This is a genomic window from Micromonospora sp. DT43 (assembly GCF_049841645.1).
GTDB lineage: Bacteria > Actinomycetota > Actinomycetes > Mycobacteriales > Micromonosporaceae > Micromonospora.
Genome location: NZ_JBNCKR010000013.1, coordinates 1 through 56,268, shown reverse-complemented (window position 1 = coordinate 56,268; position 56,268 = coordinate 1). Strand labels below are relative to the sequence as shown.

General features: G+C 70.3%; 53 protein-coding genes (1 of these 53 only partly in view). 28 read left to right on the top strand and 25 right to left on the bottom strand.

The window, feature by feature from the left end; genetic code table 11:
• Positions 1–818 carry the 3' portion of an amidohydrolase family protein gene (locus ACLQ26_RS26005; RefSeq protein WP_425746921.1) on the top strand. 355 nt of this gene lie to the left of the window's left edge, so 818 of the gene's 1,173 nt are visible here — the last part of the coding sequence; the start codon falls outside the window, past its left edge; the stop codon is at positions 816–818.
• A gap of 82 nt (positions 819–900) precedes the next feature.
• Positions 901–1,854 (top strand): aromatase/cyclase, encoded by a 954-nt coding sequence (locus tag ACLQ26_RS26000; protein WP_425746920.1) that lies wholly within the window; start codon positions 901–903, stop codon positions 1,852–1,854.
• Positions 1,855–1,913: 59 nt separating this feature from the next.
• On the opposite strand, the gene ACLQ26_RS25995 is transcribed toward ACLQ26_RS26000, so the two are convergent.
• From ACLQ26_RS25995 to ACLQ26_RS25980, 4 genes are read right to left on the bottom strand one after another with little or no spacing between them, the layout of a single operon-like run.
• Positions 1,914–2,177: an acyl carrier protein gene (locus ACLQ26_RS25995; protein WP_266244072.1), complete on the bottom strand. Its 264-nt coding sequence runs from the start codon at positions 2,175–2,177 to the stop codon at positions 1,914–1,916.
• A 37-nt stretch (positions 2,178–2,214) separates the two neighbouring features.
• Complete coding sequence (locus ACLQ26_RS25990; protein WP_425746919.1) at positions 2,215–3,426, bottom strand: beta-ketoacyl synthase N-terminal-like domain-containing protein; 1,212 nt, start codon at positions 3,424–3,426, stop codon at positions 2,215–2,217.
• Complete coding sequence (locus tag ACLQ26_RS25985) at positions 3,423–4,691, bottom strand: beta-ketoacyl-[acyl-carrier-protein] synthase family protein (protein WP_425746918.1); 1,269 nt, start codon at positions 4,689–4,691, stop codon at positions 3,423–3,425. The genes ACLQ26_RS25990 and ACLQ26_RS25985 overlap by 4 nt, the downstream gene beginning before the upstream one ends.
• Positions 4,692–4,701: 10 nt before the next feature.
• A complete protein-coding gene (locus ACLQ26_RS25980; protein ID WP_425746917.1) occupies positions 4,702–5,721 on the bottom strand; it encodes an acyltransferase domain-containing protein in 1,020 nt (339 codons plus the stop codon).
• Positions 5,722–5,962: 241 nt separating this feature from the next.
• On the opposite strand from ACLQ26_RS25980, the gene ACLQ26_RS25975 reads away from it, so the two are divergent.
• Positions 5,963–6,994: a ketoacyl-ACP synthase III family protein gene (locus ACLQ26_RS25975; protein WP_425746916.1), complete on the top strand. Its 1,032-nt coding sequence runs from the start codon at positions 5,963–5,965 to the stop codon at positions 6,992–6,994.
• 6 nt (positions 6,995–7,000) lie between these two features.
• On the opposite strand, the gene ACLQ26_RS25970 is transcribed toward ACLQ26_RS25975, so the two are convergent.
• From ACLQ26_RS25970 to ACLQ26_RS25945, 6 genes are all read right to left on the bottom strand, one after another.
• A complete protein-coding gene (locus tag ACLQ26_RS25970) occupies positions 7,001–7,921 on the bottom strand; it encodes an ABC transporter substrate-binding protein (RefSeq protein WP_425746915.1) in 921 nt (306 codons plus the stop codon).
• Positions 7,922–7,931: 10 nt separating this feature from the next.
• Positions 7,932–8,741: an amino acid ABC transporter ATP-binding protein gene (locus ACLQ26_RS25965; protein WP_425746914.1), complete on the bottom strand. Its 810-nt coding sequence runs from the start codon at positions 8,739–8,741 to the stop codon at positions 7,932–7,934.
• Entirely contained in the window at positions 8,738–9,640 is a 903-nt protein-coding gene (locus ACLQ26_RS25960; protein WP_425746913.1) for an amino acid ABC transporter permease, read from the bottom strand. Before ACLQ26_RS25960 ends, ACLQ26_RS25965 begins: the two co-directional genes overlap by 4 nt.
• 12 nt (positions 9,641–9,652) lie before the next feature.
• Positions 9,653–10,705: an LLM class flavin-dependent oxidoreductase gene (locus tag ACLQ26_RS25955; protein WP_425746912.1), complete on the bottom strand. Its 1,053-nt coding sequence runs from the start codon at positions 10,703–10,705 to the stop codon at positions 9,653–9,655.
• 66 nt (positions 10,706–10,771) lie between these two features.
• Positions 10,772–11,845: a phosphotransferase family protein gene (locus ACLQ26_RS25950; protein WP_425746911.1), complete on the bottom strand. Its 1,074-nt coding sequence runs from the start codon at positions 11,843–11,845 to the stop codon at positions 10,772–10,774.
• A gap of 12 nt (positions 11,846–11,857) precedes the next feature.
• A complete protein-coding gene (locus ACLQ26_RS25945) occupies positions 11,858–12,694 on the bottom strand; it encodes an AfsR/SARP family transcriptional regulator (RefSeq protein WP_425746910.1) in 837 nt (278 codons plus the stop codon).
• 95 nt (positions 12,695–12,789) lie between these two features.
• On the opposite strand from ACLQ26_RS25945, the gene ACLQ26_RS25940 reads away from it, so the two are divergent.
• Both ACLQ26_RS25940 and ACLQ26_RS25935 read left to right on the top strand, forming a co-directional pair.
• Entirely contained in the window at positions 12,790–13,701 is a 912-nt protein-coding gene (locus ACLQ26_RS25940) for an MBL fold metallo-hydrolase (protein WP_425746909.1), read from the top strand.
• Positions 13,702–13,791: 90 nt separating this feature from the next.
• A complete protein-coding gene (locus ACLQ26_RS25935) occupies positions 13,792–14,499 on the top strand; it encodes an SDR family NAD(P)-dependent oxidoreductase (protein WP_425746908.1) in 708 nt (235 codons plus the stop codon).
• Here the strand turns inward: ACLQ26_RS25935 and ACLQ26_RS25930 are convergent.
• The 5 genes from ACLQ26_RS25930 to ACLQ26_RS25910 all read right to left on the bottom strand — a co-directional run bounded on the left by ACLQ26_RS25930 (position 14,496) and on the right by ACLQ26_RS25910 (position 18,340).
• A complete protein-coding gene (locus ACLQ26_RS25930) occupies positions 14,496–14,948 on the bottom strand; it encodes a nuclear transport factor 2 family protein (RefSeq protein ID WP_425746907.1) in 453 nt (150 codons plus the stop codon). The two genes, ACLQ26_RS25935 and ACLQ26_RS25930, sit on opposite strands and share 4 nt — an antisense overlap.
• Before the next feature lie 27 nt (positions 14,949–14,975).
• On the bottom strand, positions 14,976–15,758 hold the full coding sequence (locus ACLQ26_RS25925; RefSeq protein WP_425746906.1) for an AfsR/SARP family transcriptional regulator: 783 nt from the start codon (positions 15,756–15,758) through the stop codon (positions 14,976–14,978).
• 343 nt (positions 15,759–16,101) lie between these two features.
• Positions 16,102–16,920 (bottom strand): alpha/beta fold hydrolase, encoded by an 819-nt coding sequence (locus ACLQ26_RS25920; protein ID WP_425746905.1) that lies wholly within the window; start codon positions 16,918–16,920, stop codon positions 16,102–16,104.
• A gap of 19 nt (positions 16,921–16,939) precedes the next feature.
• Positions 16,940–17,509, bottom strand: a complete 570-nt coding sequence (locus tag ACLQ26_RS25915) for a DJ-1/PfpI family protein (RefSeq protein ID WP_425746904.1) — start codon at positions 17,507–17,509, stop codon at positions 16,940–16,942.
• Positions 17,510–17,596: 87 nt separating this feature from the next.
• Entirely contained in the window at positions 17,597–18,340 is a 744-nt protein-coding gene (locus ACLQ26_RS25910) for a GntR family transcriptional regulator (RefSeq protein WP_425746903.1), read from the bottom strand.
• A 351-nt stretch (positions 18,341–18,691) separates the two neighbouring features.
• On the opposite strand from ACLQ26_RS25910, the gene ACLQ26_RS25905 reads away from it, so the two are divergent.
• The 8 genes from ACLQ26_RS25905 (at position 18,692) to ACLQ26_RS25870 (ending at position 28,362) form a co-directional block, all read left to right on the top strand.
• Positions 18,692–20,056, top strand: coding sequence for an extracellular solute-binding protein (locus tag ACLQ26_RS25905; protein ID WP_425746902.1), 1,365 nt, complete (start codon positions 18,692–18,694; stop codon positions 20,054–20,056).
• A 38-nt stretch (positions 20,057–20,094) separates the two neighbouring features.
• Positions 20,095–21,003 carry a carbohydrate ABC transporter permease gene (locus tag ACLQ26_RS25900; RefSeq protein ID WP_425746901.1) on the top strand — a complete coding sequence of 303 codons (909 nt, stop codon included), beginning with the start codon at positions 20,095–20,097 and terminating at the stop codon, positions 21,001–21,003.
• Positions 21,003–21,914 (top strand): carbohydrate ABC transporter permease, encoded by a 912-nt coding sequence (locus ACLQ26_RS25895; RefSeq protein WP_425746900.1) that lies wholly within the window; start codon positions 21,003–21,005, stop codon positions 21,912–21,914. The genes ACLQ26_RS25900 and ACLQ26_RS25895 overlap by 1 nt, the downstream gene beginning before the upstream one ends.
• The gene (locus tag ACLQ26_RS25890) at positions 21,914–22,981 is read left to right on the top strand and encodes an ABC transporter ATP-binding protein (protein ID WP_425746899.1); all 1,068 of its coding nucleotides are present in this window, start codon (positions 21,914–21,916) and stop codon (positions 22,979–22,981) included. The genes ACLQ26_RS25895 and ACLQ26_RS25890 overlap by 1 nt, the downstream gene beginning before the upstream one ends.
• Positions 22,981–24,057, top strand: coding sequence for an ABC transporter ATP-binding protein (locus ACLQ26_RS25885; RefSeq protein WP_425746898.1), 1,077 nt, complete (start codon positions 22,981–22,983; stop codon positions 24,055–24,057). Before ACLQ26_RS25890 ends, ACLQ26_RS25885 begins: the two co-directional genes overlap by 1 nt.
• A gap of 141 nt (positions 24,058–24,198) precedes the next feature.
• Positions 24,199–25,659, top strand: coding sequence for an NAD-dependent succinate-semialdehyde dehydrogenase (locus ACLQ26_RS25880; RefSeq protein ID WP_425746897.1), 1,461 nt, complete (start codon positions 24,199–24,201; stop codon positions 25,657–25,659).
• A 138-nt stretch (positions 25,660–25,797) separates the two neighbouring features.
• Positions 25,798–27,051, top strand: a complete 1,254-nt coding sequence (locus ACLQ26_RS25875; RefSeq protein ID WP_425746896.1) for an iron-containing alcohol dehydrogenase — start codon at positions 25,798–25,800, stop codon at positions 27,049–27,051.
• A 93-nt stretch (positions 27,052–27,144) separates the two neighbouring features.
• Positions 27,145–28,362: an RNA polymerase sigma factor gene (locus tag ACLQ26_RS25870; RefSeq protein ID WP_425746895.1), complete on the top strand. Its 1,218-nt coding sequence runs from the start codon at positions 27,145–27,147 to the stop codon at positions 28,360–28,362.
• 53 nt (positions 28,363–28,415) lie between these two features.
• On the opposite strand, the gene ACLQ26_RS25865 is transcribed toward ACLQ26_RS25870, so the two are convergent.
• Positions 28,416–29,711: an MFS transporter gene (locus ACLQ26_RS25865; protein ID WP_425746894.1), complete on the bottom strand. Its 1,296-nt coding sequence runs from the start codon at positions 29,709–29,711 to the stop codon at positions 28,416–28,418.
• 275 nt (positions 29,712–29,986) lie between these two features.
• Here ACLQ26_RS25865 and ACLQ26_RS25860 point away from each other — a divergent pair, with 275 nt between their 5' ends.
• Both ACLQ26_RS25860 and ACLQ26_RS25855 read left to right on the top strand, forming a co-directional pair.
• Positions 29,987–30,376 carry a YciI family protein gene (locus ACLQ26_RS25860; protein ID WP_425746893.1) on the top strand — a complete coding sequence of 130 codons (390 nt, stop codon included), beginning with the start codon at positions 29,987–29,989 and terminating at the stop codon, positions 30,374–30,376.
• Between the two features lie 285 nt (positions 30,377–30,661).
• Positions 30,662–30,847 carry a hypothetical protein gene (locus ACLQ26_RS25855; protein ID WP_425746892.1) on the top strand — a complete coding sequence of 62 codons (186 nt, stop codon included), beginning with the start codon at positions 30,662–30,664 and terminating at the stop codon, positions 30,845–30,847.
• Between the two features lie 45 nt (positions 30,848–30,892).
• Here ACLQ26_RS25855 and ACLQ26_RS25850 read toward each other — a convergent pair whose 3' ends face one another.
• Both ACLQ26_RS25850 and ACLQ26_RS25845 read right to left on the bottom strand, forming a co-directional pair.
• Positions 30,893–31,672, bottom strand: coding sequence for an SDR family oxidoreductase (locus ACLQ26_RS25850; protein WP_425746891.1), 780 nt, complete (start codon positions 31,670–31,672; stop codon positions 30,893–30,895).
• Between the two features lie 102 nt (positions 31,673–31,774).
• The gene (locus tag ACLQ26_RS25845) at positions 31,775–32,416 is read right to left on the bottom strand and encodes a hypothetical protein (RefSeq protein WP_425746890.1); all 642 of its coding nucleotides are present in this window, start codon (positions 32,414–32,416) and stop codon (positions 31,775–31,777) included.
• A 365-nt stretch (positions 32,417–32,781) separates the two neighbouring features.
• Here ACLQ26_RS25845 and ACLQ26_RS25840 point away from each other — a divergent pair, with 365 nt between their 5' ends.
• Entirely contained in the window at positions 32,782–34,011 is a 1,230-nt protein-coding gene (locus ACLQ26_RS25840; RefSeq protein ID WP_425746889.1) for a GH25 family lysozyme, read from the top strand.
• 74 nt (positions 34,012–34,085) lie between these two features.
• On the opposite strand, the gene ACLQ26_RS25835 is transcribed toward ACLQ26_RS25840, so the two are convergent.
• A complete protein-coding gene (locus ACLQ26_RS25835) occupies positions 34,086–34,925 on the bottom strand; it encodes an ABC transporter ATP-binding protein (RefSeq protein WP_425746888.1) in 840 nt (279 codons plus the stop codon).
• 195 nt (positions 34,926–35,120) lie between these two features.
• Here ACLQ26_RS25835 and ACLQ26_RS25830 point away from each other — a divergent pair, with 195 nt between their 5' ends.
• The 8 genes from ACLQ26_RS25830 (at position 35,121) to ACLQ26_RS25795 (ending at position 46,377) form a co-directional block, all read left to right on the top strand.
• Positions 35,121–38,219, top strand: coding sequence for a hypothetical protein (locus tag ACLQ26_RS25830; RefSeq protein ID WP_425746887.1), 3,099 nt, complete (start codon positions 35,121–35,123; stop codon positions 38,217–38,219).
• A gap of 83 nt (positions 38,220–38,302) precedes the next feature.
• The gene (locus ACLQ26_RS25825) at positions 38,303–38,989 is read left to right on the top strand and encodes a Type 1 glutamine amidotransferase-like domain-containing protein (protein ID WP_425746886.1); all 687 of its coding nucleotides are present in this window, start codon (positions 38,303–38,305) and stop codon (positions 38,987–38,989) included.
• Positions 38,990–39,044: 55 nt separating this feature from the next.
• Complete coding sequence (locus ACLQ26_RS25820) at positions 39,045–39,344, top strand: hypothetical protein (protein ID WP_425746885.1); 300 nt, start codon at positions 39,045–39,047, stop codon at positions 39,342–39,344.
• A gap of 150 nt (positions 39,345–39,494) precedes the next feature.
• Positions 39,495–41,621, top strand: coding sequence for a molybdopterin oxidoreductase family protein (locus tag ACLQ26_RS25815; RefSeq protein WP_425747033.1), 2,127 nt, complete (start codon positions 39,495–39,497; stop codon positions 41,619–41,621).
• A gap of 16 nt (positions 41,622–41,637) precedes the next feature.
• Entirely contained in the window at positions 41,638–41,985 is a 348-nt protein-coding gene (locus ACLQ26_RS25810) for a molybdopterin oxidoreductase (RefSeq protein ID WP_196924121.1), read from the top strand.
• Positions 41,985–44,603 carry a nitrite reductase large subunit NirB gene (nirB, locus tag ACLQ26_RS25805; protein ID WP_425746884.1) on the top strand — a complete coding sequence of 873 codons (2,619 nt, stop codon included), beginning with the start codon at positions 41,985–41,987 and terminating at the stop codon, positions 44,601–44,603. The genes ACLQ26_RS25810 and nirB overlap by 1 nt, the downstream gene beginning before the upstream one ends.
• Positions 44,603–44,932 carry a Rieske (2Fe-2S) protein gene (locus ACLQ26_RS25800; RefSeq protein WP_363683678.1) on the top strand — a complete coding sequence of 110 codons (330 nt, stop codon included), beginning with the start codon at positions 44,603–44,605 and terminating at the stop codon, positions 44,930–44,932. Before nirB ends, ACLQ26_RS25800 begins: the two co-directional genes overlap by 1 nt.
• 53 nt (positions 44,933–44,985) lie before the next feature.
• Entirely contained in the window at positions 44,986–46,377 is a 1,392-nt protein-coding gene (locus tag ACLQ26_RS25795) for a nitrate/nitrite transporter (RefSeq protein WP_425746883.1), read from the top strand.
• 117 nt (positions 46,378–46,494) lie between these two features.
• Here the strand turns inward: ACLQ26_RS25795 and ACLQ26_RS25790 are convergent, their stop codons facing one another.
• Positions 46,495–47,574, bottom strand: a complete 1,080-nt coding sequence (locus tag ACLQ26_RS25790; protein WP_425746882.1) for a hypothetical protein — start codon at positions 47,572–47,574, stop codon at positions 46,495–46,497.
• Between the two features lie 119 nt (positions 47,575–47,693).
• The gene (locus tag ACLQ26_RS25785) at positions 47,694–48,371 is read right to left on the bottom strand and encodes a hypothetical protein (RefSeq protein WP_425746881.1); all 678 of its coding nucleotides are present in this window, start codon (positions 48,369–48,371) and stop codon (positions 47,694–47,696) included.
• 658 nt (positions 48,372–49,029) lie between these two features.
• On the opposite strand from ACLQ26_RS25785, the gene ACLQ26_RS25780 reads away from it, so the two are divergent.
• The 3 genes from ACLQ26_RS25780 to ACLQ26_RS25770 all read left to right on the top strand — a co-directional run bounded on the left by ACLQ26_RS25780 (position 49,030) and on the right by ACLQ26_RS25770 (position 51,631).
• A complete protein-coding gene (locus tag ACLQ26_RS25780) occupies positions 49,030–50,373 on the top strand; it encodes a ricin-type beta-trefoil lectin domain protein (RefSeq protein ID WP_425746880.1) in 1,344 nt (447 codons plus the stop codon).
• Between the two features lie 152 nt (positions 50,374–50,525).
• On the top strand, positions 50,526–50,762 hold the full coding sequence (locus tag ACLQ26_RS25775) for a hypothetical protein (protein ID WP_425746879.1): 237 nt from the start codon (positions 50,526–50,528) through the stop codon (positions 50,760–50,762).
• Positions 50,763–50,809: 47 nt separating this feature from the next.
• Entirely contained in the window at positions 50,810–51,631 is an 822-nt protein-coding gene (locus ACLQ26_RS25770) for a metallophosphoesterase family protein (protein ID WP_425746878.1), read from the top strand.
• 116 nt (positions 51,632–51,747) lie between these two features.
• Here ACLQ26_RS25770 and ACLQ26_RS25765 read toward each other — a convergent pair whose 3' ends face one another.
• Genes ACLQ26_RS25765 through ACLQ26_RS25750 form a run of 4 tightly spaced genes read right to left on the bottom strand, consistent with a single transcriptional unit; the run spans position 51,748 to position 54,553 of the window.
• Entirely contained in the window at positions 51,748–52,041 is a 294-nt protein-coding gene (locus ACLQ26_RS25765) for a DUF1330 domain-containing protein (protein WP_425746877.1), read from the bottom strand.
• A 31-nt stretch (positions 52,042–52,072) separates the two neighbouring features.
• Positions 52,073–53,455, bottom strand: coding sequence for an MFS transporter (locus tag ACLQ26_RS25760; RefSeq protein ID WP_425746876.1), 1,383 nt, complete (start codon positions 53,453–53,455; stop codon positions 52,073–52,075).
• 26 nt (positions 53,456–53,481) lie between these two features.
• The gene (locus ACLQ26_RS25755) at positions 53,482–53,940 is read right to left on the bottom strand and encodes a MarR family winged helix-turn-helix transcriptional regulator (protein WP_425746875.1); all 459 of its coding nucleotides are present in this window, start codon (positions 53,938–53,940) and stop codon (positions 53,482–53,484) included.
• A 46-nt stretch (positions 53,941–53,986) separates the two neighbouring features.
• Positions 53,987–54,553, bottom strand: a complete 567-nt coding sequence (locus ACLQ26_RS25750) for a GNAT family N-acetyltransferase (protein WP_425746874.1) — start codon at positions 54,551–54,553, stop codon at positions 53,987–53,989.
• 797 nt (positions 54,554–55,350) lie between these two features.
• Between ACLQ26_RS25750 and ACLQ26_RS25745 the strand changes: the two genes are divergently transcribed.
• Positions 55,351–56,268 (top strand): M23 family metallopeptidase (locus ACLQ26_RS25745; RefSeq protein WP_425746873.1); only part of this gene is annotated, 918 nt, incomplete at its 3' end.

Sequence of the window (56,268 nt, the reverse complement as noted above, 5' to 3'; positions counted from 1 at the left end):
CCGCCGCCGACGTCCGTCTCGGTCCACGGTTGCTGCTGGCCGGGCCGCCGATCACCTCGATCGGCGGCCACTGCTGGTTTCTCGGCGGTGAGGTCGAGGGCGTCGAGGCGATCCGCGCGGCGGTCCGGGACCGGGCGGCGCGTGGCGTCGACGTGGTGAAGGTGGTCGTCACCGGCGGCCGGCTCACCGCGGGATCCCACCCGCACGAAGTGCAGTTCGGGCCGGCCGAGCTGTCCGCCGTCGTGGAAGAGGCGAAGCGGCACGGTCTCCCGGTCACCGGGCACTGTCATGCCGCGGACGGCATCGCTGACGCGGTAGCGGCCGGATTCGACGGCATCGAGCACTGCACGTTCGTCACCGCCAACGGCACCACCGTGGATCCGGCGCTGCTGAGCCGGATGGCTGCAGCGGGTACCCGGGTCACCCTCACCCTGGGCTCGGTCCCGCAGCCCGCAGACCACACCGGCCCGGATGAGGCCGACCCGCGCCGGAAAGCCGTGCACGACGCGCTGTGGCGCGTCGCCACCTCGGGGGTACCCCTCGCCTGCGCCAGCGACGCCGGCTGCGGGCCCGGTAAGCCGCACGGATCACTCGCCTATGCGGTGCAGGCGATGGCTGGTCTCGGGTTCTCGCCGACGGAAGCACTGCGAGCCGTCACCTCCGGTGCCGCCCAGGTCTGCGGGATCGCCGATCAGGTCGGCCGGATAGCGCCCGGGTACCAGGGCGACCTGCTCGCGGTCCACGGCGATCCGGCCACCGACCCGGAGGCTCTGCGGCACGTCGCCGCGGTGTTTCGCGCCGGGCTCCGGGTGCGGTAGCTCTCCAACGGCGCTCCACCGGACGCCGATCGGCAACCGGGACGCTCGGGTCGTACCCCATCCGACCGGTAGGAGGAGCGCCGTGCCCGAACCCGAAGTCCACATCACCCGGCACAGCATCGACGTCAACGCACCCGTCGATGCCGTGTACGCGATCATCGCGGACGTCACCAGGTGGCCGTACACGTTCGGGCCGACGGTCCACGTCGACCTCCTCGAACGTCACACCGAGGGACTGGAGCAGACCGAGCGGCTCCGGTTGTGGGCCACCGCGAACGGCCTCGTCCGGTCGTGGACCTCGCGGCGCACCCTGCTCCCGGCCGCCGGTCGTGTCGTCTTCCGGCAGGAGGTGTCGGCGGCTCCGGTCGCGTCCATGGGCGGCGAGTGGCAACTCGAGGCGCTCGACGGCGGCAGCACCCGGGTGCTGCTCCTGCACGACTTCACTGTCGTCGACGACGAGCCCGACGCGGCCGCGTGGGTGGAGCGTGCCGTCGACGCCAACAGCACGGCGGAGCTGGCCGCGTTGCGCGCCGCGGCGCGTTCCGCCAACGCCGGCACCCTGCTGTCGTTCGAGGATTCGGTAAGTGTCCCGGCCCCGGCGGCCGACGTGTACGACTTCCTGTACGGCGCCGACCGGTGGGTCGAACGGCTGCCGCACGTCGCCCGCGTCGAACTCACCGAGGACGAGCCGAACGTCCAGACCCTGGAGATGGACACAGTGGCCCCGGACGGTGCGGTGCACACGACCAGATCGATCCGGGTCGGGTTCCCCGCCGAGCGGATCGTCTACAAGCAGACCACCCTGCCGCCGCTGCTGGCGGCGCACACAGGCGTCTGGACGCTGCGCTCGGAGGCCGACGGGGTCACCGTCACCTCGCACCACACAGTGGTGCTGCGCCCCGAGCGCATCGAGGAGCTGCTCGGACCGGGAGCAACCCTCGCCGGCGCCCGCGAGCTGGTCCAGCACAACCTCAGCACCAACAGCATCCGCACCCTGGAGCAGGCCCGCCTGCACCTGCAGCCGGTCGGCGACTGACCGGCCGCGGACACGGCGATGCGCGGCGACCGGACGGTCTGCCGCGCATCGCCGTACGATCACACCCCGGTCAACGTACGGTTGACGTCCTCCAGGAACGCCCGGGGCGTGTCGCAGCGCTCGACCACCTCGTCCGGCAGTGCCACCGCGAACTCGCGGGACACCCTCGAGACCGTCTCCAGGATGGCTAGTGAGTCGAAGCCGAGCTCGACGAACGGGGTGTCGAGGATGTCCCCGTCGATGTCGACGGTGTCGTCGTCGCCGGCCGCCTCCCGCAGGATGCGCCGCAGGTCGTCGAGGCTGAGCAGTTCGCGAGTGGTCATGGCAGGTGGTCCCTTCGGTTGTCGGGTCGCTCGGACGTCACTGCTGCGACCGGCGGAGCACGGCGGCGGCGTTGAAACCGCCCCTGCCCCGGGCCAGCACCAGCACGCAGTTCAGCGGCAGCGACCGGGGCGAGCCGGTCACCAGGTCGATCGGGCAGTCCGGTGCTGGCGCGTCCACCCCTGCGGTGTGCGGGGCGACACCGTCGCGCAGGGCCAGCAGGGCGGTGGCCAGATCCAGCGCGGCAGCCCCCGCCTGCAGCCGTCCGACCATGCTCTTGGGCGCGGTGACGGGCACCGCCCGTGGCCCGAAGACCGCGGCCAGCGCGGCCGCCTCGGCCCGGTCGGCGGCCCGGTCGGCGGTGCCGTCGGCGAAGACGAGACCGACGTCGGCCGGCACCACGCGCGCGTCACGCAGGGCACCGGTGATCGCCCGCTGCAGGCCGGTCTGCGGGGCACCGGCGGGGTCGAACGTCGCGGCGTACCCGGCCAGTTCGCCGTACACCTTCGCGCCCCGGGCACGCGCTGCATCCCGGTCCTCCAGCAGCAGGTGGGCGCCCCCCTCGCCCGGCACGGCGCCGTCCGCGTCGGCGGCGAACGGCCGGTACGCCCCGTCGGGGTCGGTTCGGGTGGTGTACCCGCCCGTACTCACCAACCCGGCGATGCCGAGCGGGCAGAGGGCGCCGTCCACCCCGCCGGTGAGTATCGCCGGGGTGCCGCGTCGGATCTGCCGGCGCGCGTGCCCCACCGCGTCGAGACCGCCCGCGTGGTCGGTGACCACTGCCGCACCCGGCCCCCGCAGGTTGTGACGGATCGAGATCTGCCCCGAATTGACAGCGTAGAACCAGGCAAACGACTGGTAGGCGCTGACGTGGCTGCCGCCCTTGCTCCAGAGGTTCTCCAGTTCCCGCTGGCCGAACTCGAAGCCACCCATCGAGGAGGCCGTGGCGACGCCGATGTCGTAACGAAGTCCGCCGGCGGCCGGCACCCCCGCGTCGGCCAGGGCCTGCTCCGCCGCGTAGAGACTGAGCCGGGTCATCCGGTCGGTCTGCGGCAGCAGCCGCCCCGGCAGGTGCTCCTCGGCGACGAAGCCGGACACCTCACCGGCCAGACGCACCGGGTATCCGCTCGGGTCGAAGCGGCTGATCTCTCGGATGCCGGCCCGTCCGTCAAGGGTCGCCTGCCAGTACGCCTCGGTGCCCAGCCCGTTGGCCGCGGCCACTCCGAGGCCGGTCACGACGGCGGCGCTCATGCCGTCCTCCGATCCGGACGGGCCAGCACGACGGCGCTCTGGAAGCCACCGAAGCCGCTGCCGACGCTCAACACGGTGTCGATCCGCTGTTCCCGGGCGGTCAGCGGAACGTAGTCCAGGTCGCACTCGGGGTCGGCGACATGCAGGTTCGCGGTCGGCGGGACCACGCCGTACTCCATGGCCAGCGCGCAGGCGACCAGTTCCAGCGCGCCGATCGCACCGAGTGAGTGCCCGATCATGGATTTGATCGAGCTCACCGGTACCCGGTAGGCGTGGTCGCCGAGGCTGCGTTTGAACGCTGCCGTCTCGTGGCGGTCGTTCTGTTTGGTGCTGGATCCGTGCGCGTTGACGTAGTCGACGCCCTCCGGTGCGATCCGTGCCTCGTCCAGGGCCACCCGGACCGCCTCGGCCATCTCCACACCGTCCGGCCGCAGCCCGGTCATGTGGTACGCGTTGCTGCGACTACCGAAACCGGCGACCTCCGCGTACACGTGTGCGCCACGGCGCCTGGCGTGTTCCAGCTCCTCCAGGATGAGCACGGCCCCGCCTTCACCGAGGACCAGCCCGTTGCGGGTGGCGTCGAAGGGGCGCGACGCGTGGGCAGCGTCGTCGTTGCGCGGGCTGGTCGCCTTGATGGCGTCGAAGCAGGCGAGCGTGATCGGTGAGATCGGCGCGTCGGTGCCGCCGGCGACGACCACGTCGGCGCTGCCCTCGCGGATCAGTTCGGCGCCGTGCCCGACGGCGTCCAGCCCGGAGGTGCAGCCGTCGGAGATCAGCGCCACCGGCCCCTGCGCGCCAACGGTGTGGGCCACTTCGGCCGCGGCCGAGCTGGGCACGAACCAGTCGTACAGGTGCGGCACCGCGTACTCCGGGTCGACCAGCCAGGACCGGCCGCCGTCGCTCAGCACGACGTACTCCCGTTCCATGCTTGTGGTGCAGCCGACCGCGCAGCCCAGCGACACGGCCAGCCGTTCACCGTCCGTGCCGGGCAGGTCGAGCCCGCTGCCCGCGACGGCTTCACGGGCCGCGGCCACCGCGAACTGGGTGGCCCGGTCCATCCGCCGCGCCTCCTGAGGGCTGAGCCCGGCCTCGACCGGATCGAAGTCGCACTCGGCGGCGATCCTCGACCGGTACGGCGACGGGTCGAATGCGGTGATGGGCCGGGTCGCGGTGCGGCCCGAGCTGAGCAGGTCCCAGTACTGCTTGAGGTTGGTACCACCCGGAGCGACGGCTCCGAGCCCGGTGACGACCACACGACGACTCATGGTGCGACGGTCACACCCGGGGCTCAAGTGCCGGTCGAGGCGTCCTGGAAGCGGCTGTGGCAACGGCGGACAGGGCCGCGGCGAAGGCGCCGAGGTCGTCCTCGCGGCTCCCGGCGCGGACGGGCAGCGCGGCCAGGGCAGTGGACCCGCCTCGTCGTACCGCTGGATGACGTCGGGCGAGCGCGGTGAGCCCGTGTGGAGCGCCTGCCTCGAGGAGCACGGCCGGCTCGGTGGCGCAGACCGCGTCGAGCGCGGCGGCGAACCAGACCGGCGCGACCGGCTGTCGGGCCCAGTATTGCGGGTCGGTGGCCACCGCCGGGGTCATCCGGACGCCTGTGTAACAGGAGTAGACGGGCAGTCGCGGAGGCCGCAGCGGCATCGTGCGCAGCAGCGGTTCGGCGCGGGCGGCCTCCGCGGCGACGGCAGGACTGTGGAACGCCACGGTGGAACGGGCCGACTGGCAGGTGACCCCGGCTTCCCGCAGGCGCTGCGTGGTTCGCGCGAGCGGTTCGTCGGGGCCGGCGAGCAGCACCTGCCGTGGACCGTTGACCGCGGCGAGCACCACTGCTTTACCGAGGTAGGGCTGCACCTGCTCGGGGGTCGCGGCCACCGCGAGCATGCCACCGGGCGGCGCCTCGGCGAGGTGGGCGATCCGGTCGGCGAGTACGCGGACGGCGTCCGGCAGGCTCAGCACACCGGCGAGGGTCGCCGCCACGACCTCGCCGACACTGTGCCCGAGCAGAGCCGTCGGCACCACGCCACGGTCGAGCACGCTCCGGCCGAGCCCCCAGCCGACCGCGAACAGCAACGGCTGCGAGCGGCGGAGGTCGTCCAGCGGTACGACCGGATCAGCGGCGAGCCAGTCCGCCCGGATGGCGTCGCCCTCCGGCCCCCACAGGGCGAACACCTCGTCCACGTGGCGGCGGAAATCGCTGTCGCCGCGGTACAGGCCGGTGGCCATGCCAGGTCGCTGTGCGCCCTGACCGGGAAACAGCAGCGCCACCCGTACGGCTCTTCTCTGCTCAGACATGTTCGGCAACGTCGCACCGGCCGCTTGAGGCCGGCTCCAGGCGTACGCCGCTCGACGGTTTCTCGACCCCGCGCCGAGCGCCACACGCGACGGTGGCGACACCACGACGCGACCTCGCGGCCAACCCGCGGGAGCGCCGTTTGAAGCCTGCCCCGCCCCGGGCGGGCGACCGCCGCCGGCCCGGTGTCACGAGCATCGGGCCGGCGGCTCCACGGCACCTGAGGATGAGGGCGGCGAGCAGATGCGCATCGGTGGAATCCACGTGGCCGGTGTGGCCGCGCACATCCCGGGCCGGGTACTGACGGCCGACGCGGTGAGCGCCGGCAGTTGCGCGGGGCGACTGGCCGCGCAGACCGGGGTGCACGCGGTCGCCGTGTCGGCCGACGAGTCCGCTCCGGACATGGCGGTCCGGGCCGCCGAACTGGCGTTGAAGCGCTCCGGGCACACCGCGCACGAGGTGGCGTTGCTGCTGCACGCCTGCGTCTACCACCAGGGGCACGACATCTGGGCACCGGCGTCGTACGTGCAGCGGATGGCCGTCGGTAACCGGTGCCCGGCGCTGGAGATACGGCAACTGTCGAACGGCGGGCTTGGTGCGCTCGACCTGGCGGTGGCGTATCTGAGCGCGGCGCCGAACCGGACCGCGGCGCTGCTCACCACCGGAGACCGGTTCACCGCGCCCGGTTTCGACCGCTGGAACAGTGACCCCGGCACGGTCTACGGCGACGCGGGCACCGCCCTGCTGCTGTCCCGTGCGGGCGGCTTCGCCCGGCTGTTGAGCCTGGCCACTGTCTCCGAGCCGGAGTTGGAGGGCCTGCACCGCGGCGACGATCCGTTCGGCGCCGTGCCGCTGGCCCAGCGACAGCCGGTGGACCTGGACGTGGTCAAGAAGGCGTTCGTCGCGCGGACCGGAGTGTCGTACAGCATCAGTCGGGTGGTGGCCGGGCAGGCGGAGGCGCTGAGCCGGGCCCTCGCGCAGGCCGGACTGGAGATCGCGGACGTGGACCGGTTCGTGTTGCCGCATTTCGGGTTGCGCAGGTTGACCTCGTCGTACCTGCGGCCCTGGGGCCTGACACCGGAGAAGACCACCTGGTCCTGGGCCCGGACCGTCGGCCACCTCGGTGCGGGTGACCAGTTCAGCGGTCTGGCGCACCTGGTGGAGTCCCGGCAGGTCCACCCCGGCGAACATGTGTTGCTCGCCGGGGTGGGGGCGGGGTACTCGTGGACCTGCGCGGTGCTGCGGATCGACGACGTCCCGGAGTGGGCGGTGTGAGGTTCGTCAGGCCGCCGACGGGTTGACCGCCGAGTGCTGGATCCCGGCCTCCTCCAGGTGGAACTTGGCCAGGATCTTCTGGTAGGCGCCCTCGGCGACGAGGGCGTCGATCGCGGCACGCAACGGTTCCGCCAGACCGGCGCCCTTGTTCGTGGCGAGTCCGACGTCGCGACGATCGAGTTGTCCGGCGAGGCGTAGGCCCGGTTGTTGGGCCGCGGCGTACCGCAGCACGCTCGCGGAGCTGACCAGCACGTCGACGTGGCCCTCGCGCAGTGCCAGGAAGTGCGCGGCCGCGTCGCTGTAGGTGCTGACCCGGTAGGGTTGCTTACCGGCCTGGGCGCACTTGTCCTGCTGCCGGCGTAGGTCGTTCTCGAAGGTGCTTCCCACACCGGTGCCGATCGAGGATCCACAGAGCTGCCCGAGGTCGGTGACCTCGGTGAGGGAGCTGTCGTCGCGGACCAGGATTCCCGTCCCGTCGGTCAGGTACGTGGTGAAGTCGAGGACCTTCTTGCGCTCCTCGGTGACGGAGAAGTTGGCCGTGCCGACGGCGAAGCGGCCGGCGGTGAGCCCGGTCAGCAGCGATGCGCCGCTGACCTGGTCACGCTTGACGGTCAGGCCGAGTTTCCTGGCTACCGCGTCGGCGACGTCGATGTCGATGCCGCGCGGCGGCCCGCCGTCCTGCGGGTGGAAGGCGATCGGCGGGGTTCCGACGGCCGAGCCCACGGTCAGCACCCCGGACTGGCGGATCTCCGCCGGAAGCAGCTCCTTCAGAGCCGGGTCGGCCTGGACGGCGGAGACGACGTCCTCGGCGCCGAGGTTCTTCGGTGCTTCCTGGATGCTGCTGGCCGGTGCCGCGTGCAGGCATCCGGACAGCAGAAGCAGCCCGACGGCGCCGACGGCCGCCAGGCGAATACGGCGATGGGGCACGGTGTCTCCTTCAACGTTGCTGGATGGTGGCGAAGAATCGGGCGGTCCGCTCCTCCCGCGGGCTGCCGAGCATCGTGGCGGGCGGTCCCTGTTCGACGATCCGGCCGCGGTCGATGAAGACGATCTCGTCGGCGACCTCGGCGGCGAAGCGCAGCTCGTGGGTGACGATGAGCATCGTCATGCCGCCTGCGGCGAGGTCACGTACGACCGACAGCACCTCGCCGACCAGTTCCGGGTCGAGCGCGCTTGTCGGCTCGTCGAAGAGCATCACCTTCGGACGCAGAGCGAGCGCTCTGGCGATCGCGACGCGTTGTTGTTCGCCGCCGGACAACTCCCGGGGATACGACCGCTCCTTGTGGGCCAGACCGACTCGTTGCAGGAGTTCCCGGGCCCGGGCCCGGGCATCGGCGCGGCTCGCCCCCTGCACCGCGACCGGAGCTTCGACGATGTTCTCCAGGACGGTCAGATGCGGAAAGAGGTTCAGCGCCTGGAACACCATCCCCACGGCTGTCCGGTGCCGGGCGAGCAGACGCGGCGGGGCCTCGATCACCCGGTTGCCGCGCCGGATCAGCCCGACCGGCTGCCCGTCGATCAGGACGGCTCCGGAGTCGGGCCGTTCGAGGCGGTTGACGCAGCGCAGCAGGGTGCTCTTGCCGGAGCCGGACGGTCCGACCAGACAGGTGACAGTTCCGGCCGGAACGGTCAGGTCCACGCGGTCGAGGACTGCCACGTCGCCGAACGCCTTGCTGATCTGGACGAGTCGGACCATGGTGCGCGGTTCGCCGGTCGCCACGGCCAGTTCCTCGGCGGCGGTGCTCACCGGTCCTCCCCGGCGAGGAGCGACAGGCGTGGTCCCGCCGGGCCGGCCCGACCGCTGCCCCGCCCGAAGAACCGCTCCAGGAGGTACTGGACCACGCTGAGGAGGGTGGTGAAGAACAGGTACCAGAGGGTCGCCACGAGCAGCAGCGGAATCACGAGGTAGTTGCGGTTGTAGATGAGCTGGACGGAGAAGAGCAGGTCCTGTCCGGCGATGACGCTTACCACCGAGGTTCCCTTCAGCAGCGCCGCGGCCTGGTTGGCGGCCGGCGGAACGATGGCCCGCATCGCCTGCGGCAGCACGATGCGCCACAGGGTGCGCGGGCGGGAGAGGCCGAGGGCCTGAGCCGCTTCGGTCTGCGACCTCTCGACCGACAGCAGCCCGGCCCGGACGATCTCGGCGGCGTGTGCGGCCTCGTGCAGGGTGAGGCCGATGACCGCCGCCGCGAACCCGTTGATCAGACCGCGGGTGGGCAGGTCCAGGATCGTCGGGCCGAAGGGCACCCCGACCGTCAGCCGTGGATAGACAAGCGAGATGTTGTACCAGAACAGCAGCTGGACCAGGATCGGCACGGACCGGAACAGCCACGTGTAACCCCAGCTGATCGCCTGCAGCAGGCGGCTGCCGGACATCCGCATGACAGCCAGCACCGTTCCGAGGGCGAACCCCCCGATCAGGGCGATGGCGGTCAGCAACAGGGTGACCCGCAGGCCGTCGAGGACGACGTCGGCGGTGAGGTATCGGCCTACGACATCCCACTCGAAGGCCGGGTTGCCCGCCATGCTCACCAGCACGAGCAGGAGCACCACCAGCCCGGCCACGCCCGCGACCCAGCGCAGGGGACGTCGTGCGGGCCGGGCGTCGGCGTAACTGTCGACCCTCAGGGCCGTCGGGGTGGACATGGCGCGTCTCCGTCAGAACCTGGGCAGCACGTGCTCGGCGAACAGGCGCAGCGATCTGGCTGCCCGCTCGTACGGGACGTTGCCGGAGACCACCTGCAGGCTCAGGGTCACCTCGCCGAACCAGTCACGGATGGTCTCCACCGCGGCGACGACCTGCTCGGGCGAGCCGACCAGGGCCTTGCGGTCGGCCACCTGCCTGTCGAAGTTGCCCTTGCCGACCCGTTCCACGATCTTCTCGTAGCCCGGGTAGTCGCTGCTTCGGGTGTTCGCCCAGGAGGACACGGCCGCGGCGAGCGCGCCGTGGGACTGGTCGGCGTACTGGCGGCCGAGCCGCTGTGCCTCGTCGGCGTCGTCGGCCAGGAACGCGTTGTAGCTCATGTGCACGTCCTCGTCGGTCGGCGCGAAGCCGCCGGCCGCCGCGGCCTTGCGGTACAGCGCGAGGACGTCCTGAACCTGCTCCCGGGAGTTGATCGAGGGAACGAGCATGACGCCGTACCCGTTGCGGCCTGCCGCCTCGGCCGACTCCGGCGACTTGGCAGTGGCCACCAGGATCCGCGGATGCGGCTGCTGGACCGGCCGCGGCAACAGGGTGACCGGACCGAACCGGTAGAACCGGCCGTTCCACACCGCCTGCTCGGTGGACCAGAGCAGCTTGCACGCGTCCACACCCTCGTCGAAACGGGCCCGGCTCTCGTCCAGCGGCACGCCGAAGGCCTGGAACTCGTCCGGCAGGAACGCCCGCCCGAACCCGACGTCGAGCCGGCCACCGGAGATGCCGTCGAGCATCGCGAGTTTCCCGGCGAGTTTCACCGGATGGGTGAACGCGGGCAGTACCGCACCGGTGACCAGACGAATCCGCCGGGTCCTGGCTGCCGCGGCCGCCAGGAACGTGACCGGGTCGGGGCTGTACCCACCGTACGGGGAGAAGTAGTGCTCGACCGTCTTGACATGGTGGAAGCCCAGCTCGTCGGCCAGTTCCGCCAGGCGCAGGCTCTCCTCGAAGTACTGGGCGGCGGGCTTGTCCTGCGGACCGACGGTCGGGAAGAGGTTGATGCCGAACTTCATTCCAGCTCCCTCGGATTCGGGCGGACCGCTGCTGGCCCCGTACGGTGCCGACCATGGCGGGGTTCCCTAGAGGCCCGCTACACCCGTACTGGAGAGATCGACACCGCTCTCGGCGAGCCGGCGGCGCAACAGCGCTGTCGCGTTGCGATGCAGCGGAAAGTCCGATCCCGACGGCAGGACCCCGGTCTCCTCCAGCAGCCGTACGACCCGGGCGGTGATGACACAGAACCGGAAGGCGGCGTCGATCTCGTAGTAGGCCAGATGGGCCAGGGGCCGACCGAGGAGCCGGGCGTAGAACCCCTCGGTCTCGGCGCGGGTCGGCAGGCCGGGCAGCCGGGGAGCCCCGATCCCGTCGCTGAGGAACCGGTCCATGTGCAGGAACCAGGCCAGGTCGCTCTCCGGGCGACCGACATCGGTCATCTCCCAGTCCAGGAGGGCGGCCGGACGGTCGCCGGCGAACACGATGTTGCCGAGCCGGGCGTCTCCCCACAGCGGGCTGGGTGTCTGCGGCGCCGGTGGGCGGTGGGCCTGCAGCCAGGCCAGCGCGGTCCGGGCGGCGCCGTTGCGCTCGGCGCCGAAGTATTCCAGCTGCCCGGCGTAGAACGTCAGGTCTCCGGAGGGCGCGGGGGTCGCCCCCAGGTCCGCCGGGTCGAGCCGGTGCAGCCGCCCCATCGCGGACAGGGCGGCGAACCACGCCGCCCGCCGCCGCTGCGGCGAGGCCGAGGCCAGCCAGCCTTCCCGGTGGTACGACGGCAGGTCGGCGGGCACCTCACCGGCGACCCGGCTCATCACGACGAACGGCGCCCCGAGTACGCCCGGATCGGACTCGAGCCCGAGCACCGGCGCGACCGGGACGTCGGTCCGGGCCAGCGCCATCTGCACGCCTACCTGTTCCGGCCAGCGCAGATCGGGGAAGATCCGGTGCCCGACCGGCGCGACCCGGACGGCGAGCGGCACGATCCGTTGGCGTCCGTCCTCCACCCACCTGGCGTCGCAGAGCAGGATCTCGGCGGAGAATCCGGCGGTCCTCGGGACGGTCACCGGCCCTACGGCGACATCGCGGAAGCCACGCTGGCCGTGGAGCCACCCGGCCAGCCGGGTCCGGGTCAGGTCGGGGTCGCGTTGGACGGGTACGGGCACGGGAGCCTCCGATCAGGACGCGCCGGACGACGGCGCGGGGACGAGGGTGGGGCGGCGGATCGTGGGGACCGGCGGCTCCGTGGCCGGGCCGGCGGGCGGTTCGAGCCACGCCGCACCGGTTCGCACGGCACGGTGCATCCGCTGCACCGCCGCCGAGGGCTCGACCCCGAGTTCACGACTCAGCGCGGCGCACAGCCGCTGGTAGACCAGGACGGCGTCAGCCTGCCGGCCACTGCGGTATAGCGCGGCCATCAGGCTGGCATGAATCGGTTCGCGCAGCGGATGCCGCCCGGCGAGCGTCGTCGCCGCGGCCACCACCTGCCGGTGCCGACCACACCGTAGTTCCGCTTCCAGGTACCTGTCGATCAGCAGCAACCGCCACTGGTCGAGGTGCCCGATGATCTCCTGGGTGACCGGACCGACGCGTACGTCGGCGAGGACCGGGCCCCGCCACAGCGTCAGCGCCTGCTGCCAGTCCCGTGCGGCGTGCGCCGGTCGTCCGGTCGCGGCGTGCTGGTCGCCCCGGCGAGCCCACTCGCGGACCACACCCAGATCGGTCTGCTCGGGGTCGATCCGCAGCAGATAGCCACGCTCACCGGTCAGCAGCCGCGCCGGGGCCTCCGCCCGGGTCAACACCCGGCGCAGATGCATGACGTACGTCTGCAGTGTGGTGGCGGCGCTGCGTGGTGGGTGGTCGTCCCACAACTCCCGCACACAGGTCGTCACCGGCACTGTCGCGCCCGCCCGTAACGCGAGCAGACCGAGTAGTTGCCGCTGCTTGGGCGCGGTCGGGCCCGCGTCACCACCGGCCGGGCCGATTCGCAGTCCACCGAGCACGTCGAGGTACATCAGCACACCTTCCGATCGAGACGCCGCCTCCAGCCGGAGCCGAGCGCGTTCGGGCCCACTGGGGTCCGGACCAACGCCGTAGCACCGGAGGAGACATGACCACCACACCGTTCGGCCGGCTTCTGCCGTTGGCCCCCGCGGTGTTCGCCTACATCCAGCCGCCGGGCGGCTGGTGCGTCGGTAACGCCGGCATCATCGTCGGCACCGAGCGGGTCGTGGTGGTGGACACCGCTGCCACCCGGGCCCGAGCGCAGGCGCTGCTGGCGTGCGTGCACCGGCTGGCGCCGGGGCGCCCGCACATCGTGGTGAACACCCATCACCACGGCGACCACGTATTCGGCAACTGCGTCTTCCCCCGCGAGGCCGAGATCGTGGCGCACGAGACCGCCCGTTCCGAGATGGCCCGGACGGGGTTGGCGATGCGCGACCTGTGGCCGCAGGCCGACTTCTCCGGCATCGACCTGAGGCTGCCGACCCGCACGCTGCGGGACCGGCTGACTCTGGACCCCGGCGGCACACGTGTCGAGCTGTTGCACGTCGGGCCGGCCCACACGACAAACGACGTGGTGGTGTGGCTGCCGCGACCCCGCGTGCTGTTCGCCGGTGACGTGGCATTCGCCGGGCGTACCCCGTTCGTGCTCATGGGTTCGGTCGCCGGATCGCTGCGCGCGCTGGCTTCGCTGCGTGCCCTGCGTCCGCAGGTGGTGGTGTCCGGGCACGGCGAGGTCACGGGGCCGGAGGTGCTCGACGCCACCGAGGCGTACCTGCGGTGGCTGCGCCGGGAGGCGGCCCACGGCGTCGGTGCGGGGATCGCTCCGCTGGAGGCCGCTCGTCGGGCGGCCGACAACCCCTTCCGCAGCCTGCCGGAACCGGAACGGCTGGTGGCCAACCTGCATCGGGCGTACGCCGAGGAGCGGGGTGAGCCGGTGGGCGCGTATCTGCCGTCCCGGCCGGTCACCGACGAGATGGTCCAGTTCCTCGGCGGCCCGCTCAGCACATCGGTTTGACGGCACGCGGAAAGCGTCCCGGCCGGCGCTCAAGGCCGGCTCCAGTACGGCCGGACCCCTGGTCCGGACGCCGACAACGAAGGAGTACTCATGGTCCTCAAAGGCAAGGTCGCGGTCGTGACAGGCGGCACCGCCGGTCTGGGGCAGGTCGTCGCGCGAGTTCTCGCCGACGCCGGCGCCACAGTGGTGTCGGCGGCACGTGGCGCGTCGGACGCCGTCGGCCAGTTCCCGGTCGACGTCACCGACCGGGCCTCGGTCGACGCGCTCTTCTCCGCCGTGCAGGAGCGTCACGGCGGACTGGACATCCTGGTCGCGAACGCCGGCATCAACCGCCCAGGCCCCCTGGCGACGTTGCCGCCGGAGCAGTGGGATGAGGTGCTGGCCACCAATCTCACAGGTGCGCTGAACTGCGTGCGGGCCGCCGTCCCGCTGCTGCGGGCCGCCGGCGACGGGCGGATCGTCACGGTGTCCTCGCTGCTGGGGCGTCGGCCGATCGCCGGTGGCGGGGCCTACGGCGTCTCCAAGGCCGCCCTGGAGACGCTTACCCGCGTGCTCGCCGCGGAGCTGGCCGTCGACGGCATCACCGTCAACGCTGTCGCACCCGGGGTGGTCGACGAGGGCATGGGACGAGCGATCCTCGGCAACGACCGGCTGTGGAACCGGCTACGCGGCTCGCTCGCCACCGAGCGGCCCGGGACCGGCGCCGAGGTCGCCCGGGCGATCCTCTTCCTGGCCTCGCCGGACAGCTCCTACGTCAACGGTCACGTCCTGAACGTCGACGGGGGCCTCAACTTCTAGGTCCCGTCGTGCACGATGTGCCGGCGGCGGACGAACCATTCGCCGTCCTGTCGTTGCAGGAGGTCCTCGGCGGTGGTGCTCAGGTAGACCCGGGCCGCACCACCGCCGGGCGGCGTCTCGAAGACGGTCGCGTAGTAGCGGGTCCGCACCGCGTCGTCGCCGTCCGGCTCGGCGATCACGTTGCCGTACCAGTGCCGCCGGGTGACCCCCGACTCGGCCAGGCGGTCGATGCCGCGCCGCATCGACGCGGCGATCGCGGTACGGCCCCGACGCGGCTCGGGTTTGACGTTCTGCCCGAACTCGCCGTCCTCGGTGAACTGCTGAGACCACTGCTCGGCCTGGCCCTCGTCCAGCAGCTGGAAATGGCGTGCGTAGAACTGCAGGATCTCGGCGTAGGTTCCCGCGTCGACGGTGTGCGCGGTGCTCCTGGTCGGCTGAGTCGTCGTCATGGCGCTCTCCTTCGATCGGTGGGGTGGTCAGCTCACGAGCAGGTGGCTCGAGCCACGGTCGATGGGCAGGTCCAGGGCCGGCTCGGCTCGTAGGATCGCGTGCTCCAGACCCTGTAGCCGCCGGGACGGCTCCAGCCCGAACCGCTCGGCGAGCGTGCTGCGGAACTGCCGCAGGGCAGCCAACGCCTCGGTGATTCGGCCGCTGCGGTACAACGCGAGCGCGAGCTGTGCGCGGAGGTTCTCGTGGGTCGGATATCGGCGCACCAAAACACGCAGCTCACTGAGCAGCTCGCGGTGCCGTCCGACACGCAGATCGGCCTCCACGCGCTCTTCGTGTACGGCGAGACGGACTTCGTGCAGCCCTTCCAACCGGGCCCGTACGATCGAGCCCACCTGGACGTCGACCAGGGCCGGGCCGCACCACATGTCCAGCGCCGACCGCAACAGCCGGGCCGCCTCCGGGTACCGGCCGGCGGCGAATGCCTCGCTGCCGGTGGCCGCGATCAGGTGGAAGTCGTCCAGATCGAGCTCACCGGGCTGCACGCGCAGGGCGTACCCACGCTCCCGGGTGCTGATCCGGTCGCCGCCCTTGGCGGTACGCAGGACTTTCCGGAGGTTCATGACGTACGTCTGCAATGTCGAGTGTGCACTCATGGGCGGCTGCTCACCCCACAACTCGTCCACACAGTCGTCGACGGTGACGACGGTGTCGGCGTGCAGGAGCAGCAGGGCCAACAGTTGCCGCTGCTTCGGAGCGCTGGGCAGTTGCCCCGGCTCCATCCCCAACGGACCCAGCACCGTGAACCGCATGATGTCCCTTCGTCGGTCGGTAACGCCAACGAACGAAACTATGCCGGTGAACGCTTTCGGTCTCCTTACCGACCAATCGCTCGTAACGCCATTGACCTGCGCCGACCTGGCAAGAACCAGGATCGTACGAAGTCCAAGAATCCCTACGAAGTCGATAGGTTGAGTAGGACTGGCCGACTCGCGAGCCGATGCATGCCACCGACAGGTGGGCGCCGCGCGGCGCAGACCGTCACCAGGAGCGGGTCGGGCCACGGTGGTCGTCGACAATCCTCGGCACGGGCACGGGCACGTCGCGGAGAGCCGGCCTCGATGCCCGGCGCCGCGGTCGGAGGCCGATAGTCGTTCAGGCCCGGGCCGGGCCGAGGAAGCACGACAGCAGTTGCCTGAACTCGTGCGGGTGCTCGATCGCCGGCACGTGCCCGCATCGACCGAACACGTGCAGACGGACATCGGCCAGGTGTGCGAGCAGGGGCTGGGCTGCCGTCCCCAGCGGGGTGACGCGGTCCTCGGCGCCATGCACGAGCAGCACGGGCGCGCGCACCGCTGCCAGCGTGTGCGCCGAGAGGGTGAGGTCGTCGACCCATCGTGCCCTGGGTGGAGGGAACAACGACGCGAATGCGGCCGCCCCCGCTCGCATCGCGGCGGCGCGGGCATCGACTGCCGAATCGGTCACGAGCGCCTGGTCGAGGACGAGGCGACTCAGCATGTCCCGGGCCCCGGTCGGGCCGGCGGGGGCGGCCCAGACCGCGTCGAGGTCGGCGGACAGTGGCGCCCCGGGGGCACCCATCGTCGAGACCGCAACGACACGTGTGACCTGCTGGGGGCGCGCGGCCGCCAACGCCAGCGCCACGGCGCCGCCCATGGAATGACCCACCACGGCGTAGTGCTCGACATCGAGAGCATCCATCAGGCCCGCGGCCTGCTCCGTCCACGTCCGGAGCCCACCCCTGGAGCCCGCCGGAACGGGTGTACGGCCGAACCCCGCCTGGTCAGGAGCCACCAGGCGCAACGAGGCGCCCAGCGCCCGCGCGGTCGCCGCCCAGGCGCCGGACCCGGTCGTGCCGGGTCCGGAGCCGTGCAGCATCAGCACCGCGGGCCCGGTGCCGTCCTCCAGGACGTGGACGGGTGAGCCGTCGACCGTGACGGTCCGCAGTGCCGTCACCGGGGCAGGCCAGGTGCGCTCATGCCGGTGCGGAGTTGACCGACTTCGAGAAGAGCTCCATCATCGCCCTGCCGAACTGCGGCATGTCGGGCCATCCGCGGCAGGAGACGAGGTTGCCGTCCACGACGTCGGGAGCGTCGATGACCGTCGCGCCCGCGTTCTCCATGTCACCGGTGATGGGCGGGAAGCACGCCGTCTTTCGACCCTTCAGCAGCCCGTACACCGCTGGCACCTGCGCGCCGTGGCACACCAGGGCGATGGGGAGGTTGCGCGCGAAGAAGTGCTCGGTGATGCGCCTGACGTCGGCGTCGACCCGGATCCACTCGGGGGCACGTCCCCCGGGGATGATGAGGGCGTCGTAGCGCTCGACGTCGACCTCGGCCCAGGGCACGTCGACAGGCAGCTTCCGACCGTTCTTCTCCACATAGGCGTCGGAGTTGGGGTCGAACTCGTGGATGACCAGTTGCACGTCACGCGTCGTCCGCGACGAGACGTCGACGTCCCAGCCGCCCTCCTGCACTCGATAGAAGGGATACATGGTGTCGAGTTCCTCGGCGGCATCGCCGGTCAGGAGCAGCGCTCTGGGCACCTGCTTCTCCTCGCATGGGGGGACGGGTGAGGTGGATCCAATCCGATCCGATCGATTGAGTTAGCATTCCTCTACCCCGTCCGCCCGTCAAGCCTCTACCGCCACTCCGTCCGCGTCCTTGGCCTCGTCGAACAATCGCCGGAAACGCTCGCCGGACCGCAGGATGTGCCGACGCATCGCGTAGGCGGCGGCGTCGGGGTCACGCGCGGCGATCGCGGCCACCACCTCCTCGTGCTCGGCCATCGCCAGGTGTGTGACCTGGGTGTCGTGGTGCAGCCGGAAGAGGTGCACGTGGCTGTGCAGGCGAGCGAGCGCCTCACGGATGACCTGGTTCTCCGCGCTCAGGGCGACGAGGTCGTGAAACGCGGCGTCGCGCAGTCCGAAGGCGCCATAGGCAGTGGGCCCGTCGCCCCCTTCCAGCTCTGCCATCTCCTCCAGCATCCGGCGCAGGCCGGCCACCTGTTCCGAGGATGCGCGTTCGGCGGATCGGCGCGCCGCCGCCGGCTCGAGGAGCAGGCGGACCTCGAGCATGTCCTCGAATCGGTGCCGGGTGATCTGGGGCGGAATGCGGTAACCAGCATGGGGCACCCGCACGACCAGACCCTCGGCCTCCATGCGGTTCAGGGCGTCTCGGATCGGCGTCTGCGAGACCCCCAGCTCCCGCGCCAGGACGTCGATCGTGACGCGGGCGCCCGGCTCGATCCGGAGCGACATCAACTGTCCGAGCAGCCTGTCGTACACCTCGTCGGCAAGCCGGCCGCCAGATCTTCCCGGCGGCGTTCGGCCCGTTCCGGCCCTACGGCCCCGCGCGATCATCGCTTCGTCGTCCATCGTGGCGTGAGGACCCTTCTTGCGCCTTCGGGAACCTGTTGACATCAGTCACAACGCTGCGGGATGCTGACGCCCCCACCGGATCCTATAGGAAAAGCGTCGAAGGATCGGCATCCGGCATCATCGCGGAGCCGCCCGCCATCGCTCCACCTCGATCTCGTGGCGCCGGTCCGCCGGCCGACCCTCGCGGCAGCCCGGCAACGCGCCTGAACAACACAGCAACTGCTCGGCGAAGCACATAGCGAGGCCCTAGAAGTCCCCACTCGGAAAGCAGGCAGGACTATGCGGCATCCACAGCGAACAGGACGAACATCCATTCCCGGGCGAAAGGCACGGCTGGCGGCGGCGGCCATGCTGCTGGTGGCCACGACCCTGACGGCTTGCGGCGGCGGCGAGGACGACGACGCGAAGGCGAGCGCCCCCAAGGCGCCGGCGACCATCCCGGAGCTCACCAAGGACCCGCTGACCCTCAGCTTCATCTGGTTCGACTGGCCCCCCGCCCACGCGCTGGAGGACTTCGCGAACGCGGAGTACAAGAAGGAACGGCCGAACGCGACCATCAAGGTCAACACCGTGCCGAACGCGAACTGGCACGACGCGATGTTCACCCAGTTCGCCGCGCACAAGACCGACTTCGACATCGCGGTCCTGGACTCGCAACACATCGGCGAGGCGGTGACGAACGGCAACATCCTCGACATCACCGACTTCGTCAAGCAGAACATCGACGTCGCCGCCTACAACCCGTACCTCCTGGCGGCCTACGGCCAGTTCCCCCAGGCGGAGACCGGCAAGCGCGACGAGAACGCCAGCCTGTACGGACTGCCGTTGCTCGGCGACACCTGGACGATGATCTACCGCAAGGACCTGATCGGCGACAAGCCGCCGCAGACCTGGGACCAGATGATCTCCGCCGCCGAGAAGTGCCAGCGGGAGAACCCGGGCGTCAGCGGGCTGGCCTTCCACCAGGCCAACGGCTCCGACGCCGCGGCCGTCACCTACAACACGGTAAACGGCATCTACGGCGGCAACCTCTGGGACTCCAAGACGCGCAAGATCGACGGCGTCATCAACGACGCCGCGGGCCAGGAGGCGATGGACGTCCTGGTCAACAAGATGAAGCCGCTGACCGCCAAGGGCTCCGGCAACTGGTTCATCGACGAGACGAACGCGGCGGTCGCCCAGGGCAAGGCCTGCATCGCCTTCAACTGGATCGCCGCGAGCGGCGGCCTGCTCGACCCGAAGCAGTCGACGCTCGGCACCACGCGGAAGCAGATCCTCGACAAGTTGGGTTTCGCCACCCTGCCGAGCCAGAAGACGAACCTGGTCCCGCTGGGCGGTATGGGGATGCACGTGTCGGCCTACTCCGCCAAGGCGAACCAGGCCGAGGCCCTGAACTTCATGAAGTGGTTCGAGCGGGCCGACATCCAGAAGAAGTGGGCCGCCGCGGGTGGCGTGCCATCGCGTACGGACGCCCTGCAGTCGCCCGAGTTCCTCAATGCCGGGCCGTTCAACCAGGTGTACGCCGACTCGGTGCCGCGGATGCGCGACATGTGGAACGTGCCCGAGTACGCGCGCCTCGTCAACATCGAGAACACGAACGTGAACGCGGCCCTCAACGGCGCGAAGAAGCCGAAGGATGCGCTCGACGACATCGCCAAGGAGCAGCAGGGCGTGCTCGACTCCAGCGGCCGCAAGGGCGGCGGCGGACTGTGAGTGACCCTGTCCCTCTGACGACCGACCACCCCGGGCAGGTGGCGTCCGCGACGCCACCTGCACCGGGTCGGTCCCGCCGGCTGACCGATCGCGGGCTCGCCGTCGCCTTCATCTCCCCCGCGCTGCTGCTGTTGCTCGCGATGTCGGTGTTTCCGTTGCTGTGGGCGTTGTACCTGTCCTTCACCGACTACTCGGCCACCCGCGGAGGGCCCGCGAATTTCATCGGGTTCGGGAACTACACCGCCATCCTGACGTCGGCGCAGGTCCACCAGAGAGCCCTGACGACGTTGATCTACGTGGTCGGCGCGGTCGCCCTGCAGACCGTGCTCGGTTTCGGCATCGCCTACCTGATCTCACGGCGCAGGCGCGGGCGAGGCGCGCTCACCACCCTGTTCCTGGTTCCGATGATGCTGTCACCGGTCGTGGTCGGGCTGTTCTGGCGATTCATGCTCGACGCGCAGTTCGGCGTGGTCAACAGCATGCTCGGCTCGCTCGGCCTGGGGCAGGTGGAGTGGCTCACCCGGCAACGAACGGCGTTGCTCTCCCTGATCGTGGTCGACACCTGGCAGTGGACGCCGTTCATCATGCTCATCGCGCTCGCGGGCCTCACCGCGGTTCCCAAGTACCTGTACGAGGCCGCCTCGATCGACCGGGCATCCGAGTGGTTCCGGTTCCGCACCATCACTCTTCCGCTGGTGTGGCCGCTGTTGCTCATCGCCGTGATGTTCCGGGGCATCGAGGCCTTCCGGCTGTTCGACCTCGTCTACATCCTCACCAGCGGAGGTCCGGGTGTCTCCACCGAGACGTTGTCGTTCCACGTCTACAAGGTCGCGTTCCTGGGCTTCAACACCGGTACCGCCTCGGCGTACGGGATCCTCATGGTCCTCGTCGTCATCGTCCTCACGCAGCTCTACCTGCGCTATCTGAACAAGCTCAAGGAGGGCTGATGGCCGTCTCCGTCGACGAGGCCGTGTCCACAGGTCCTGCCCCGGATCGCACGCCCGCCGCGCGTCGCCTCGGCGGCCGGGGCCGCTCCGGGCTGGAGGTCGCGCTGCTGATCGTGCTGGCCGTCGTGATGCTCTTCCCGGTGCTGTGGATGATCGAGACATCCATCAAGGACAGCCGCGACGTCTACGCCATTCCGGCCAAGTTCTTCGGCTTCAACGTGACCCTGGAGCATTTCAAGGACGTGTTCGTCGCGCCCGGCGGTGGGCGCTCGGCACTGTCGGTCGCGTTCCTCAACTCCGTCGTGGTCGCCGGGGTCTCCACGCTGCTGGCCACCGTGCTGGGGGTCCCGGCGGCCTGGGCCTACTCACGCTTCGCCGTGCGGGCCAGGAAGGACCAACTGTTCTTCATCCTGTCCACCCGCTTCATGCCGCCCGTAGTGGTCGTGGTCCCGATCTTCCTCATGTACCGCCAGGTCGGGCTCATCGACAGCAAGCTCGGCCTGATCCTCATCTACGCGGCCTTCAACGTCCCGTTCACGATCTGGATGATGAAGGGATTCGTCGACGAGGTGCCCGCGGAGTACGAGGATGCCGCCATGCTCGACGGCTACACCCGTTTGCAGGCGTTCTGGCGATACACCCTTCCCCTGCTCGTACCCGGCATCGCCGCGACGGCGGTCTTCGCACTCATCTTCTCGTGGAACGAGTTCGTGTTCGCCATCTTCCTCACCTCCAGCGACGACGTGCGGACGGCGCCACCCGCCATCGCCGGCCTCATCGGTGGCACCACCACGGACTGGGGTCTCGTGGCCGCCGCCTCCGTGGTGTTCGCCCTACCGGTGCTCGTCTTCGCCTACCTGGTGCGCAAGCACCTCGTCGCCGGCGTGACGCTCGGGGCGGTGCGACGCTGATGGCGGGCATCGAGGTGACGGCGCTGCACAAGCGCTACCCGGACGGGACGGTCGCGGTCGAGCACGTCGACCTCTCCATCGGCGACGGCGAGCTGTTCGTGATGCTCGGCCCGTCGGGTTGCGGCAAGACGACCACGCTGCGGGCCATCGCCGGCCTGGAGAGGCAGACGACTGGCGACATCCGCATCGGCGAGACGCTTGTCAACGACCTGCCGCCCGCCGATCGCGACATCGCCATGGTGTTCCAGTTCTACGCTCTCTACCCGCATCTGAGGACCCGCGACAACCTGGCGTTCCCACTGCGGGCCGAGGGGCTACCCAAGGCGGAGGTGCACGAGCGGGTCGCGGAGGCCGCCCGGCTGATGCGGCTTGGTCCGCTCCTGGACCGGCGACCGCGTCAGCTGTCCGGCGGGGAGCAGCAGCGCGTCGCGCTTGCCCGCGCCCTGGTACGCCGGCCGCGCGCATTCCTCATGGACGAACCTCTCACCAATCTGGACGCGGAGCTGAGGGCGGACATGCGCACGGAGATCAAGCACCTGCAGGGCGAGCTCGGGGCCACGATGGTCTACGTCACCCACGACCAGGTCGAAGCGATGTCGCTCGGTCACCGGATCGCCATCCTCAACAAGGGTCGCGTCGAGCAGATCGGCACGCCGCTGGAGGTCTACGACCGCCCGGCGAGCCTCTTCTGCGCCGCGTTCATCGGCTCCCCACCCATGAACCTGATCGAGGTGGAGGTGGCCGACGGTGCGCTGCGCAGTAAGGGCGGCCTGGTCCTCACGCCACCGCCAGGCATGCCGCGCGACCGTTCCCTGGTCGCGGGCGTCCGGCCGGAGGCGCTGGAAGTCACCGAACCGGCAGCGGACCGTTCGATCCCGGCCCGCGTGGTCTCGGCGGAGTGGCTGGGCGACGAGATCATCTACGTGGTCGACCACGGCGGCCAGCACGACGTACGGGTGCGGATGCCACCGACTGTCCGGTTCGCCACTGACGCGCCGGTCGGGCTGCGGCACACCGGCGCGACCCCGGCGGTCTACGACGTGAGCACGGAAGAGCTGGTGGCCTGATGGGAACCGTGGCAGCGCACGGGCTGTGCAAGTCCTTCGGGAAGGTCCAGGCCCTGGACGGGGTGACGCTGGACGTGCCCGACGGGTCGTTCTTCGTGGTGCTCGGGCCCTCCGGGGCAGGCAAGACGACGACCCTGCGAGCGATCGCCGGCCTGGAGCAGCTTGACGCCGGGTCGGTGCAACTGGACGGGAGGGACGCGACCGCTGACGCCCCGGCTGCACGCGACCTGGCCATGGTCTTCCAGAGCTACGCCCTCTACCCGCGACACACGGTCTACGAGAACATCGCGTCGCCGCTGCGGGCACGCCGCCGTTCGTCGAGCGAGATCGCCGCTGCCATCGAGCAGATGTCGAGCCTGCTGCACATCGAACGTCTGCTGCAGCGTCGTCCCGCGCAGTTGTCCGGCGGTGAGATGCAGCGTGTCGCCCTGGCCCGGGCGCTGGTCCGTAGCCCGCGCGCCTTCCTCATGGACGAGCCGCTGACGAACCTCGACCTCAAGCTCCGCGTCGAGATGCGCACCGAGCTCACCCGCATCCACCGCAGCCTCGGAGCAACATTCGTCTACGTGACGAACGACCAGGTCGAGGCCCTGTCCATGGCCGACCAGGTCGCGGTCCTGAAGGAGGGGAAGGTGCAACAGGTCGGAACGCCGACCGAGGTGTACGAGCGTCCCGCCAACCAGTGGGTCGCGGGATTCGTCGGGAGCCCGCCGATCAGCCTGCTCGCCTGCCGCGCCGAGGGCGATCGTCTGGTCGGTGCGGAAGGCTGGACGCTGCCGCGGCCGCGCTGGACCACTGCCGAGGACGGTCGTGCGCTGCTGCTGGGCCTGCGCGCGGAGGACCTGTCCGTCGAACAGCGTGGAAGCGCGTCATTGTCGGGAGAGCTCTACGGGCTCGAACCACTCGGTGACCGAACGGTGGTCGACGTCCGAGTCGGCAAGGAGATCCTCAAGGTCAAGGCACGACCCACAGTCACCGGTACGCCGGGCGAGCGCCTGCTCGTCACTGTCGACCTGGACCGCGCGCACCTGTTCGACGCGGGCACCGGGCTGTCGCTGTCCGAGGCTGGGCGATAGCCGCGCAGGGCGGCGACGGCACACGCGCCCGCGGATGGCAGTCGAGCGTCGGCGGATCGTCACCGGTGCGCACGGCCCGAGAAGGCGATCGGTGGCGCGGGCGGACAGGACAGCACCAAGAAGAGCACAGGAGGCGACGCGATGAGTGACCCGATGAACGTCCTGGCCCCCGAGCACCGGCGGCTCCGGATCGGCGACGCCTGGCGCGACGCCGCGAGCGGAGCGACCTTCGCCGTCGAGGATCCGGCCACCGGCAAGACCATCGCCGAGGTGGCGGACGCCGGCGTCGCCGACGGGCTCGCCGCTCTGGACGCGGCGAGCACCGCAATGGCCCAGTGGGCGGCGACCCCGCCGCGGAAACGGTCCGAGTTGTTGACCGCGACGTACCGGGCGCTGACCGAGCGATCCGAGGAGGTCGCCCGGCTGATAACGCTCGAGATGGGCAAGCCGCTCGCCGAGGCTCGGGCCGAGGTGGCGTACGGCGCCGAGTTCTTCCGTTGGTTCGCCGAGGAGGCGGTGCGCGTCGAGGGGCGCTACAGCACCGCTCCCGCAGGTGGATATCGCATCCTCACCGTGCCGAAGCCGGTCGGACCGTGCGTCTTCGTGACGCCCTGGAACTTTCCGTTGGCCATGGGTGCCCGCAAGATCGCTCCTGCGCTGGCCGCGGGCTGCACGACGATCACCAAGCCGGCAGGCCAGACCCCACTCACCATGCTGTTCCTGGCTCGCATCATGGAGGAGGTCGGCGTCCCCCCGGGCGTCGTCAACGTGGTGACCACCAAGCGTTCCGGCGAGGTGGTCTCCGCGCTGCTGGCCGACAGTCGGACCCGCAAGCTGTCGTTCACCGGGTCGACCGAGGTCGGGCGCGTACTGCTCCGACAGGCTGCGGACAACGTCCTGCGTACCTCAATGGAACTGGGCGGCAACGCGGCCTTGATCGTGTGTGCGGACGCCGACCTGGACGTCGCGGTCGACGGTGCCATGGTGGCCAAGATGCGCAACATCGGGGAGTCCTGCATCGCGGCCAACCGGATCTACGTCGAGGAGCCGGTACGCGAGGAGTTCACGGCGCGCTTCGTGGAGCGGATGGGCGCGCTCTCGGTGGGCCATGGTCTCGACGACGGCGTGGACGTCGGGGCGTTGATCGACGAGGCCTCGGTCACCACGATCGACGGGCTCGTCGCCGACGCGGTCGATCGCGGCGCCCGGGTCCTGGTGGGCGGCGAGCGCCCGAATGGGCCGGGCCACTTCTACCCGCCCACGGTCCTCGTCGACGTGCCCGACGACGCGCGGATGCTCCGGGCGGAGATCTTCGGCCCGGTGGCGCCGATCATCTCGTTCACGTCCGACGACGAGGTGCTGGCGAAGGCCAACGACACCGAGCACGGCCTGGTCGGATACGTCTTCACCCGTGACCTCCAGCGGGCGCTGAAGTTCGCTGAGGGGCTGGATACGGGGATGGTCGGCATCAACCGTGGTCTGATCTCGGACCCGTCAGCTCCGTTCGGAGGCGTGAAGCAGTCCGGGATCGGCAAGGAGGGATCGCACGAGGGCATCCTCGAGTACCTCGACCTCACCTACGCGGCGATCGACCTACCGTGACCGGCCCGCTGCTCCGCGCGCCCGGAGCGCGCGCCCGCGTCACCCGAGCGGCCAACCCTGCCGATGCCGTCCCGGTCGCGCGGGCGACCTGGACGTCCGCCCAGCACATCGCCGCCGACGTTCCGGAGAGGCACCGACATGCTTGAGACCGTCCGCGGACCACGCCAGCTGATAGTGGGTGAAGGGGTCGCGCAGAACATCCCGCGAGTGGTGGCCGAGAGCGGCTCGCGGGTCCTCATCGTGACCGACCAGGTTCTTCTGGGGCAGCCTGGCGTGGCCGAGATCGTGGCCGCCGTGCGGAAGAAGGTCGACGCCGTCGAGGTGTTCTCCGACGCGACCTCCGACGTGCCACTGGCCGACGTCGCCCTGGCCGTCTCGGCCGCCGCCAGGGTGGACGCCGACGTGATCCTCGCCATCGGGGGCGGCACGGTGATCGACCTCGCCAAAATCGTCGGAGTCATCCGCCGCCACGGTGGGACGCCGCGCGACTTCTACGGCGAGTCGAAGGTGCCGGGGCCGACGATTCCTCTGGTCGCGGTCCCGACGACGTCGGGCACCGGCTCCGAGCTCACCCCCGTCTCGGTGTTGACCGACCCCGACCGCGAACTGAAGGTGGGCGTCTCCAGCGTCCACATCGTGCCCGACTTCGCCATCGTCGACCCCGAGCTCACCTACACCTGCCCGGCGACCGTCACCGCCCACTCCGGCATCGACGCGCTCTGTCACGCGGTGGAGAGCTACACCGCGCGACCCCGCGCCCACGGACCGCGCGACCCGGTGGAGCAGGTGTTCCTCGGCCGCAACTCGATCACCGACCACTACGCGCTCCTGGCCGCGGAGCGGATCGCCCGTAGCCTGCGTCGTGCTGTCCACAACGGAGGCGACACGGAGGCGCGCGCCGACATGTCCTACGGGTCCATGCTCGCCGGGCTCGCCTTCTCCCACGCGGGCAACGCGGCCCCGCACGCTCTCCAGTACCCCATCGGCGCGGCCACGCACACGCCGCACGGCCTCGGCGTCGGGCTGCTCCTGCCCTACGCTCTGGACGCGGCCAGGGATGCCATCGGCGACCGGTTGGCCATCCTCGCCGGGGTGTGCGGGCTCGACGTCACCGACGCCTCGGAGGCCGAGGCCGCAGACACGTTCCTCACCTGGCTCGACGGGCTCCTCGCCGACATCGGCATCCCGCCCACCCTGGCGGACATCGGCGTGGCACGTGCCGACCTCCCGCGCTTCGCGGAGATGGCCAGTGGCGTCACCCGCCTGATCCAGAACCATCCCGGACCGACCGACACCGCCAGTCTCACCGCGATCCTCGAAGCGGCGTGGACCGGGGACCGGACGCGACACGTTCTGAGTCCGAGCCGAGTCAGCGACCGGCCTTCCACCTGACGACGAGATCCCTGCTCCACCCTGGCCGCGAGGCACCCGCACCTCGGCCGGATCGAGCATGCTGACGGGGTTCGCGGCCGAAGGCGGGTGAGGATGAACGACGTTCTGGCCGGGCTGGCGCCCCGTGTGCTCGGCGCCCTGGTCCGGCGGCACGGCTCGTTCGACGCGTGCGAGGACGCCGTGCAGGAGGCGCTCGTGGCCGCTGCCGTGCAGTGGCCGCAGGAAGGCGTCCCGGACAACCCCGTGGGCTGGCTCATCCGGGTCGCCACCCGGCGGCTGGTGGACGCGCGGCGCAGCGAGACGGCGCGTCACCAGCGTGAGGTGACCGTTGCGGCGCTCACCCCCGCCGATCAAATGCACGCGCCCCCAGCCGATGACCGGGGCACTCCTGACGACACGCTGACCCTGCTGTTCCTCTGCTGTCATCCGGCCGTCTCACCGCTGTCGCAGGCCGCGCTCACCCTGCGCGCGGTGGGCGGGCTGACGACAGCACAGATCGCGCGGGCATTCCTGGTGCCGGAGGCGACGATGAGCCGCCGCATCACCCGCGCCAAACAGCGCATCAAGGCGGCCGGCGCCGAGTTCCGACTGCCGCCCGAGGGCGAGCTGGACGACCGGCTCGCGGTCGTGCTGCAGGTGCTGTATCTGATCTTCAACGAGGGGTACGCCGCGACGACCGGGGCCGAGTTGAACCGTCCGGAGCTGATCGCCGAAGCGGTACGCCTCACCCGCGAGCTGCACCAGCTGCTGCCCGACAACGGGGAGGTGACCGGGCTGCTGGCGTTGATGCTGCTCACCGAGGCGCGTCGTCCGGCGCGTTCCGGCCCGGACGGGAACCTCATCCCGCTTGGCGAACAGGACCGCTCCCGGTGGAACCGTGACTACATCGACGAGGGCGTCAAGCTGATCACTGGAGCGCTGTCGTCGGCGCCGCTGGGGGTCTACCAGTTGCAGGCCGCCATCGCGGCGGTGCACGACGAGGCGGCTCGGACGGAGGACACTGACTGGCCCCAGATCCTCGTGCTCTATCGGCTGCTCGCCCAGATCTGGCCGAATCCTGTCGTGCAGCTCAATGAGGCGATCGCGGTGGCCATGGTGCACGGGCCGCACGCCGGGCTCGCCGTGCTCGAGCCGCTGTTCGGCGACGCCCGGGTGGCCGACGGCCACCGGTTGCACGCCGTACGCGCGCATCTGCTGGAAATGGCCGGCGAGCACGACACGGCACGTGACACGTACGAGCTGGCCGCTCGCCGCGCCACCAGTCTGCCGGAGCGTCGCTATCTGGAAGGGCGTCTCGCCCGCCTCAGCTGAGGGGGTAGTCGGCAGCCGACCGGGTGGGCGATCGCACCGTCCCCGCTCCCCGCTCAGGCGGCCGCCTCCCGGTGGGCGGCGGCGTCGGCCTGTCCCATGACGCGGCTGTTCAGCGCGATCGCCGCCATCAGCGGGAGCAGACCAGCGAACGTCCAGGTGAGACCGAAGACCGCGGCGAACCAACCGACCATCGCCGGGCCGAGCAGGATGCCGCCGTACGCGAAGGTCGTGGCCCGCGCGACGAAAGTGGTCGCGCCCGGCCCGTCGCCACCGGCGTGGCCCACCGCGCTGAAGATCAGCGGCAGCAGCACGGCGGTGCCGGCGCCGAGGATGGCGAACCCGGCGATCGCCACGTAGGGCGAGGGAACGAGGACGACCACCGCGATGCCGGCGATGCCGACCAGCCCGCTCACCCGGAACAGGACCGCACCGCCGAAGCGTTCGGTAAGGCGGTCACCGAACAGCCGGATCAACGTCTGGAAGGCGGTGTACGCGGTGAAGGCCAGCGACGCCACGGCCAGCTCGGCGCCGCGGATCTCGTGCAGGTAGATGCCGCTCCAGCTGGTCACGGCAGCCTCGCACACCATGAGTGTCGCGCCCATCGCGCCGTACATCAGCACCCGGCGGCTCCAACCGGTACGCCAGCTCGCCCGGGGCCTGGCGTCGGCGGAGGCCTGCACCGGGCTGCGGTCGACCGACGCGGGCAGCAACGTCGCGGTCAGCGGAAGGCTTGCCGCGAGCATCACGACGGCAACGCCGGCCAGATGCCACGACGGCGCGACGCCGGCCTTGATCAGACCGACGCCGACGAGCGACGCCAGCACGGCGCTGATGCTCCACGCCGCGTGGCAGCCGTTCATGATAGGCCGCCGACCGACCCGCTCGACCACGACGGCATGGCCGTTCATCGCCACGTCGGTGGCGCCGTGCACGATGCCGAGCAGGATCACCGCGACGGCGAGCTGCAGGGTGGTGCGCGCGAGACCGACCGCGGCCAGCGTCAGTGGCATGCACAGCAACATCGTGCGAATCACCCGGGAGCTGCCGAACCGTGCCACCATGCCGCCGACGAACTGCATGGTGAGCAACGCCGCCACGCCTAGCAGCGTGAGGATCATGCCGAACTGCGCGTCACCGAACTGGTGGGCAGCCTTGATCGACGGGATCCGCGTGATGTACGTCGACAGCAGCAGGCCGTTGACGAAGAAGACCCCGGTAACGGCCCATCGCGCCCGAGCGGCCGCCGCCACGTCGGCCGGCCCGCTGACGGCGTCCGGTCGATCCGGCGTCTCCAGCAGCACCGGCGCCCCGTCGGGCGGACGCGGGCCACGCTCCTCGTTGTCAGTCATCTGGTCACTCCCCTGTCGACCGCGGAAGGTGTCTATCTGCTCGTCGGACCCCTGGGACACGATCGAGACGTACACGGCCACATCGGGGTTGTGACCCGTGTCACACCCACACGTCCCCGAGTCGGCCGTGCCGTGCCGGATCCGACGTCTGGGGGGAGGGGTGAGCGGCTCCGGCGTCGGCGGGAGCCTGGTCCGACGTGGACGGTAGCCTGCGGCGGTCACCAGGCCAGGACGTCCGACGTTCGGCAGCGGACGACAAACGTGAAGGATTGCCTGTGAGGTACGTGGTATTGATCTACACCAACTCCGCTACCTGGAAACACCCGCTTTTCCTGCAGGACGGCGAGACGCTCTCGGAGCAGGAACGCGCCGATCGGGTCGCTCAGCACGTCAACCTGGTCGAGGAGATCCGCACCAGTGGTGAGCTGCTGACCGCCGCCGCGCTGGCCGCCCCCGCCGAGGGCACGAGGCTGTCCGCTCTCGGCGGCGTGCCGAGCCCGACCGACGGGCCGTTCCCGGACGCGAAGGAGTACCTCGCTGGCGTCTTCTTCCTCGAATGCGACAGCCCTGAGCGCGCCGCCGAGATCGCCTCCCGCTTTCCCGACGCCAAGGTCGGGTCCGTCGAGATACGCCCCGTCGATGAGATCTCCGAGAAGGACTTCTGAGCCATGGCTCACGTTGCCCAGGTTCACCGGCCGTACCCATGACGACGAGTTGTGGTGTTGCCCGCCTGGACGGGTGATCGCCACTTCCCCCGATACGATGTGCTCCACCGTTCAAAACGGGGCAAATGAGCGCAGGGGGCGCTGTCGTGTCGCAGGAGCGGGCCGTTCGTCGGGAGTCGCGGCTCCTGCGCGCCGTTCGGATGACAGGCGAGGGCCAGGCGGCAACGACGTTCGAGTTGTTCTTCGACCTGGTGTACGTCTTCGCGATCACTCGGGTGACCGAGTATGCACATGGCGCTCAGCGGCGTACGGCTGATCGCCGTGGGCGTGCTGCTCGCGGGCATACCGCTCACGGCGCTGGTGCCGCCGCTGGCCGCACTCGCGGCGCTGGTGCTGACACTCACGGCGGTGATCGTCGTGGACACCGTCCGACACGCCGACCTGCGTCGCCAGCTACGGGGGAACAGCTGAGGAAGTCGGGGGGCCAGCCGTTCACGCGGCTGACCGAACGTGACGCTAGACGACGGGGATTTCACCGCCGTCGACTGTGAGGCTCACTCCGGTGACCCACTGCGCGCGGTCCGATACGAGGTAGGCGACGGCCTCGGCGATGTCGCGTGGGTCTCCGGGACGGCCCAGGGGGATGCTCGCTGTGGTGGCGGCGAGCGGGACGTTCATCGCGTCGGCGAAGTTCTGGCGGATCGCGTCGGCGCCCGGGGTGAGCACGTTGCCGGGGATGATCGTGTTGACGCGGATTCCGGCGGGCGCGAGTTCGGCGGCGAGGGCTTTGCCGTAGGTGTTGAGGGCGGCCTTGGCGGCGCCGTAGTGCGCCAGTGGCGGCGCCGGCGTGAGCGCGGCTCCCGAGGAGATGTTGACGATCGCGCCGCCCGGGCCGGCCTCGTGCAGCGCCGGCAGCAGCGCGTTGTTGACCCGCACGGCGGACAGGTAGTTGAGGTGGAGCGCGTCGAGCCATTCCTCGTCGGGGATGGACGAGACGCCGCCGAGGTGGGCGCGTGCCGCAGCCGCGTTGTTGACCACGATATCGACGCCGCCGAGTTCGCCGAGTGCTGCCTTGGCGAATGCCTGCACACCCGCGAGCGTGCCGATGTCGCCCTGGATGAAGGTGGCTGCCTTGGGTGTCTCGTCGGAGGCGTTACGGGCCGTGGTGACGACTGTCGCGCCCCCGTCGAGCAGCCGCTGCACGATGGCCGCGCCGATCCCGCGGGACCCTCCCGTGACGATCGCACGCTTCCCCGAGAACTCGGTGGTGTCGGGTGACGAGCCAGTTCTGTACATACGGTTCAGCCTAGGTATTTCCGCACAGAACGTACAAAAGATTCATATAGTTGAGGATGGCGCATCGCCGGCATCCTGGGATGCCAGCCTCATGAACGACTATTACCGCGTCAGCTCCTGGTCGGACGAGGCGTAGCGGTAGTGGTAGCCGGCGAGCGCGACCGCCAACGAGATCGACCACAGTGGAAAGAGGCACCAGCCCAGCCCGCCCGCGCCCCAGTACGCCCGGTCGTAGACCGGCTCTCCCCACAACTGGAATCTGTCGAGTTGGCCAGGCAGTTGCACGCCCAACTGTCCCAGCAGTAGTCCGCGGCCGAACGCGAAGATGCCGACGACCGCCGACCCGCCGAGCAGCAGGGGGAACCACATCGGTACGACCTTGCCACGCAGTCCGGGGATCCAGCGTGGGAACACCCTTCCCCACCGAGACAACAGCCCAGAGGTCAGGACGACGCCACCCATCGCGAATGACGCGAGGGTCGGCTCGATGTACACGTTCTCCGGCTGGTTGCGGAGCAGGGAAACGACGAAAGGCTCAGGTGCTCCGACGGCCCAACCTCGTGACCACGCCAGCCGGATCAGCGCGTACGGCGACGGGCACGCCATCGCGACGTAGGTGGCGAACCTGCCCGTACGGATCCAGGCGGAGACGCGGCGGAGGCGCAGATCCTGCGGGTCGTGGTCCCTGGTGCCGTCGGCGTAGTCGATGCTCGCCAGGAGAAACAGCGCCGCGCCAGCCGCCATGGCTACCTGAAACAGTGTCGGCCAGTCCGCCCTCAGCCAACCGATCGGGAGAATGCCCACGTCACCCGCGTCCGGATAGCCGCGTGGGCATGGGAATCCGGCCTGGTGTCACGTCTCTGACCGCCCGGCCCGGCCGCCGTCCCCGGCTCCCGATCTCCACCGTACGGCTCGACGCGTCCTGCCGATGATCCAATTTCGCTCCAGCGGACAGCGTGACCCGCCGTCGACAGGAAATACTCTGCGGACCCAGGTCGAGGGAGTCAGCCAGCCGCGCCCCCTCGGCGCGGGGCACAGGCGTGGCGGGTTCCGCCCGCCACTGCCGACGGTCACCTCGGCCCCACGAGCAAGGAGAAACCCACCTCACCATGCCTAGAAGATTGCTCTGCGTGCTGATGTCCGCCGGCCTCGCGGTCGGTACGGCGCTCAGCGTCACGCAGCCGGCGCAGGCCGCAGACCCGTCCGCCGACGGTGGCGGCCGAGCGAACGCCGGCATCGCCCCGGGCGCGCGCAGCGGCGCGATGGCCAAGACCGCCGCCATCCCTGCGGGTTACACCATCCGGGGCGTCGACGTCTCCAGCCACGACCACAACCTCGGCCCGATCAACTGGGACGCGGTCGCGGCCAGCGGCGTCAAGTTCGCCTACGTCAAGGCGACGGAAGGCAGGACGTACCTCAATCCGTACTTCGCCCAGGACTATTCCGGGGCCAAGGACGCCGGCCTGCTCGTCGGGGCATACCATTTCGCCCGTCCGGACAAGCGCGACCCGATCAACGAGGCCAATTTCTTCGTCGACAGCGCGAATTTCACCAAGGACGGCCAGACCCTCGTGCCGATGGTCGACATCGAGTGGCCCTACTGGAGTGGCGCGCCCACCTGTTACGGGCTGACCCCGACCGAGATGTCGAACTGGATCCGGTCCTTCACCGACCAGGTCAAGGCACGCATCGGCCGGCCCGTGATGATCTACACGAACACCAACTACTGGAACCCGTGCACCGGCAAGAACGCGTCGTTCGGCGCCAACCCGTTGGACATCGCCGGCTACACCACCGCTCGTCCACCCCTGCCGGCGGGTTGGACCGCGGAGACCATCTGGCAGTACGCAGCTGGCAACCCGAGCAAGCCCGGGAACTACAGCCAGAACGCCTTCAACGGCACCTGGGCAGCCCTTACTGAGCTGACCGGCGCGCCGGTGGCCGCGCCTCCGGTCGCCCTCCGTTCACGGGCCAACAAGCGCTACGTGGTGGCGGAGAGCGGCGGCGCCAAGTCGCTCGTCGCCAACCGCACCACGGTTGCCCGGTGGGAGCAGTTTGACGTGATCAGTGCGGGCGGCGGTTACGTCGCGCTGCGGGCACGTGCCAACGGTCGGTACGTGACGGCGGAGAGCGGCGGCGCCAAGCCACTGATCGCCAACCGCACCAAGGTCGGGCCCTGGGAGAAGTTCACCATCATCAACAACTCGGACGGCACGATCAGCCTGCGCGCCGCGGCCAACGGCAGATACGTGGTGGCGGAGAGCGCCGGCGTCAAGCCGCTCATCGCCAACCGGACGTCGATCGGCCTCTGGGAGAAGTTCGACCGGATCGCCCTCTGAACACCGCCGCTGCCCGGCACCCTCATCGCGGGGGTGCCGGGCAGCGGTCTGTCACAGGCGTACCGGAAGGGTGTTCAGCCGGTGGCGACCGCGAACCGGCGGACGGACCCCGCGCGGGCCGCCCAGCGCCCGTCCTCGTGACGTACCTCGATGGGGTGCGCGAAGGCCGCCGACACCTGGGCGGTCGTGACCGTCTCATCGGCCGGACCGGCGGCGACCGCGCTGCCGCCGCTGATCAGCATCGCGTGGGTCGTCGTCGCCGGAAGTTCCTCGAGGTGGTGGGTGACCATGATCGAAGCGAGGCGGGGGTGGGTCTCGCGGAGGAGGTCGATGGTCTCGAGCAGCTGTTCCCGGGCCGCTACGTCGAGACCGGTCGAGGGCTCGTCCAGCAGCAGTAGTCGCGGCTGACTGATGAGCGCCCGGACGATCAGGGCGCGACCCCGCTCGCCCTGCGAGAGGGTGGGCCAGCGTTCGTCGGCCCTGTCGACCAGCCCGAACATGCCCAGCAGGGAGTCCGCCCGGTGACGGTCGTCCAGGGTCGGCTGCCAGCGCGGCGGCAGGTCGACCGACCCGACGAGCCCGGTCAGCACGACCTCACGGATGGTCAGGGGCGATCGCAGCGGATGGCGGGGGTTCACGTGACCGATCGCCCTACGCAACTGTTGCAGGTCGACGCGGCCGAGCTGCTGACCGAGGATCCGCACGGTTCCCGAGGTCGGATGGGTCAGCGCGCCGCAGAATCCCAGCAGTGTGCTCTTGCCCGCGCCGTTCGGGCCGAGAAGCGCCCAGTGCTCCCCTTCGCGCACGGTGAGGTCGATGCCGTGCAGGATCTGCTTGCCGTCCCGCCGGAACGTGACGTCGTGCAGCTCGACGACGGGCGGTGGCGGTTGCGTCTCGGCGGTCCTGGGGAGCATGGCCTTCTCTCGGTACGGCGACGGTCGCCCCGCACGCTGCCACAGACCGGCGCGCAGGTCAGTGACCAGGACCACCGCTGCCGTACACCGCGCGCGGAGCCCACGGGACGATGGTCAGTCCGTCTGACCTCGATCGTTCAGTGCAACCCGTTGCTCGTCGAGAACGATGGCCGGTGAGGCCACTACCATGCGAGCGTGGCTCACGTCGCGCCGGTCCGCCGGCCGTACCCGCTGCTCGTCGCCGCGGCGGTCCTCTTGGCGCTCGGCGCGGCCACGGCCTGGGCCGTCGGCGACACGCTGGGGCTGAGCCACGCCCCCGCCGCCGTGCCGCACGAGGATGCCGCCGCCGCGCCGGCGCTCACGCCCGCGCCCGTCCCGCCGTTGGCGTCCCTCGTCGTGCCCGACGAGCCGCGCCTGCGGAAGGCCGCAGCCGCCGTCGCCGACGCGGTCGTCTTCCGCGGCCTGCCCCGGCCGGTGCTCGCCCCGGCCGCGTCGAGCCCGGCCAGGTCCGCGACGGCCGTGCCGACGCCCGGCACGGCACGCGTCGCGGCCCCGGACCTGTCGGCGGTGAGCACGCTGCGGGCGGGCGTGCTGGCCACCCTCGGCGGTACGCCGGAGTCGTACCGGCTCGACGTGCGCGGCACCGAGCTGGCCGTCCAGGGCGGTGACGTCGCGGGCGTGGCAGCCGGGATGTACCGGCTGGCCGACCGGATCCGCTCCGGCGCCGAGGCGCTCCCCGCGACGGACGCGGGTCGGGTGGTCACCCCCCGGCTCGGCCTGCGGCTGACCGACGCGGGTTCGGTGGGGCGCGAGCCCGACCCGGCCGTCTTCGCCCCCGGCGACGACTATGGCCTGAACACCGATGTGGTCGGGTCGGCGGTGCTGCCTCGCGCGCCGTGGGTGGACGCCGGCGCGGTGGCCCGCATCGACGCGCAGTTTCGGCAGTTCGTCGACCACTCGGTGGCGCAGGGATACAACGGAATCGTCGTGCCCGGCTTCCTGGAGTACGTCACGTTCGCGAAGGTCGGCGACGGACGCGCGGTCTACCCGCCCGGGGACTCGCACGTCGACCGCGCACGGGCGATGGTCGCGGCGTTCGGCCCCGTCTTCCGGTACGCCGAGGACATGGGCGTACGGGTCTTCCTGCTGACCGACATGCTCGCGGTGTCGCCTCCGCTGGAGGCGTACCTGACGCGGACCGTCGGCGGTCTCGACACGGACGACCCACGGCTGTGGGCGGTCTACCAGGCCGGTCTGGCCGAGCTGTTCGAGAGCATGCCGTTCGTCGACGGCCTGATGGTCCGCGTCGGCGAGGGCGGCGAGGTGTACGCCGGCACGGGCTGGGACTACTCGTCACGGCTCGCGGTCACCACGGAGACAGCCGTGCGCGCGATGCTGCGGGCGCTGCTGGACACCGCGGGCCCAGCCGGAAAGGAGATCATCTTCCGCACGTGGACGGTGGGCGTCGGCGCCGTGGGCGACCTGCACACCAATCCGGTGTCGTACGCGAAGGTCCTCGGCGGGATCGACGACCCGCACCTGATCGTGTCCACCAAGTACACCCTGGGCGATTTCTACAGCCACCTGCCGCTGAACACCACCCTGCTGGGCGGCGGGCACCGCCGCATCGTGGAGTTCCAGGCGCGACGCGAGTTCGAGGGGTTCGGCTCGCTGCCCAACGACCTCGGCCCGCTGCACCGCGAGGCGCTGCGCGCGTTCCTTGCCGCCAATCCGAACGTCGAGGGCGTCTGGAACTGGACCCAGGACGGCGGACCGCTGCGCGCCGGGCCGATGTCGCTGTACCTGCGCGCCGGGTTCTGGCAGCTCTACGACCTCAACACGTACGCCGTCGGCCGCCTGGCCTGGGACCCGACCGTCGACCCGGCACAGGTCACGGCGGACTGGGCGTACCGCACGTTCTCCGGCGACCCGGCCACCGTCGCCGCGATCGGGCAGGCCATGGCGCTGTCCCGGCAGGCGGTCACCAAGGGCCTCTACATCGGTCCGTACGCCGATCGGTCGGTACGGGCGCTCGGGCTGGAACCGCCACCCATGATGTGGATCTTCGAGTGGGACATCCCGACCGGCGACTCCGCCGCGCTGGACAGCATCTACGCGGTGACCGGCGGCCGTGTCGACGAGGCCATCGAGGAGGGCACCCAGGCCGTCGTGCTGGCCCGGCGCATGCGCGACCTGATCGCCGCGACCGCACCGGCGACCTGGCGGGACGCCGAACTGCGCGGGCGCTTCACCGCGACTCTCGACTACCAGGTCGACCTGTTCGAGACGCTTGGCGCGTACCGGGCCATGGTGCTGCGGCACGCGCAGTGGCTGGACACGGGCGATCCGGCCGCCCGCCACGACTGGCGGCTGGCCGCTGCCGCATTCCAGGACGCGCGCGACGCGCACCGGCAGCGCTACGGCGCCGATCTGGACCTGCCGGCGTACAACTTCACCGCCGCCGATCTCGGGGCGCGGCGCGCCGACCGGGACCCGGCGATGGCCTGGGCGGCCCGGGTGATGCTCGGGTCGATCCTGCTGGTGGTGCTGCTCGGCCGGTACGGGCGCGGGTTCGGCGCGGCCGCCGCGCGCGGGTTGCTGCTCGGCGCGCTCCGGCCGTGGCGGGTCGCCGCGCTGCCGACGCCCACGACGCGGGCGGACCGGGTGTTGGTGTGGCTGGTCCCGGCCGTGGTGCTGGTGGCGAGCCGGCTCGTGTTTACCTGGTTCGCCGCGCCGGCGCACCTGCTGGTCACCCTCGGTGGGTGGGCGCTGTTCGCCCTCGTCGTACGCCTCGTCGTCGGTCGCCGGGACCCGTTCCACCTGTGGGCGGTGGTCGGCGGCGTCGCGCTGCTGCGCAGCGTACTGCTGCTGGCGGCGCTCGCCGGGCGCGGACCGGGCGGCTACTGGTTCGCCTTCTGGACTGCACCGAGCGTGCGCGCGGCGTACGTCACCGTCGCGTTCGCGGCGTTCTGCTGGCTGTTCGTGGTCGTCGCCGTGGTGCTGCGGGACCGGTACGGCCTGCGCCGCCGAAGCGCCGTCGGGCTGACCCTCACCGCCGCGGGTGTGCCCCTCGGCGTGCTGTCCGCCCTGGTCTCGGCGGTGGGCCTGGAACGCGCGCTGACGGTGTGGAACGACCAGCTCGCCCTGCTGCCCTGGGGCCTGTCCCGCATCCTGGGCATCACCGTCTACCTCGGCATCCCCGCCCAACTCCCCGCATACACCGCCGCCGGCGGAGTCGCCCTGGCGGCCGCCGGCCTGCTGCTGTCACTCGGCCGCCACCGGCGATCCGCCTGACCACCCGCCCTGGGGGATTCACGAGTACCGCGAGCAGCGGTCAACTGGCAAGGTGGGGCGATGACCTCAGGAGGGCGGGTTCCATGAAGTTCCTTCTCACGTCGGGGGGCATCTGCAACCCGAGCATCTCCGACGCGCTCGTCGACCTGCTGGGCAAGCCGATCGCCGAGGCCACGGCCCTGTTCGTCCCCACCGGTGTCTACCCCTTCCCCGGCGGAGGCGAGAGGGCGTGGAAGGCGATCCACGGCCACGCGCAGATCCCGCTGTCCCAGCTCGGTTGGCAATCTCTGGGGATGTTGGAGCTCACCGCGCTGCCGACCATTCGGAAGGAGAACTGGGTTCCGGCGGTCCGCGAGGCCGACGCGATCCTCGTCTGGGGCGGCGACGTGTTGTACCTGACCCACTGGTTGCGCCAGTCGGGCCTGGCCGACCTTCTGCCGTCGCTGACGGACACGGTTTATGTGGGGGTCAGCGCCGGGAGCATCGCGGTCACCCCGTACAACTGCGACGCCGAATTCGACATTGGATTCGTCCCCGACGGCAGCGACATGGCACAGGACGCCGACCGGGCGCTGGGGCTTGTGGATTTCACGCTGTACCCGCACCTCAATCATCCGGACATGGAGGACACCGAGCTGTCCCACATCCAGAAGTGGGCGTCCACAGTCCCGGTCCCGACCTACGCCATCGACGACAACACCGCCATCAAGGTGGTCGATGGCACAGTCGAGGTCATCTCGGAAGGCGACTGGAGACTGCTCAACCCCTGACCGAACGATGTTCGTGCCCCCGCCCCGTACGCGGGATGCCCTCGGGAGGAATGCGATGACGGAACGAGAGCTCCCCGCGCTGACGCGCGCCGAGCAGGAACTCGTGGACCGCTACCTGCGCATCATCGACCTGGTGGCCCGGCTCAACCCAGCCCGGGACAGCGGTCACTTCGACGCACGGGGTTGCGTCCTTGCCGCGCAGGCGCTGGCGGCGGAGGCCAGGGCGATAGGCGTGGCCGCGGAGACCATGCTCGAACGCGGCGAGGACGAGCTGCACGCCGCGACGCTGGCCCGGGCGATGCGCGCCCTGGACGGCGATCGCCGCATCGCGCGGCTGCGGCTGCCCGAGAACTGAACGTCGCACCGGGCGGCCGGGCCGGGGGCTGGCCTTCTCTCTCGATGTCGCGGGCGATCTCCTGGCGGCCCGCGGGTCGCAGAGCGTTACGACCCCGGTATGGATCGGAAACAGTGCCCGGCAAGCATCGGACGGGTGAGCGCATCGCCCATGATCGATACGCACTGCCCCTACTGCGCCATGCAGTGCGGGATCTCCCTGACGACCGGCGACGGGCCGCCTCGGCTGGCGCCCACCGAATTCCCGGTCAACAGGGGCGGTCTGTGCGCCAAGGGCTGGACGGCTGCCGACCTTCTCGACCACAGTGACCGGCTGCTGAGCCCGCTCGTCCGCAAGGATCCCGCCGACCGCACCAGCCCGTTGCGACCGGCAGGCTGGGACGAGGCCCTCGACCGCATCGTCGACGCCATCCGTACCAGCCAACACCGGTACGGCCCCGACAGCGTCGGGGCCTTCGGTGGCGGCGGGCTGACAAACGAGAAGGCGTACGCGCTGGGCAAGTTCGTCCGGGTGGCGCTGCGGTCGGCGTCGATCGACTACAACGGCCGGTTCTGCATGTCGTCCGCGGCGACCGCCTCCAACCGCTCCCTCGGGATCGACCGGGGCCTGCCGTTCCCCCTGGCCGACATCGCCCAGGCGCAGGCCGTGCTGCTGGTCGGCGCGAATCCGGCGGACGCGCTGCCGCCGTCCATGCAGTACTTCGACGCCGGTCGGGCCGCCGGCGCGCGGCACGTCGTCGTCGACCCCCGCCGGACGACCACCGCGGGGGGTGCTCATCTGCACCTGCAACCACTCCCGGGCACGGACCTCGCCCTGGCGAACGGGCTGCTGCACATCGCGATCCGCGAGGGCCTGGTCGACGAGACGTACGTGCGCGACCGTACGAGCGGGTTCGACGTGGTCCGGGCCACCGTCGCGGCGTACTGGCCGGACCGGGTGGAGCGGATGACCGGCGTACCGGAACGGGACCTGCGGGAAACGGTACGGCTGCTGGCGACCGCGACGTCGGCGATGGTGCTCACCGCTCGCGGCGCCGAGCAGCACAGCAACGGCACGGACACCGCGCAGGCGTACCTCAATCTCGCCCTCGCCCTGGGCCTTCCCGGACGGCCCTTCTCCGGCTACGGCACGATCACCGGGCAGGGCAACGGGCAGGGTGGCCGCGAGCACGGGCAGAAAGCCGATCAACTGCCCGGCTACCGACGCCTGGACGACCCCGCGGCGCGCGCGCACGTCGCGGCCGTCTGGGGCATCGACCCGGACGAGTTGCCCCGGCCGGGCCGGTCGGCGTGGGAGATGCTCGACCGGCTCGGGACCGACGACGGGGTACGCGTGCTGCTCGTGCTCGCCAGCAACATCGCCGTGTCGGCACCGCACACCAACCGGGTGATGGACCGGCTGCGGGCACTGGACCTGCTTGTCGTCTCCGACATCTTCCTCTCCGAGACCGCAGCCGTGGCCGACGTGGTGCTGCCCACGGCGCAGTGGGCGGAGGAGGACGGCACGATGACGAATCTGGAGGGGCGCGTCATTCGCCGTAAGCGGGCCCTGTCGCCGCCGCCGCAGGTCCGCACCGACCTGCGGATGCTCGCCGACCTCGCCGGCCGGCTCGGGCGCGGCCGCTACTTCGACGACGATCCGCGCCGCGTCTTCGACGAGCTGCGCCGGGCCAGCGCCGGCGGGACGGCCGACTACGCCGGCATCACGTACGAGCGCATCGAGGCGGAGCAGGGGGTCTTCTGGCCGTGCCCGAGCGAGGACCATCCCGGTACGCCCCGGCTGTTCACCGACCGGTTCCCGACCGCCGACGGCCGGGCGAGGTTCTTCCGGGTGGAGCACCGCGATCCGGCGGAACTGCCCGACGCCGACTACCCGTACGTGCTGACCACCGGCCGCAACATGCAGCAGTACCAGAGCGGCAACCAGACCCGCAGGGTCGGCGCTCTGACCATGGCGCTGCCGGACGCCCGGGCGGAGCTGCACCCGGACCTCGCCCGCCGGCACGGCATCGCCGACAACGACGTGGTGGAACTGCGCAGCCGGCGCGGGCGGGCTCTCTTCCGTGCGCGCCTCACCAACGGCATCCGACGCGACACCATCTTCGCGCCGTTCCACTGGGCCGGCAGCTCCTCCGTGAACGCGCTTACCGACCCGACGCTGGACCGTCATTCGCGGATGCCGGCCTTCAAATCCTGCGCGGTGTCGATCGCGCGCGCGGGCGGCCCGGACGACACCGATCTGTTGACCAATCCACCGCCCAATCCAGCATCTCTTTGAGCAAGGGAGCGTCGCCGTGCACACCACTCCCCGTTTCTTGCAAGGCGTCTACAGCTTCGAGGGCAAGGGCCTCGACCGGCCCGGCCTCGTCGACGGCACGCTCAGCTACGTGGTGCCGGGCGGCGTCGTCGCCCAGCCGGTCTACTTCCGAGGCGGCAATGCCAGTGACGAGCTGATCTGTGTCCTGCTCATGCGCGACGGCCAGCCGATGCGGTACTTCCCGATCGGCGCCAAGTCCGACGTCCACGTCCCGCTGCGGGTGGTCGAGGACCTCGACTCCGGCACCGGTATCGAGGTGCACGTGGCGGCGCCCGCCGGGGTGTCCGGCACCGTGATCGTCGACCTGGGGTTGGTCGAGGTCTGATGGACGCCGTCGACAAGCGCCGGCGCCTCGTCGTGGTGGGCAACGGGATGGCCGGCGCCCGCACGGTCGAGGAGATCCTCGAACGCGGCGGTGGCGACCAGTTCGCCATCACGATGTTCGGCGAGGAGCCGTACGGCAACTACAACCGCATCCTGCTCTCCAACGTGCTCTCCGGGGTCGACGACGAAGCGGGCATCTTCCTCAACGACATGTCGTGGTACGCCGAGAACGGCATCACCCTGCACGTCGGCACCCGGGTCACCCGCATCGACCGCTTCGCGCGACGGATCTACGCGGACGACGGCACCGAGACGCCGTACGACAAGCTGATCATCGCCACCGGCAGCCGGACGTTCGTTCCGTCGATTCCCGGCATCCACCGCCCTGGGCGCGGCTACCACCAGGGAGTGTTCGCGTTCCGCACCATCGACGACACCCGCAACATGATCCGGTACGCCCGCGAGCACGAGCGCGCGGTGGTGATCGGTGGGGGTCTGCTCGGTCTGGAGGCCGCCCGCGGCCTCCAGAACCACCTGGCCCACGTGACCCTGGTGCACGCCGCCGGCCATCTGATGAACGCTCAGCTGGACGCTCAGGCGGGCGCGATCCTGCGGCGCAGCATCGAGCGACTAGGCATCGAGGTCGTCCTCGGCGCGCACACCACCGAGGTGCTCGGCAAGCACGCCGTGACGGGGGTCAAGCTCAAGGACGGTCGGACCGTGGCCTGCGACGTCGTCGTCGTGGCCGCCGGCATCCGGGCGAACGCCGAGATGGCCGCGACAAGCGGGCTGCCGGTGGAGCGGGGCATCGTCGTCGACGACCAGATGCGCGTGCAGGACGAGGTCGACATCTACTCGGTCGGCGAGTGCGCCCAGCACCGCGGCGAGACGTACGGCCTGGTGGCTCCGCTGTGGGAGCAGGCGCGGGTGCTCGCCGACCACATCACCGGGACGAACCCGAACGCTGCCTACCACGGCTCTCGGCTGGCCACGAAGCTCAAGGTGGCGGGCGTGGACGTCGCCTCGATGGGCCTGAAGGAGGCCGAGCGCGACGACGACGAGACTGTCGTCTTCGCCGAGCCGCGCAGGGGCGTCTACAAGAGCATCATCATCCGCGACGACCGCCTCGTCGGCGCGACTCTCCTCGGCGACGTGCGGAAGGTCGCGTTCCTCATGCAGGCCTTCGACCGTGGGCTCGCCCTGCCGAAGGAGCGGGTGGAGATGTTGTTCGACCTCGGCGCGCCGTCGGCCGAGGTGAGTGCCGCGGAGCTCGGCGACGACGTGCAGGTGTGCAACTGCAACGGCGTCACCAAGCGGGCGCTTGTCGGCACCGTGCAGGGCGGCGTGAAGACGCTCACCGGGGTCATGGACGCCACCCGTGCCGGCAAGGGCTGCGGGTCGTGCAAGAGCCTGGTCGCCCAGATCGTCGAGTGGGCCGCCGACGGCGAGGTCGAGGACGATCCGGCCGCGAGCTGGTACGTCCCCGGTGTGCCGATGCCCAAGGCGGAGCTGATGGCGGCGATCCGCGAACACGGCCTGAAATCCGTCTCTGCGGTGTTCGCCACCCTCGTGCGGGGTGGCGAGGAGGACGCGAAGAGCAAGATGGGCCTGGCCTCGCTGCTGCGGATGATGTGGGGCGACGAGTACGTCGACGAACGCGACGCCCGCTTCATCAACGACCGGGTGCACGCCAACATCCAGCGAGACGGCACCTTCTCGGTAGTCCCCCAGATCAAGGGCGGCGTGACCACACCGGCGCAGCTCAAGCGGATCGCCGAGGTGGCCGAGAAGTACTCCGTACCACTTGTGAAGATCACCGGCGGCCAGCGCATCGACCTGCTCGGCATCCGCAAGGAGGACCTGCCGAACGTGTGGGCGGACCTCGACATGCCGTCCGGCTACGCGTACGGCAAGAGCTTCCGCACGGTCAAGACCTGCGTCGGCTCCGACTTCTGCCGCTTCGGCGTCGGCGACTCCACCGCTCTCGGCATCGCGATCGAGGACCGGTTCAAGGCCATCGAGGGCCCCGGCAAGATGAAGCTCGCCGTCACCGGCTGCCCCCGCAACTGCGCCGAGGCGTACGTGAAGGATCTCGGTGTGGTCGCCATCGACGGCGGCAGGTGGGAGATCTACGTCGGCGGGGCCGCCGGCGCCCACGTACGCAAGGGGGACCTCCTCGCCGTCGTCGACTCCCCCGACGAGGTCATCACGCTTACCGGCCGGTTCCTCCAGTACTACCGGGAGAGCGCGAACTGGTTGGAACGCACGTACGCGTGGGTGCCCCGGCTCGGCATCGACCACATCCGGGCGGTGGTCGTCGACGACAGCGACGGCATCGCGGCGCGGCTCGACGCGGCCATGGCTGCCTCCGTGGCCGCGTACCGGGATCCGTGGCTGGAACGGCGCGACCCGGTCACCCCGGGGCAGTTCCGCACCTCCCTGCCGCTGGCGGTCCTGCCTCAGGTGCCGGTCCGCGAGGCCGTACCGGTCTCTGTCCCGGGGCCGGTGGTGCCGTCGATCGGCTCCGCCGTGCCGGGCGGCGGCTCGGCCGGCAACGGGCACGGTGGCAACGGGCACAACGGGAACGGCGCCGGCCCAGCTTCCGCGAGGGGTGCGTGATGGCCAGGCTCATCGCCGTGGAACACCGGCTCGGGCCGGTCGACGAGATCCCCCTCGGGGAGGGGCGCGCGTACGCCGTGGGTGACGACATGATCGCGATCTTCCGGCTGCGCGACGGCAGCCTGCGCGCGGTGTCGGCGGTCTGCCCGCACGCCGGCGGGCCGCTCGCGGACGGCCTGGTGGACATGACTGTCGTCGTCTGCCCCCTGCACCAGAACACCTTCGAGTTGGCGACCGGCTGTTCGACCACCGGCCAGTCCCCACTCACCGTGTATCCGGTCCGTGCCGACGCCGACGGAAGCCTGGTGGTGGGTCTGCCGTCGGCATGAGGAGCGAATCAGTCACGGTGTCGAGCGGACCGAGGACTCACCTGGGAGGAACCATGACCACGGCCGTGCCCGGCAGCATCGAGCAGGACCGGCGCAGCCTGACCCTTCGCGGCCACTGGATCGACGACTGGCGGCCCGAGGACCCCATCTTCTGGGAACGCCGGGGATCCCGCATCGCCCGGCGCAACCTGATCTTCTCCATCTACTCCGAACACATCGGCTTCTCCATCTGGACGATGTGGTCGGTACTGGTGCTGTTTCTCGGGCCGCGGTACGGCATCGATCCGGCGGGGAAATTCCTGCTCACCGCCGTGCCCGCACTTGTCGGGTCGGTGCTGCGGATTCCGTACACCCTTGCCGTGGCCCGGTTCGGCGGCCGCAACTGGACGATCATCAGCGCGTCGCTGCTGCTGATCCCGAGCCTGCTCGGCGCCTTCCTGATCCGGCCCGGCGTCTCGTACTCGACGCTTGTGCTCATCGCCGCGCTGGCCGGCGTCGGCGGCGGGAACTTCGCCTCCTCGATGGCCAACATCAACGCGTACTACCCCGACCGACTCAAGGGCTGGGCGCTCGGCATCAACGCCGGCGGCGGCAACCTCGGCGTCGCGGCGGTCCAACTCGTCGGCCTGTTCGTGCTTGCGGTCCTGGGGACGGCCAGCCCCGGTATCGTCGCCGGCATCTACCTGCCGGCGATCGTGCTTGCCGCACTCGGTTCCGCGATGTACATGGACAACCTCAGCCATGCCCGCAACGAGAAACGGGCCATGCGCGACGTCACCCGCGAACCGCACACCTGGATCATGTCCCTGCTCTACATCGGCACGTTCGGATCGTTCATCGGCTTCGGGTTCGCCTTCGGCCAGGTGCTCCAGGTGCAGTTCGCCGACACCTTCGACACCCCGGTGAAGGCCGCGTACCTGACGTTCCTCGGACCGCTGCTCGGCTCGCTCATCCGTCCCGTGGGCGGTGTCCTGGCCGACCGGCTCGGCGGCGCCCGTGTCACCTTCGTGAACTTCGTGGCGATGGCGGCCGGCGCGTCGGTCGTCCTGCTCGCCTCCCAGCAACGTTCGCTGCCGCTGTACCTGGTCGGCTTCATCGCGCTGTTCGTGTTCAGCGGCATCGGCAACGGCTCGACGTACAAGATGATCCCGGCGATCTTCCGGGCCAGGTGCGGTGTGCGGCCGACCGCCGGCGGTGCGGCCGACCCGCACGACCGGGCGGCGGAGCACGAGGCGCGACGCCTCTCCGGCGCGCTCATCGGCGTCGCCGGCGCCATCGGCGCGTTCGGCGGAGTCCTCGTCAACCTTGCCTTCCGGCAGTCTTTCCTGGCCTACAGGACCGCGGACGCGGCCTACATCGCCTTCATCGCCTTCTACGCGATCTGCTTCGTCATCACCTGGTTCGTGTACCTGCGCCCATCGCCTCGGAGACTTGCGGGCGTCTGACAGCGGACAGCCAGGCCCGGAGCCGGTGGCTCCGGGCCCGGGCGGTGTATGTGTTCGCGACGAGCGCCGGCAGGACGGCGACGAGCACCAGCACGATCAGGCGGCGCAACGCGAAGGCTAGGCCAGGGCGCGGCATGCCTCGCGGTCGTAGGGCAGGCCGGCGTCGCGGAAGGCCAGGGCGGCGTTGCCGTGGGTGGGGTTCCACAGGTCCGGATTGGCGGTGAGCGCGCTCAGGTATGCGCGCTGGACCACGGTAAGAGGCCCGCCTGCGTACCCGGCGAAGAAGGTCCGCAGCAGCAGGCCCCAGTCCTGGTCGCAGGTGTGCCCGGTGGCAACCCCGGCGAGCCGCACGGCCGCTGGGAGCAGCGGGTCGGGCGCGGAGAGCCGGTCGATCGCGGCCGCCAGCAGGAAGAACCGGATCCGCGTGGGCATCCGGGGCGGCTGATTGGTGAACCAGTCGTCCGCGGCGGTCGGGTCGTCCAGGGCCGCGAGCAGTTCGGCCGTCGCGGCGGGGTCGCCGGCCAGGGCGGGGGCGAGGGCTGCGCAGGCGCGTACACCCGGATGAGGATCTTGGAGATGACGGCGAGGCGCGATGCCGAGGTCACCGATGGCCAGGACCAGGGCCGCTCGCTCGTCCGGCGCGGCCGCCTCCGCCAGCTGCTCCAAACGAGAGGCGTCACCCCCACCGCAGGCGCCGATCGTGTACGCGGCCGCAGCCCGGACCTGTGGGGACGGATCGGACAACGCCGCGGTGGCCGTCGCCAGCAATGCCGGCACGATCTGTTGGCAACCGAGCACGGCCCGGAGGTAAAGGGCGTCCGGCAGCCGTTCGTCCTCCCAGATCGCCTCCTCGTCCCCGCCGCGGAGCACCTCTGCCAGAACAGCATCCACGTCGAAGTCCGGCTCGGACAGCCCCTCGACCGTCATGCGACCCGCCTCGGCCACCGCGGCCAGGAAGTTGAGCAATTCGGCACGCAGGCCGGGATCGGTCACCCGCGGGTCGGAGAGCAGCGCGGCCACCTCAAGGGCTGCCGGCGGGGTCGCGGTCCACGGTGTCCCCTGGTGGATGATCGCCGACCACAGATGCTCGAGCGCCCTCGCGCGGGCAGCCGGGTCGTCGCCGGCGAGCGCCGCCAGGTGGCCAGGGGTGTCCACGGCGAGGCCGTAGGCGTGCAGCAGAGTGGCGTATTCGGTCACGCCACGAAGGTAACGAACCCAGCAGTGCTCTCGCGGCTCCTCGGGGGGTGGGTGGCCTGAGCCGCACCCGGCTCCGGGCTGCCGCAGCTACGCCCCGGCGGGGTCAGGGGCGTACCGGCTCAACCTCCGGTGCCCTCGGCTTCCTGGTCGGGCGTGAGGGCGCCGCTGTCCTTGCCGGTGTCGAGATAGACATGTTGGTGACCGTGCCCCGCGTCGATGTTGACCTGGTCGAGTTGGGTCGCGGCCACCGACCAGGTGGTGGCCGCGAGGGTCGCCTGCCGTGCCGCGAGGTCCGTCAGCGCCTTGCGGTCGGCCGACGGCGAGTTCGCGGCCAGGGCGTACGTGTCCACCGCCACGGCAGCCTGATCCACAGCGCTGCGCAGGCCACCCCGGGCCACGTTCGTGGCGGTGGTGCCTGACGGCGGGTTGGCGAAGGGTTCGGCGGCGGCGCGCACGGCCTGTTGCCACTGCCGGGCCTGACCCGGGTCAGGCGCCGGCCCGGTCGTGCGGCCAGCCCCGAGGGCGGCGAGGACGGGCGAGATCTGATCACTGGTCCGACGGGCCAGCGCGGTGAGGTCGGCGATCTGCTGCAGGTCCCGCTTGGCCTCCGCTCGACGCAGGTCGGCAATGCTCGCCTCGGTGGCATCCGGCCGCCCGATGCCGTAGCCGATCCCGCCGCCGAGCATGCTCGCCGCCACGACGAGCCCCGCGCCCGCCGCGGCCAGACGAGTAATCCGCTGCCTGCGGCTGTCGGAGCGTGACGACAGGTAGGAAGGCTTGCCTGTCCGGCGCGACATCGTGCCTCCTCGGATTCACAGGCGTCATTGACGTGCAGCGTACCGACACGATGTTCAAGCCGTCGACAGAGCTGGTCTGGAGTTCGGCGTCGGCTCGCAGCGCCTCACGTCGAGGCCCTCCAACAGCTGCGAAGCGCGCCGCCCTGATTCGTAACAGGCCCGAAACTACCGGTTGAATATCCTGGAAATTTCTGCCAGCCTGAGAGCCATCGATCAATGTGAACGTTAACAAGATCCTTTCCGCTGGGGGCGCCGCACGCGCGGCGCTTCCTCGATCGGCGCCAAGGCTCTGCCACCGGAGGATCAGCATGATTTCCCGGAACCGTCTCGCTCGGCACACTCGATTCCGAACCCTGGCTATTTCCGGAACAGCCGCGATAGTTGCGACCCTGGTCGTCGAGTTCAACGCGGTCACTCCCGAGAACGAAATGAAGATCGACGCGACCGAGCCGCGCAGCTCCGGTGGCGACTACGGCCTTCCGCCGTACCGGCCGGGTCCGCTGACGCTGCAACGCTGACGATCGGACAACGTCGGGGCGGGCGGGTTCGGCAGACGACCGAGCCCGCCCGCCCCGCGCTCACCCACCACCAGGAGGTACCGACAGTGCGAGGACACGCCAACCACCCGCCGCCCTCGGGGGATACCCACGCCGACCGGGTGTCCCCCCGTTTTCGGGGACGGCTGTTCAAGCTCGCCGCGGCCGGGATCGCCGCCGCGGTCGGGTTGTTCACCATGACGATGGCGACCGGGTCGGCGTCCGCCGCCGACAACCCGTACCAGCGGGGCCCGGACCCCACCCGGAGCAGCGTCACGGCCGTGAACGGCCCCTTCGCCAACACGTCGGTAAGCGTCCCGACCGGGTACGGCTTCAACGGTGGCCGGATCTACTACCCGACCGACACCAGCCAGGGGACCTTCGGGGCCATCGCGATCTCGCCCGGCTACACGGCGTTGTTCTCCGCCGAGCTGGCCTGGATGGGACCGTGGCTCGCCTCCCACGGCTTCGTCGTGATCGGCATCGAGACCAACAGCCGCAATGACTTCGACACCGCCCGGGGCACCCAGTTGCTCGCCGCGCTGGACTACCTGACGCAGCAGAGCCCCGTACGCGACCGCGTCGACCCCACCCGGTTGGCGGTCGCCGGCCACTCCATGGGCGGCGGTGGCGCGCTGAGCGCGGCAATCCGGCGCTCGTCGTTGAAGGCCGCGGTCGGCATCGCGCCGTACTCGCCGTCGTCGAACCTGGCCAACGACCGGGTGCCCACGATGATCTTCGCTGGGCAGGCGGACACGGTGGTCACCCCGTCCTACGCCACCGGCCTGTACAACAGCCTCCCGGCCACGACCGAGAGCGCGTACCTGGAGGTAGCCGGCGCGGACCACGGGTTCATGGTCGGACGGTCGAACCCGGTGCTGGTCCGGACCATGCTGCCGTTCGTCAAGATGTTCGTCGACAACGACGCCCGGTACAGCCAGTTCCTCTGCCCGCTGTTGGACTCCAGCGGCGTGGTCACCTACCGCAGCACCTGTCCCCTGCTGCCCTCCACGCCGACCACCCCGACGGCGACCCCCACCAACACGCCGACTCCCACCGCTTCGCCGACAGTCCCACCCACCTCCGCCAGCCAGATCGTCGGCACCCAGTCCGGCCGATGCATCGACGTGCCCAACGCCTCACGCAACAACGGGACCCGGGTGACGCTCTACGACTGCAACAGGCAGATCAACCAGGCCTGGACCTACACCGCGAACAAACAACTACAGGTGTACGGCACCATGTGCCTCGACGCCGCAGGCACCGGCAACGGCGCCGCGGTCCAGATCTACAGCTGCCACGGACAGACCAACCAACAGTGGAACGTCAACTCCAACGGCACCATCAGCAGCGTCCAGTCCGGACGATGCCTCGACGTCTGGAGCACCGCCAACGGGGCCCAGATCCAGCTCTACGACTGCCACGGACAGACCAACCAACAATTCAGGCTCGTCTCCCTCGCCTGATGACCACGGCCACCATCGCCCACGACCCGATCCGGGCTCCGCAGACCGGCAAGCCGCAGGGCCAGATCCGCCGCACCTGAGAAAGCTCGAACGCAAACGGGTGGGCTCGGCAGCATGCCGAGCCCACCCTCACCCCCCAGACACACCTGGCCGTGTCGTTCGAGCGCCGAACAGCACCCGTCGCGGTCTACAAGGCCCGGTTCCCGGTGACCCACCGCTGGCTGGGCTTCGGGGAAGCTGGCCTGACCATCGACTCGGACGCGGGAAGGTTCTCGGCGACGCTGCTGGTGGACGGCACCCGGATCGACGAGGGCCCCGCACTGACCGTCCTGAACGGTCACTTCTGCGCGGGCCGTGGCCTGATCCTGACCGCCGTGGCCTCGATGTGACGGGCACCTCACCGTCCATCGGAAGGCATCATGCAAAGATCCTCGATGTGACGGGATCCTTGCTCGCAGTCAGCGATCTGCACGTGTCGCACGCCGAGAACCGCCGCGTCCTCGACCGGATGCGCCCCACCTCACCCGACGACTGGCTGATCGTGGCCGGCGACGTGGGCGAGCTGTTCGCCGACATCGAGAAGGCCCTGCACACCCTGCGCGACCGATTCCAGCAGGTGATCTGGACGCCCGGCAACCACGAGCTGTGGACCCATCCTGACGACCCGGTGCAACTGCGCGGCGAACAGCGCTACCAGGCGCTGGTGCGGGCGTGCCGCGACATCGGGGTACTGACACCCGAAGACGAATATCCCCTGTGGCGAGGCGAGGGCGGTCCGGTCACGGTCGTACCGCTGTTCCAGCTGTACGACTACTCCTTCCGCGTCCCGGGCGCGAACACCAAGGAGGAGGCGCTGCGCCGCGCCTACGACGCCGGGGTGGTGTGCACCGACGAGATGTTGCTGCACCCCGACCCGCACCCCAGTCGGGAAGAGTGGTGCTGGAGCCGGCTACGGGAAACCGAGCGCCGGCTGGACGCACTCGACCCCGCGACGCCCACGGTCCTGATCAGTCACTGGCCCCTGGTCCGGCAGCCCACGGACGTCCTGTGGTTCCCGCATTTCGCACAGTGGTGCGGCACCGACCGCACAGCCGACTGGCACACCCGCTACCACGCGAAGGTCGCCGTCTACGGCCACCTGCACATCCCCCGCACCACTGAGTACGACGGCGTCCGCTTCGAGGAGGTCTCCCTGGGCTACCCCCGGGAATGGCGTCGCCGCACCGTCGAGCCCGATCCGATCCGCCGCATCCTGTGACCTCGATACGCGTACCCGGACTCGGTCGTCGTTCCGGTAGTCATCGCCTCTCCTCGGCGGACACGGGGCGACCCCGGCGGGCGGCTTCGTGTTCGTCGCCGACGCGGCCCCGATCGTCAGTCGAGGCCTTCGACGATGCGGAAGTCGCGCTCGACGCCGTCGGCAAGTGCGGCAAGCGCCTTCTGGTAGGCCGCACTCGCATGTGCGGCGACCGCCTGTTCGAAGCTGTCGAACTCGATCAGGATGGTGCGCCCGGCGATTCCGGCGTCGTGTGCGACGACCCGACCGTCGCGGGCGAGCACCCGCCCGCCCCCGGCCTGGACGGCTGGAGCAGCCAACTTGTTGTAGGCGGCCAGCTTCTCGGGGTCGAAGATGGTGCGGTAGGCGCTGACCCAGTAGCCCTTGGCCACGAGTACCTCCTGTGTTCGGATTGGTCTCAGGTTAGCGGCGGCGGGCGAGGGCAAGGCTGACCATTGTCGTGATCGCCATCGCGGCGACGCCGACCAGCGCCGCGGTCGTGTAGGCGTCGTCGTTCGGGAAGAGCCGGCCCGTGGCGGTGCCGGCGGCCAGGACCAGACCGCCGATGGCGCTGCCCAGGGAGTATCCGACGCTGCGGACGACGTAGTTGAAGCTCATGGCGCTCGACGTCTCGCTCCTGGGGGTGACGGCCAGGATGACTCCGGGCATGGCGGCCGAGAAGCTGCCGACGCCGAAGCCCAGCACGCCCATGGCCACGAGCAGTTCGGCCAGGTTGGACCGGGCGACGGCGAACAGGACGAACCCGCCGCCGACGATGGCGGCGCTGCCGGCCAGGAGCAGGGGGCCGTCGATCCGCTCGCGGACCCGCGGCGTGAGCTTGCCGGCGACGAACCCCAGCACGGAGAACGGGATGAGGACCAGCCCCGCCACGAAGGTGGTCAGTCCGAAGCCGTAGCCGGCGCTGTGCGGCGTCTGCGCGTAGCGGGTGATGAGCGTGAGCAGGAGATACATGCCGATCCCGCCGACGAACATGGCGATGTTCGCCCCGGCGACCGCCGGGTGCCGCACCGCCCGCACGTCGACCACTGGCGTCGTGGTTCGCAGTTCGGAAACGGTCCAGACGCAGAGCAGGAGTACGGCGGCGACGGCAAGGCTCACCGCCACGGCGAGGTGTCGGCTCCACAGGCTGCTCTCGCCGGCCAGGAACAGAACGAGGAGCAGTCCACCGGCCAGCATGAGAGCACCGCCCACGTTCACGTGCGCCGAGCGGCCTTCGGGAGCTGCGGGCATGGAGCGCCACGCGGTCACGAAGGCGATGGTGGTGACGAGCAGGCCGAGGCCGTACGCGGTCCGCAGTCCGCCGAACTCGGCGAGCAGCGCGGCCAGCGGGTAGCCGACGCCTGCTCCGATGATGGAGACCACCGAGATCAGGGCGATCGTCGACGCGCTGCGCTCCTCGGGAAGATGGTCGCGGGCCACGCCCATCATCAGCGCCGTGAGACCGAGTCCCACGCCCTGGGCCGCCCTGCCCACGAGCAGCCAGGCGAACGGCAGCGGCAGCACGGTGAGCGCGCTGCCGACGACGACGATCGCCAGCGTGGCGAGAATCGTGGCCCGCCGGCGCGGACCGGCTCCGAGCCGACCGAGGACGGGTGTGGCGACGGCGCCGCTGAGCAGGGCGATGGTAAGCGTCCACTGCGCACTGTCGAGGGAGACGTGGAATGTGGTCGCGACGCTGGTGATGAGCGGCGTTCCGAGGCTGGCGACCGCCGCCACGACCAGCGCGATGAACATCAGGGCGGGGACCAGCAGACGTGCCTCGGAACGTATCGGGGCGGTGCTCATGGGCTGGTCATCAGCCGGGGCCGCGGTCACCGGTCCGACTCCTCTCGGGCGTGACTTTCGAGCTCCGCCAGATGCAGCAGCGCCGGAAGGGCTGCTGCCAGGGCATCGATCTCGTCACCAGTGAGTTCGTCGATCAACCGCGCGTACGCGTCGACGCCCGCCTGGCGTCGCGTCCGGACGTACGACGCCCCGGCCTCGGTCAGGCATACCAGGGTGACCCGCTTGTCGGACGGATCACCCTTCCGCTCGACCAACCCGGCTTCCTCCATCACCCGGACCAGGACGGTCATCGCGGGCTGGGTGACGCCCTCGGCCACCGCCAGATCGGTGATCCGTCGTGGGCCGGTCTTGTCCAGAGTGGCCAGGGTGGCGGCGGACGTCAGGCTCATGTCGCGGGGAAGGCGTCGCACCGCCCTGGTGGCCAGACCGTAGAGGGCTGACCCGATGGCATCGGAAGCGCTGCGCGCGGCGTCTCGGCGACTCACACCCGAAGCATAGCAGATTTATATTAACCCTTTATGCATTCCGCGATCAGGGCCGCGTGATCGCGACCAGCCCCTGCGGTGACGGCTGCCCCCTGACCGGCCGCCCTTGCCGTACTACCCGCGGGCACCCAGGCGGAGGCCGGCGCATCGGCGGGCCTTTCGTCTTACCCTTTTTGCCGGTTTCAGAGCCGCGCGAAAGAGCCCGGCGGATGATGCCATAGCGGCCATAGATCGCCGCCTCGGACGGCCGCAGCACCGCTACCGGCTCGCCACCCTTCTCATATTGCTCCGTAAGCAGTACGCGCATCATGGCGGTCAACAGACCCCGACGCCGGTGGGAAGGCGTCACGGCCACCGACGCGATCCCAGCAACGGGAACAACGGCTCCTGGAACGGTGAGCAACCGCCGATACACAGAAGCGCCGGCCACTGGGATATCACCGTCAAATGCTGCGACAGTACGGGACAGGTCCGTGGCTGCGCGTTGGTTGGCCAGCTCTTCCTCGCTGCGGTCAGCACCATAGGTGTCGCCGATCATCCGCGCCCAGGCGGCGAACTCGTCCTCGGTGACCGAACGCAGATCGTATTCAGCATGCATGGTGCTTTCTAACACGGGCGCCAACCTCATGACATTGCGGTTTAATCGGCAGGCAGCATGGCGGGCCGCCGCTACCGGCGGCCCGCCGAAGCGCGCTCAAATCAGCGCAAGCGGCTCGAAGCGAAAGCTCGAAGGTCAGCTGCCCCCGTTCATCGGTGCGTGACCGGCATCTCTCGACGAAGTCCTCGTACGAGGTGGACGGATGAAATCAACGAGCATCCGCCGTTGGATGACCGACCCATGGGCTCGCTCCGGCGCCAGGGAGTGGGCCTCGGTTCTGCAAGCCGCCGGCCGGGGCCCTCGTCTGCCCGCGCAGTCAGAGCGTCCTCGCCGCGAACCCCGCCTGCCCGTGGTGCGGGGCAGCCCGTCCCTCCGCGCTGACGGTCACCGTATTCGAACAGTTTCCCCGCCTGGGCGAGCCACCACCGTTGCTAGCCCAGGACAAACTGACGCTGGTGCTGCAGGCGCACCGGCCACTCCTGGTCACGAAGCGCACGGCGGTCCGGCACGCAGGGGACCCAACCGTGGCGCTGCTCCGGATGGAGTGGGAGGGATCGGGATCCGGTCGACGCCCGCAGGCACGACACTACGGGCGTCGCACCGAGGTGATTCCCGTACCCGTTCCTGCCGGACAACCACGCTGGTGACCTGCTCAGCCACACCGTGTCGAGGACACCGGTACGGGTCTCGCCGGTCCAGCCCCGTGCAATCGGGCCCCGCCAGACTCGAACGCATCTCGTTCCAATCGGAACGGTCTGCGGGCGGCAACTCACGCCTGCAGAAGCCCCCAGTCCCTCGATGAAACGGATGCCATGACCACTATCGTGCTCCTACGCCGCCGGATCGGCGCCGCGCTCTTCACTGTCGTCGCAGCGCTCAGCTTCCTCGTCGTAGCACCGAACGATGGCCACGCTGCCGGCGCTCGTCCCCTTTTCCAACTTCCGGTCAGCTGTGGCGAGACCTGGAGTCTCGGCACCTACATCGGCCATGACGACTATCAGATCGACATGTTCCCCACGTCGGGAAGCGCGTGGGGCCGTCCGATCCTGGCCTCGTTCGGCGGCACCGTCATCAAGGCCGGCATCGACGGTGAACTGGGCACCATCACTCCGAGCAACCCGGGCGGCCAGCCCGGTCGGGGCGGCGGCCACTACGTGAAGATCGACCACGGCAATGGCTGGCAGACGCTCTACCTACACATGCTCGAGTGGCCGATGGTCAGTGTTGGTCAGCGGGTGACGATCGGCCAGCAGATCGGCAAGGTCGGCAGCACCGGAAAGTCCCGCGCGGCGCACCTGCACTACGAACAGGAGGCCGACGGCAGGGATGTCGAGTCCTGGTTCAACGGCGTGCCGTCGGGCATCACCCACGACAACTCCGATTACAGCGTCACCCGCGAGAGCAACAACTGCGGGGGTTCTGTGGTGCCGTTGTCTGTGGTGGGTGGTCAGGCGGTGGTGCATGAGGGGTATACGAGTGTGTTCACGGTGAACGCGGCTGATGGGCATGTGCAGGAGACGTATCTGGCGCGGTTGGGTGGTGCGTGGGTGACGCAGGATCTGTCGGTGACGGCGGGTACGCCGTCGGTGGTGGGTCAGCCGGTCGCGGTGGTGCATGACGGGTATACGAGTGTGTTCACGGTGAACGCGGCTGATGGGCATGTGCAGGAGACGTATCTGGCGCGTGTGGGTGGCGCGTGGGTGACGCAGGATCTGGGTGCGGTCGCGGTG

Excerpts from the sequence above, each read along its gene's own strand:
- ACLQ26_RS25835 (WP_425746888.1), bottom strand. The coding sequence starts at position 34,925 with ATGCTCCCCAGGACCGCCGAGACGCAACCGCCACCGCCCGTCGTCGAG.
- ACLQ26_RS25905 (WP_425746902.1), top strand. The coding sequence starts at position 18,692 with ATGCTGCTGGTGGCCACGACCCTGACGGCTTGCGGCGGCGGCGAGGAC.
- ACLQ26_RS25800 (WP_363683678.1), top strand. The coding sequence starts at position 44,603 with ATGGCCAGGCTCATCGCCGTGGAACACCGGCTCGGGCCGGTCGACGAG.
- ACLQ26_RS25815 (WP_425747033.1), top strand. The coding sequence starts at position 39,495 with ATGATCGATACGCACTGCCCCTACTGCGCCATGCAGTGCGGGATCTCC.
- ACLQ26_RS25760 (WP_425746876.1), bottom strand. The coding sequence starts at position 53,455 with ATGAGCACCGCCCCGATACGTTCCGAGGCACGTCTGCTGGTCCCCGCC.
- ACLQ26_RS25850 (WP_425746891.1), bottom strand. The coding sequence starts at position 31,672 with ATGTACAGAACTGGCTCGTCACCCGACACCACCGAGTTCTCGGGGAAG.
- ACLQ26_RS25895 (WP_425746900.1), top strand. The coding sequence starts at position 21,003 with ATGGCCGTCTCCGTCGACGAGGCCGTGTCCACAGGTCCTGCCCCGGAT.
- ACLQ26_RS25885 (WP_425746898.1), top strand. The coding sequence starts at position 22,981 with ATGGGAACCGTGGCAGCGCACGGGCTGTGCAAGTCCTTCGGGAAGGTC.
- ACLQ26_RS25890 (WP_425746899.1), top strand. The coding sequence starts at position 21,914 with ATGGCGGGCATCGAGGTGACGGCGCTGCACAAGCGCTACCCGGACGGG.
- ACLQ26_RS25945 (WP_425746910.1), bottom strand. The coding sequence starts at position 12,694 with ATGTACCTCGACGTGCTCGGTGGACTGCGAATCGGCCCGGCCGGTGGT.
- ACLQ26_RS25845 (WP_425746890.1), bottom strand. The coding sequence starts at position 32,416 with ATGGCGGCTGGCGCGGCGCTGTTTCTCCTGGCGAGCATCGACTACGCC.
- ACLQ26_RS25820 (WP_425746885.1), top strand. The coding sequence starts at position 39,045 with ATGACGGAACGAGAGCTCCCCGCGCTGACGCGCGCCGAGCAGGAACTC.
- ACLQ26_RS25840 (WP_425746889.1), top strand. The coding sequence starts at position 32,782 with ATGCCTAGAAGATTGCTCTGCGTGCTGATGTCCGCCGGCCTCGCGGTC.
- ACLQ26_RS25880 (WP_425746897.1), top strand. The coding sequence starts at position 24,199 with ATGAGTGACCCGATGAACGTCCTGGCCCCCGAGCACCGGCGGCTCCGG.
- ACLQ26_RS25925 (WP_425746906.1), bottom strand. The coding sequence starts at position 15,758 with ATGCGGTTCACGGTGCTGGGTCCGTTGGGGATGGAGCCGGGGCAACTG.
- ACLQ26_RS25910 (WP_425746903.1), bottom strand. The coding sequence starts at position 18,340 with ATGGACGACGAAGCGATGATCGCGCGGGGCCGTAGGGCCGGAACGGGC.
- ACLQ26_RS25855 (WP_425746892.1), top strand. The coding sequence starts at position 30,662 with ATGCACATGGCGCTCAGCGGCGTACGGCTGATCGCCGTGGGCGTGCTG.
- ACLQ26_RS25935 (WP_425746908.1), top strand. The coding sequence starts at position 13,792 with ATGGTCCTCAAAGGCAAGGTCGCGGTCGTGACAGGCGGCACCGCCGGT.
- ACLQ26_RS25995 (WP_266244072.1), bottom strand. The coding sequence starts at position 2,177 with ATGACCACTCGCGAACTGCTCAGCCTCGACGACCTGCGGCGCATCCTG.
- ACLQ26_RS25795 (WP_425746883.1), top strand. The coding sequence starts at position 44,986 with ATGACCACGGCCGTGCCCGGCAGCATCGAGCAGGACCGGCGCAGCCTG.
- ACLQ26_RS25955 (WP_425746912.1), bottom strand. The coding sequence starts at position 10,705 with ATGAAGTTCGGCATCAACCTCTTCCCGACCGTCGGTCCGCAGGACAAG.
- ACLQ26_RS25875 (WP_425746896.1), top strand. The coding sequence starts at position 25,798 with ATGCTTGAGACCGTCCGCGGACCACGCCAGCTGATAGTGGGTGAAGGG.
- ACLQ26_RS25990 (WP_425746919.1), bottom strand. The coding sequence starts at position 3,426 with ATGAGCGCCGCCGTCGTGACCGGCCTCGGAGTGGCCGCGGCCAACGGG.
- ACLQ26_RS25960 (WP_425746913.1), bottom strand. The coding sequence starts at position 9,640 with ATGTCCACCCCGACGGCCCTGAGGGTCGACAGTTACGCCGACGCCCGG.
- ACLQ26_RS25785 (WP_425746881.1), bottom strand. The coding sequence starts at position 48,371 with ATGTCGCGCCGGACAGGCAAGCCTTCCTACCTGTCGTCACGCTCCGAC.
- ACLQ26_RS25865 (WP_425746894.1), bottom strand. The coding sequence starts at position 29,711 with ATGACTGACAACGAGGAGCGTGGCCCGCGTCCGCCCGACGGGGCGCCG.
- ACLQ26_RS25975 (WP_425746916.1), top strand. The coding sequence starts at position 5,963 with ATGCGCATCGGTGGAATCCACGTGGCCGGTGTGGCCGCGCACATCCCG.
- ACLQ26_RS25870 (WP_425746895.1), top strand. The coding sequence starts at position 27,145 with ATGAACGACGTTCTGGCCGGGCTGGCGCCCCGTGTGCTCGGCGCCCTG.
- ACLQ26_RS25940 (WP_425746909.1), top strand. The coding sequence starts at position 12,790 with ATGACCACCACACCGTTCGGCCGGCTTCTGCCGTTGGCCCCCGCGGTG.
- nirB (WP_425746884.1), top strand. The coding sequence starts at position 41,985 with ATGGACGCCGTCGACAAGCGCCGGCGCCTCGTCGTGGTGGGCAACGGG.
- ACLQ26_RS25980 (WP_425746917.1), bottom strand. The coding sequence starts at position 5,721 with ATGTCTGAGCAGAGAAGAGCCGTACGGGTGGCGCTGCTGTTTCCCGGT.
- ACLQ26_RS25930 (WP_425746907.1), bottom strand. The coding sequence starts at position 14,948 with ATGACGACGACTCAGCCGACCAGGAGCACCGCGCACACCGTCGACGCG.
- ACLQ26_RS25825 (WP_425746886.1), top strand. The coding sequence starts at position 38,303 with ATGAAGTTCCTTCTCACGTCGGGGGGCATCTGCAACCCGAGCATCTCC.
- ACLQ26_RS25985 (WP_425746918.1), bottom strand. The coding sequence starts at position 4,691 with ATGAGTCGTCGTGTGGTCGTCACCGGGCTCGGAGCCGTCGCTCCGGGT.